Here is a 57,671-nt window from a genome sequence, read left to right as displayed (position 1 = left end):
CCGCTTATCTTCCAGAGTTAAGTCCTTTGCAAAATGACCCAACACTGTCACTTTATGAAGTAGAAAATGCCTTTATCTTTAAAAGAAAACTCTATGCGCTTTATAGAAAAGATACTGAAGTGCATGAAAATATTGCAGAAATTATCAACACCATCAAAACGATTATTTCTTAGAAAACCGTTTGATTGGATATAGCCCTGAATAACAGCGCTAATTGTTTATCCAACCATTCATATTGAAATTTTACATATAGGAAAGCACCTGCTTAAAAAAACGATGTTTCTTAATCAGGTGCCGGGGGGATACCCTGAAGGGTAATTCGGTGACTTTTAGTTTAAATCTTAAACTAACGACTAATCATAGTCGTAATCAAAATCCCAATTCCAGTCAGTATCTTTCATCGCTTTTCTTTCGAAATAATCTTCGATACGATGACGAGCGCTTCTCTTGGGTTTTGCACGATGTTGTTTTCTAGAAGATGTATTCTCATTGAAATCTAGTTCATATCCTTCATCTGATGATTCTGCAAAGTCATCATCAAAGTCGTCAAAATCATCTTCGTAATCGTGCTTCTGATTCTTAGCCATTTATCAATTCTCCAAAATAATAATTAACAGCTTAAAAATCTCAAGTTCCTAGAACCTCGAGATAAATTAATTGTTGCACTATTTATTGAGGAAAAATAACAAAAAATATTGTTCAATTTAAGAAGCAACATTGATTAATAATGAAATTATCTTGAAGTCATTATCTGTCGTATGATGTACCGACCAAATTAACATGAAAAAGATAAAGAATGACTAGCAACAACGATTTAGAAACAAAAAAAGGCTTGATCAAGAGTAGCGAAATTCCTAGAACGCTCGGATTTCTGATTGCATTCGTTGGCGTGTTCTTTCTTGTTGCCACAGTGTTCAGCCTAATAACCATTGTGGTTTTACAAGCAGCGTCAGGAGATTCTGGCCCTCTTTCATCGAAAGATAAATACACGATTGCGCTATCGATCACTTCCCTACTGACTGCATTAGGAGCGCTCTATATTGGCATCAAACTGATCAAAAAATTAGATATTGGTCGTAAGCTGTTCAATATTTTCGGATTGATTGTCATAGCCTTAGCCTGGGCAAAATTTATGTATAAGCAAAATGCGATCGAAAAGAGTTTTGCCAATATGCCAGCTGAGCTAGCAGCCAATGCAAAACAAATTGAGTTGGGCGATACAATGACGGTATTTATTCTACCGGCAATTTTAATCGTGGTGGCGCTGTTACTGAATTTACGAAGATCTAGAGCTTCATTGAAATAAAGACAGATAATAGAAAAAGAATAGAAATAAAAAGCGATAGAGAATAAATCAAGAATGACACCCCCCTACTTTAAGCAGGTTTTATTACTAATCTAAACTGTTAAGCTTTTACATTTAGGTTTCAATCAAATCAGGGTTTCAATCAAAAGCCTGACTGATTCCCACCAAGGCAGGATGTTCAGATTTAATAACAAAAACGGGAATATCTTTTAGGTAATCTTTAAAACGTCCTTTGGACTCAAAACGTTCTCTAAATGATGAATTTTCAAAGTAACTTTCTAGTTTTGGAATAATCCCTCCACCGATATAGATTCCACCTTTGGCACCTAAAGTCAAAGCTATGTTTCCTGCCACAACGCCTAGTAAAGCGCAGAACACTGCTAGAGCTTCAGAACACTGTTTGTCGGTTTGATTGATTGCATGCTGAGAGATATCTCGTGGTTTTAAATCAATCTTTGCATCTACTTGATCAAGTTCACAGATTACACCATAGAGCCGTTGTAATCCGCTACCAGAAATCAGACGTTCTGCTGAGACGTGTTGAAATTCCTTCCAGCAAGTTTCAAGTATCTGACATTCTCGTTTGCTTGTAGGGCTCAGGCTAACATGTCCACCTTCTCCTGGAAGGGCTATCCATTTTTGACCTGTAAAAACGAGCCCAGCAACTCCCAAGCCGGTTCCGGGACCTAGAATGCCAATAGTTGCATTTTCTTTGATTTTGCCACTGCCTATTTGATGACATTCCTCTCGATCTAAATGTGGAATAGACAAAGCCAGCGCTTCAAAATCATTCTTAAATATTAAGGAATCCAGAGATAATATTTTACGCGTCTCTTCAATCGAGAAATCCCAGTCGTGATTCGTCATTTTGATACGATCACCATCTATAGGATTCGCAATTGCGATGGCTGCTTCAGTGACTTTGGGATTGTTAACCAGTTCTAAATAATGCTTATAGGCTGATGCAAAGTCGGGATAATTATCGACCGGCAACACCTTTTCATTCTGGATAAACCTACTACTGTTTAGTAAAGCGAAACGTGCATTGGTGCCGCCAATATCGGCAATGACTCTTTTGTTAGTAGATGATTTAGGCTTTATTTTTGAATTCATGATTCAAGGTCCCTAGCGCTATTAGAAACAACTAACATAAATTCACACCCCCCTACTTTAAGCAGGTTTTTTGTATCCTGATTTAGCTTGGAGATAATTTTTACCTCCCAGCTAAATCCTGCAAACTTCATTTGGTATCTTGCACTAAATAATTAATCAGTTACGCAAGCTGTACCACTGAGTTTTCACCATCGATGCCATTAGGAATATATTTATCGGCTTCCCAATCATTTTCCCAAACGCCCTGATCGTTTAAATAACGAAACTGGTATTCGGTTTGTTCTGTTTCAAGCTCTACGGTTTGTGTGAAATCGCCACTTTTCAGGCGTTTCATTGGGGTGGCTTTATCGTCCCATTGGTTGAAATCGCCAACAAGATAAATCTTGTCAGCTGATTTAGCTGCATCTTTTTCAACACGAAAAGTCACTTTACACACTGGGCGTGATTTCAGATATTGTTTTTTGATACTCACATTTAACTCCATTTAAATTAATACTAAAAAATAATAAAAACTAGAAACTGCCCGTATAACAACAGTTTCTAGATTGAATACAGAATAAGCACCTAAATTTTGTGCGATTCTAATTTCCAGATATCTCTATTGTAATCCTGCATGGTTCTATCCGTTGAAAAGAACCCGCTTGAGGCGGTATTCATGATACTCATTCGAACCCATTTTTCCTGATCCTGCCACGTTTCTGCAACCGCTTTTTGTGCTTCAACATAACTTCCAAAATCAGCAAATGTTACCCATGGATCGTTACTATTATACAAGCTCTGAATAATTCCATCGAAGATACCCGGTTCATTCGCATTGAAGTGTCCGGATTGAAGTAGCTCCATCACAGCTTTTAGATCCTGATTCTGATTGATATAGCTCATTGGATCATAATGACCTTGTAAATTTTGTACTTCGTTTGCTTTTAGACCGAACAAGAAAAAGTTCTCTTCTCCCACTTCTTCTAAAATTTCGATATTCGCGCCATCATAAGTGCCGATAGTCAAAGCACCATTCATCATGAATTTCATATTACCCGTGCCAGACGCTTCTTTACCCGCAGTGGAAACCTGCTCAGATAAATCAGCAGCCGGAGCAATCACTTCCATTGCACTTACACCATAATTAGGGAAGAACACCAGCTTTAGCTTATCACCCACATCAGGATCAGAATTAATCACTTCTGCAATATTATTGGTGAGTTTGATAATGCTCTTGGCTAACACATAGCCAGGCGCGGCTTTACCGCCTATCAACACACAGCGATTGGCCCAGTTATCGGTATTGCCTTGCTTGATTTGAATATATAGATGGATCACGTGCAGTAAATTCAATAACTGGCGTTTGTACTCATGAATTCGCTTAACTTGAATATCAAACAGTGAATCAGTATTGAATTTTACCCCGCAAAGTTGTTCAACCAAATCCGCCAGACGCTGTTTATTGGTTTGCTTTACGTCTTTAAATGACTTTGCGAATGTTTTCTGTTTGGCTGCTGACAGCTTTTTGATTTTACTGATATGAGATAGATCTGAGATCCAATCTTCACCGATATAACCAGAAATCAAATCGGTCATATCCGGGTTTGCATGGGCTATCCAGCGTCTAGGTGTTACACCATTAGTTTTATTGGTGAATTTTTCTGGCCATAATTCATAAAAATCATGAAACAAACCCTCACACAATAATTGCGAATGCAAAGCTGCCACGCCATTGACAGAAAAGCTCCCAACAATAGCAAGATTAGCCATCCGAACCTGTTTGTATGGACCTTCTTCTATAATTGACATTCTGGCATGACGTTCAATATCACCCGGCCATTTTTGCTGTACCAGACGCATGAATCGAGCATTAATTTCGTAAATAATTTCTAATAATCGTGGCAATAAACTTTCGAATAGGTGAACAGGCCATTTTTCAAGCGCTTCAGGCAATAAGGTATGATTGGTATACGCCATGGTTTTGCTGGTGATTTTCCAGGCATCGTCCCAGTTTAAACACTTCTTATCCATCAGTATCCGCATCATTTCTGCCACAGAAATGGTTGGATGGGTATCATTCATCTGGAACACATTTAGATCGATAAACTTCTCAAAGGTATTGCCCTGATCTGTTTCCCACTGTCGAAATACATCTTGTAAGCTGGCTGACGCGAGAAAATATTGTTGTTTTAAACGCAGTTCTTTACCGTTTTCACTGGAATCATTTGGGTATAAAACCATGGTAATGTTTTCAGCATTATTTTTTGCAGCAACCGCTTCTGTATAACCACCTGCATTGAATTCCTCAAGATCAAATTCATCGGTCGCAGAAGATTTCCATAATCGAAGCGTATTAACCGTTTTATTTTTATAACCTGAAATGGGCACATCAAAAGGAATCGCCAAGACATCATTAGTCTCAACCCAACGCGCATGCAGTTCATTATGTTCGTCGTGATAATATTCTGTGTGACCGCCAAATTTTATGGTTTGAGTATATTCGGGGCGTTCTAACTCCCACGGGTTGCCATCTCTCAGCCAATGATCTGGCCTTTCTTCCTGTCGACCATCAACAATGGCTTGTTTGAACATGCCATATTCATAGCGAATACCGTAACCCAGAACGGGTAATTGTAAGGTCGCACAACTGTCCATAAAGCATGCAGCCAAACGACCTAAGCCACCATTACCGAGACCCGCATCAGGTTCTAGTGATTCAATATCTTCTAGTTGCAAACAGTAACTTTCCATTGCTTCTTTCGTATTATCGGTGACATCCAGATTAAGCAAGTGATTGCCTAAGGCTCTGCCCATGAGAAACTCTAATGAAAGATAGTAAGCCCGTCGCACATCTGGCTGACGATAGGCTTCCCAGGTTTTACACCAGTTGGCAACAACCCGGTCGCGTAAGGTAAACGACAAGGCTTCATAAAAATAAAAAGAATGGCAACCTTGAGTACGACCAAGATGGTAGGTTAGGTATTTTTCAAAACTTTTACCTATGGCTTTAGAACTATTGGGTAAGGTTTTAATTTTATTAGGAAGACAGGTTTCCAATGGGGCTTTCTTGATCATTTTTTACTCTCTTGAATTCTCATAAGAATTCTTACTTGAATTGTCACTTGTAATTTCTAGTGTGTTATCTAATTGTTACTAAGGTCTAGTCATCTAGCCGTTATAAATTTCTATATACGCACCTGCACTTTTTTCCCAACTAAAGTCCTGCGTCATCGCATTACGTTGGAGTTTCTGCCAGCTTTTCTTGTTTTCAAAAGTTGAAAGCGCGCGCATTATAGTCTTAATTAATTCTTCTGTATTTGCTTTATCTAAAACAAATCCATTAGGTTTGGGAGCCTGCTCTTCTGAGTCTTTTGCAGCTGCAAAATCAGCTGATTCAGCTACCGTTTCACCTATATCAATAACTGTATCCGCAAGCCCACCAGTACGATTTACAATAGGTAATGTACCGTAACTAAGACTGTACATCTGATTAAGCCCGCAAGGCTCAAATCGGGAAGGCATTAAGAAGATATCGCTGCCTGCTTCTAATAGATGCGCTTTTTCTTCGTCATAGCCGATAAAAACTAAGACACGTTCCGGATACTTTTGATTTAGTTGATTGAGTTGAGCTTCAATATAAGCGTGACCGGTGCCAATGATGACTATATTAGCGTTGGTCTCTGCAAGTATTCTGGGTATGGCTTCAAGAACCATATCAATGCCTTTTTGCTCAACCAGTCGACCAACCAGACCTAACAATGGCGCTTCTAATTTATCCTTATCGGCCGTTATGCCATAAGACTCTAACAAAGCCTTTTTGTTTTTTTGCTTGCCGGGATTGCGACGTTGCGCGGTAAAGTTAAAAGGTATCAGGCTATCTGTAGCTGGATTCCATACTTTGGTATCAATGCCATTGAGTATTCCAGATAATTTATAACTTCTCGATGAAAGTACTCCTTCAAGTCCGTAGCCAAATTCAGCGGTACAGATTTCTTTTGCGTAGGTTGGGCTAACGGTTGTAACTGCATCAGAATATACAATGCCGGCTTTAAGCATGGATAAATTACCGTAAAACTCGACACCCTCCATCGACCACCAGGCACTGGGTAATTTAAGACGGTTAAATTCTTCTTTGGAGAAGCTCCCGCTATAAGCCAGGTTGTGTATAGTGAATATTCGCCGCGGACGTTCTGGCTCATGATCTAGAAATGCAGCCACTAATCCGGTTTGCCAATCGTTGCAATGCACGACATCGGCTTTCCATCCGATATTCAATTTATCCAGACTTAAAGCGGCTACTGCCATAGAAAATAGAGCGAAGCGTTCCGCATTATCGGGCCAGTCATGACCATTAGCATGGGTGTATGGATTCCCTTCGCGGTCAAATAATTGTTGATAATCCACCAGCCAGATCGGCATTTCAAACTGTTCGTGTGTTGCTTCTAATATCCGAACATCTCTGGTAACACCGGCTAAATTCAGCTGTAACCAACCTATGGTTTTGAATGAATCTAACTCATGTAATACGTCACGATACGCAGGCAGGACCAGTCGTACATCAATATTCTTTTCTGTAAGTGCATGTGGTAGGGAGTATGAGACATCGCCTAATCCACCGGTTTTTAATAAAGGCCAAACTTCGCTGGTAGCAAATAAAACCTTCATTTTAAAATATCCATTAACTTTTTCTCTTCTTTAATATTCTTTACGTAGCATTTAATCTGAAGCTGTATTAACCATCCATACCATCCGTAAATATATTATAGAAAGTCACCCCCCTACTTTAAGGCAGTTTTTTTTCATTAAATAATGAAAAACTTACCCTGTGGATAGTTAGCTGTTACTGCTTTTTTACTAATGTATTACAGCTATATTCAACTAAGACCTATTTACTAATCTGTATTACGTAACACCTAATAATTGAGAATATCTATACGATTAATTTATGCAATTATTATGCCAGCAACCTATCATTAGCTAATAATTGCTAGTGATAGTTGATCCTTCCTAATCGGAGAATTCTCCTTTAAGAAACACAGCACTCAATGGTGGCAATGTCACACTAATCGATTGTCTAAACCCTGTCCATGGAACGGATTCAACTGAAATCGGATTATGGTTTCCACAATTTGAACCTGCGTAATAGGACGAATCGGTATTTAATAATTCATGATAAGTATCAGCTTCCGGTACACCAATTCGATAGTGCGTTCGTGGAACCGGGGTGAAATTTAATAAGCAGATAATTGTATCCTTCGGATCTTTTGATTTACGCATCAGGCTTAAAGCCGACTGATCTGAATCGTTACAATCTATCCACTCAAACCCATCGTGTGAAAAATCAAAGTAATGCAATGCTGTTTCATTCTGGTACAAGTTATTCAGGTCTGTAATTAACTGACTAACACCATGATGTTGCTCTACTGAAGTTAATGCCCAGTCGAGTTCAGCATCATCATTCCATTCGATCCATTGTGCAAATTCACCACCCATGAATAATAATTTTTTGCCCGGATGAATGTATTGCCACGCATAGAGTAAACGTAAATTCGCCATCTTTTGCCAATCATCACCCGGCATCTTACTCACCAGACTCCGCTTGCCATGTACCACTTCATCATGCGATAACGGCAAAATAAAGTTTTCCGAATAGCTATAGATTTGACTGAAAGTCAGTTGATTATGATGGTATTTACGATGTACTGGATCAGTTTCCATATAGCTGAGATTGTCATTCATCCAGCCCATATTCCATTTAATCGAAAAACCTAAGCCACCCAGTTCTACAGGTCGAGAAACCATTGGCCATGCCGTTGATTCCTCTGCCATGGTAAGCACCCCGGGATGCAATCCATGGACCGTGGTATTCATCTGCTTGAGAAAATCGATCGCTTCCAGATTTTCTCTGCCGCCAAACTCATTCGGTAACCACTCGCCAGCTTCTCGTGAATAATCCAGATATAGCATCGAAGCAACTGCATCGACACGCAGTCCATCTAAATGGAATTCTTCAATCCAGTACACCGCATTGGTAATTAAAAAGTTTCGTACTTCATTACGCCCGTAATTGAAGATGAGTGTTCCCCAATCCTGATGCTCGCCCTTTCTAGGGTCTGCATGTTCGTAGAGCGCATCGCCATTAAATTTTGCTAATGCAAAAGCATCTTTGGGGAAATGAGCGGGCACCCAATCCAGAATCACACCTATGTTAGCTTTATGGCATTCATTGATGAAATATCGAAAATCTTCAGGCGTCCCAAAACGCGCAGTAGGCGCAAAGAAGCCAGTTACCTGATATCCCCAGGATTGATCTAAAGGATGTTCTGCAATGGGGAGTAGCTCGATGTGCGTGTATGCCAATTCCTTAATGTAAGGAATCAGTTGTTTGGCTATTTCTCGCCAGTTCAGAAAATTACCGTCATCATCGCGACGCCACGAACCAGCATGTAATTCATAAATACTGATCGGTTTGTGCTGCCAATCGAAATTATTGCGATGTTCTAGCCAGGCCTGATCTTCCCAGTCAAATTTTTCTGCCGACGATATATGAGAGGTGGTATCAGGACGTAATGCCATAGACTGTGCGTAAGGATCTGTTTTCTTTAAAATCTCATCATGTTGAGTACAGAGCTCATATTTATACACATCATTGGCGACTAAGCCTGGGATAAATAATTCCCAAAGCCCTGAGGAACCTCTACTGCGCATCGGGTGTCTGCGACCATCCCAGCCATTGAAGTCACCAACAATGCTAATCCTTTTAACATTAGGACACCACAAGGCGAATTGACACCCTGTAACGCCATCTATAGTCTGGATATGAGCACCCAAAAACTGATAGGCATGATGATGTTTTCCTTCAGCAAAAAGGTAGATATCCATCTCCCCTATTTGCGGTTGAAAACTATAGGACGATATTGATTCGTGCCAGTCTTCACTACCTTTCTGTTGCCATTTGAGTGTGTAATGCTCATCGAGTGATTTAGCTTGTTTCGCAGATAGCTTATATTCAAATATGTCGCTATCCGGGATACGAGTCATCTCTCCCACGCCTTTCAGTTCAGCCACTTCTGCCTGAGGCAAGAAGCTACGGACTATTTTTTCTTTTTTCGCATTAGCTGACGTGTGAATACCTAATATAGCAAATGGGTCATGATGCTTGCCTTGCTGTATTTTTGCGAAATCTTGAGTAAAAGTCTTATCCTCGGTTTTTTTACTTGCGCTGTTTTGCCTAGCGCTAGTTTTCTTAGCGGGCTTGTTGTTCGACTTGTTTTTCTGAGGTTGTGCCATTAGTGCGTATCCGTTTTGTATAAGCGACCAGCTTTTTCTAGTTGTTCTCTAGTCTTATTAACGATGCTTTTTGTTATTTGATCCCAATCGAATTTCCAGGTCCAGTTATCATCAGAAATTCCGGGGACATTCATGCGAGCTTCAGAGCCAAGATTCAGTATGTCTTGAATAGGAGCAATGGCCAATTGACCGCTACTATTGAAAGCAACTTCAATCAGTCTCTCTGTTATTTTGTTGGGATCTGTTAGTTGCAAAACATCTAAAATATGATTTTGTGTCTCTGTATCCTGACTATTAAACCAGCCAAGTGTCGTATCATTATCATGGGTGCCCGTATACACAATGCGATCGTAAGTAATGTTTTCAGGCTTATGCGGATTATCTGTAAATCCATCAAAGGAAAATTGTAAAACAGACATTCCCGGGAGTTCATATTTCTCACGCAGTGCATTAACCTCGGGCGTTATAATTCCCAAGTCTTCGGCTACAATCGCTAATGACCCCATCTCTTGCTTTAAATGTTGTAATAATTCTTCGCCTGGTACTTTTTGCCATTCACCATCAATGGCTGTTTCGCAATCGCTAGGAATCACCCATACCGCCTCTAGACCACGGAAGTGATCGATGCGCACTAGATCAAAAAGACTAAAATGATTTTTAAGTCGTTGCATCCACCATTTAAAATCATCTTGTCGCATTTGCGCCCAGTTATAGTGCGGATTACCCCAGCGCTGCCCCGTTTTGGAGAAATAATCTGGCGGAACACCGGCAACAACCGTCGGGTGACTATCATCATCTATTAGAAATAAATCAGGGTTACTCCAGACGTCTGCACTATCGTGCGCGACGAAAATAGGCATATCGCCGAAAATCATTATATTACGCTCAGCAGCGTAGGCTTTAACTTCATTCCAACGTCGATACAGGCAAAATTGCTGCCAACAAATGGCACTTAATTGGTCATGGTTCTCAGCTCGATACTTATCTAATACATGCTGCTCGCGATGCCGAAATTCATCTGGCCATTCATACCAGGGCTTAAAACCCAACGTTTGTTTAAGTGATATAAATAAAGCGTATTCATTGATCCAGTAATCCTGAGCATATAGCCAACGGATAAATTCTTGGTCACCGACATTTATATTCTCGTAAGCTGTATCAGCAAGAAACGCAGGATTGATGGCAAATGCCGAATAGCATTGATATGGCGATAAATTTTCCTGAGGTACGCCCAAAGGTAAAATCTGCCAAACACTCAGGCCCGCATCTGACATAAAGTCTAACCAACGATTCACATCCTTATCTAAAACTCCGGAAGGAAGAGACGTTGGATGAAGTAGTACACCGCCTAATCGAGCTTTTTGGTGCTGCAGTTCGGAATAGGTTTCCATTTAAGCATTACGCCTCATGGTACCTGAATTTTCAGCATCTCCTCCGCCGACAGAAATAGGATGATCTAAATGTTCGGGAGGGGCTTTATCAATTAAGGCATATAACTTTTTCAACTGGATACGATACAACTCATCAAAATCGTTAACGCTTCCAGAAGAATTATAATCACCGAACCACCAGAACCAGTCTGATCCTTCGCATATCGCAAGCTGATCATCTAACTCAAGTAATTCATCTTTAGATAAAGTGCCTGCTGCAACAACCTCATCGCAGTCTTTTTTGGCGGCGACTAAATATTCCCAGGCACGATTTTTATCTTCCTGCCCTATCCATGTAGTAAAGCTTCCATACACCCAGCTTCCGGCGCAAATTCTGTCTACTTTGGTAGCTGCAACCGACTGAGATGTCTTCGAGAAAGTTGTTACTTCTATCTCTTCACATTGACTCATTTGTTGATACAGGGCATCAAGGAAGTAATAGCCATTATCATGATAATATTCCCAGGCATTTTCTCCATCTAAAATAACAGAAACCACCTGTTGATCAGCATCATCACCGACGAAATTGGCAATATTTTGTAGATTTTCAACGAAGTTTTGCGCGGCGTCATCCGCATTCCAGTGACTGTATTCGAAACCAATAAAATCAGATAAACCGTCATCTCTGAAATACAACTGAGTTCTGTTTTCTTTAAATTGATAAGGTTTGAATAGCGCTTTTTTATTGTGAATATCTTCAGAATCCATCTGATTCAGATGACAGGTATTACGCCAGACTTGCTCACCCGATGCCGTCCAACTGATATCGAATTTATCTAGCATCTGAATCGCATCTTCACTGACGCCACCCTCTGAAAGCCATACACCCTCAGGCTTTTTACCAAAATGATGCTGGAATGATTGAATACCTTTTTCCATATGCCATTCAGAGCGACTCACGCCATTTGGATAATCATCACAGTTAGGCATAGGAGCCTCCGGTGATGAGCATTGCATGTTTTCAAATTTATTTAATAACGGCACAATCGGATGCGCATAGGGTGTTAAGGATAGTTCTATTTGTCCGCTTTCAGTTAATGCACGATAGCGCGGTATAATTCCACTTAAGGCCTCATATATGATTGTAATTAGCTGCTTACGATCATCCAGAGAATAATCTTGTCCTTTCTCAAACAATGCCGTGACCTGCTTTGAACCTTTCAGTGAATGTCCGAGCCAGGCCAGATGATACCAAACAACTAAGTCATGAAATTTCTGATCCTCTAAACTTTCAAGAGAGAATTCTTTATTTTCAGCGGTACTATCTTCAATTTGACTAAAAGTGTTTTCCATACTTTTCATCAGTTGATCAAAAGCGGGATAAGGCTCAATCATACGAGGCGCATAACAGCGTTTACAGTCTTCAAACAAGCGCTTTTTTTGCTCTAACTTACCAGGAATTTCAGTCGTTCCAGCCAGTACCGAAAGCAATGGATCTGACAATGGATTTGTTTTGTGAGTAGTACTCGACTGAAAGTGTTTAAGCTCTTCAACGTATTGATCGAGTTGTTCCAGCAATACCGGTGAGAAATTAACAACAGCAGCCATATCTGGATGGTTTTCCAGATGCTTTGCCATATCGGTGTAGTCTTTTATACCGTGCAGATATACCCACGGTAGATGGAAAGTACCATTCGGACCTTCACGATAGTAAGGCTGGTGCATATGCCAGCACAATACTACTTTTAGCTTAGACTTCATAAATCAATCACCTTCAAATGAAAACAAATCTTGACCGAGCATACCGGGAGTAACCAGCACTATGCCCTCTTCAGAAACATGGTAATTCTTGCGATCTTCGTCAAGGTCTTCTCCTATAACTGTTCCATCGGGTATGACACATGATTTATCGATAATCGCTTTGGTTATACGACAATTCTTTCCAATTTTCACCTTGGGTAAAATTACACTGTCTTTGACGTGAGAGTAACTTTCGATGGTTGTTCCTGATGAAATCACAGATCGTTTTACTCGTGCACCAGAAATAATACAACCGCCAGAAACCAGTGAATCTATTGCCTCACCGCGACGTCCCTCGTCATCAAAAATGAATTTTGCTGGAGGACTTTGTGTTTGATAGGTCCATATCGGCCATTCCTGATCATACAGATTTAGCTCTGGCTCAATATCACATAACTCCATATTCGTTTTCCAATAGGATTCAAGCGTTCCCACATCTCTCCAGAATGAAGGTTCCCCTGTTTTCTCATCGGCAAAGGCATAGGCCATCGCAATAGAATCTTTAATTTTTGCAGGAATAATATCCTTACCAAAATCATGTGATGATGCAGGATTACTCGCGTCTTCTTTCAATGTCTCATAGAGAAAACGAGTAGAGAAAACATAGATACCCATCGAAGCCAATGCAGAATCTGGCTTACCTGGCATAGGTTCTGGATTTTCTGGTTTTTCTGTAAAACTGGAAATTTGCATATCATCTTGAACCGCCATCACACCGAAGCTAGAAGCCTCTTCTTTCGGCACTTCTATACAACCTACGGTAAAATCAGCACCTGAATGCACATGTTGAATCAGCATTTTGGTGTAGTCCATGGTGTAGATATGGTCTCCACCTAACACAATCACATATTCGGCTCGGTGGCTGCGCATTATATCGATGTTTTGATATAAGGCATCCGCTGTACCTTTGTACCAGGCTTTTTCTGCGGTACGTTGCTGAGCTGGTAATAGTTCAACAAACTCGCCAATTTCCGCGCGTAAAAAACTCCAGCCACGTTGTAAATGTCTCAACAAGGAATGCGACTTATATTGGGTTAAAACAGTAATTTTTCGTAAGCCAGAATTCACACAGTTCGACAGTGCAAAATCTATAATGCGATATTTACCACAAATCGGAACAGCTGGTTTTGCGCGCCACTTGGTTAAATCCATTAAACGCGAACCTTCGCCTCCCGCTAGAATTAACACGAGTGTTTTACGCGTCATTTCTGTGGCTGTTCTTGGCTCAAAGTTTTGAGCACCTTTTTGAGACTGCTTTACTGAACCACTGTCCATTTTTTATCCTTTTATTCAAATGACTCATCAAAATGAATCATTGGTATCTAAATTGAAGCAAATACTGTGCCAGTATTTTGCCTTATAACTTAATCATTGCCCGCATCAATGACATCTCGATAATAATTAATCAGGGTGTTGGTCGAACCATCATGACTTCTCACCTCATAGGGTTGATCAATATCCTGTAAAATTGTTTTGGTTAACTGCTTACCTAATTCAACACCCCACTGATCAAATGAATTGAGGTTCCAGATTATTCCCTGTACAAAAATCTTATGTTCATAAAGCGCCAATAGCATACCCAGTGTACGTGGGGTTAATTTACGAATAAGGATGGTATTGGTCGGATGATTTCCTTCAAAAACCATGTGATGGATACGCTTATCAATATCACCCAAATCAGTATTACCCGCCTTGATATCCGCTAAGGTTTCATCGTAGTTTCTGCCGCGCATTAAGGCTTCCGTCTGCGCCAGTGCATTTGCAAACATAATATTATGTTGCTCCTGATGCGTACTGTGCGTCAACATGGATACGATAAAATCCGAAGGGATCATTTTAGTCCCCTGATGTATCGACTGATAAAACGCGTGTTGCCCATTGATACCGGACATACCCCAGATAATAGGACCCGTTGCATAATCCACCTTGCGACCATCTCTATCAACAGATTTACCATTACTCTCCATATCTGCCTGCTCCAGATACATCGTCAAACTTCTTAAATAATGGTCATAGGGGAAAATACCGTAGGATTCAGCATTAAAGAAATTGTTATACCAAATACCCAACGTAGCGAGAATCACCGGCATATTCTTTTCAAGTGGTGCTTCTCTGAAATGCTGATCCATCGAATGCGCACCATCCAGCATTTTCTTGAATCTCTTCATCCCTACTGCCAGAACCACTGACAAACCAATCGCTGACCAAAGAGAATATCGTCCGCCTACCCAATCCCAGAACTCGAACATATTATCCGGGTCGATTCCAAACTTGATGACTCCGTCACGATTAGTGGAAACAGCGACAAAATGCTTACTGATATGTTGTTCTTCAATTGCAGACTGTAAAAACCATTCACGAGCAACATGCGCATTGGTTAGTGTTTCCTGCGTAGTAAATGTTTTCGAAGAAATGACAAATAAGGTCGTTTCAGGATCCAGCTTTTCTAATGACTGATCAATATGCGCGCCATCTACGTTAGAGATAAAATGTACTGTCAAACGTTTATGGTGATACGGAGTTAGTGCCTCATAAACCATTTTAGGCCCTAAATCCGAGCCACCAATGCCCACATTGACAATATTTTTGATGACTTTACCAGTATAACCTTTCCACTCTCCTTTCCTGACTTTTTCAGAAAAAACGTCCATTTTATCAATGGTAGAATTGATCATGGGCATGACGTCTTCACCATCCACCATAATCGGAGTATTAGTACGATTACGTAAAGCCGTATGCAATACCGCCCTGCCTTCGGTATTGTTAATTTTCTCGCCGCTAAACATACGCTCGCGCCAACCTTCTAAATCAGACTCCTTGGCAAGTTCGCAAAGTAAAGGAATCGTTTCGTGTGAAATCCGGTTTTTAGAATAGTCGAGAAACAAACCATTGTATTCAATCGAATACTTGTTAACTCGCTGCGGATCAACGCTGAATAAACGACGCATGTGAAGTTGGCTCACCTGATCAAAATGCTTTTGCAGTTTCTTGTAAGCCGGCAATTCCGTTAAAGTCGGTTTTTCTTTCTTAGTATTAACCATTATCAATTTTACCAGTTAGAAATTTTACTCGATGAATCATAATCGATTATTGAATGTGTAAATTTGACCTAAGCAAGGCTACTGTTTAAAAATCGAATTTTTTAAGCCAGTGATGAACAAACTTAAATGAGTTTCCTTTAAAAGAATAATCCCAATCCGTAAGAATGGACATATCACCAATGATGTAATTTCAGAAAAGACAACGATAAATCTCCAGTATGACAAACAATAACAGCGTTTCTATTTTGCAGCAGACTTAAGCCGATACTGTCGTGACATTTTATAATATAGATACTGAAAAACATATATCGTCTTAATTTACTGGCATAACAGATAGATTCAACAGTAAATCGTATAGCCAATTTTTTATACCGCTCTCTTCTCTTACTTAAACCATTACCTTACTTATAGACTACTTTTCAAAAAATGCACTATAAGTAGGGGGGTGACCAAATTTAAATCGTATAACACCTTTAAGAGATAAAATATCACAACTATGGAAGATGGTTGCTACCCGTATTGAGAAGTTTAATTTCTAGCTTTAGGGAATCTATTGAAATTAGATATACAACTCATTTGAGCAAAACTTACGAAACAGACGAAGACTAGGAAAAAATCACTCTGATTAAGACTTATGAACACTATGAACTTAGTATTTACCTTGGAGAATCAGAGTTTATAAAAATTTGTAATACCGCCAAGGACAATATTACGACATAATAAATGTACTAAAAAAATATCATTATCTAGATTTTTTCATAGCTACAAATCTGGGTAGCGCTTCGATTTTAGATAGCCATGCTTTGATATTTGGATAAGGATCTAAACTGATATCTCCTTCGGGCGCATGAGCGACATAGGTATAGCAGGCTATATCGGCTATTGTGATTTCATTTCCCGTTAAAAAATCATGTTGGCTTAGGGTATTGTCTATCATTCCTAGCAGTGAAACTGTCTTTTTCTCTACCGTTGCAAAATCAATTTCCACGTTAAATACTTTACTAAATCTTGCAACAGCGGGTCCTGAAGCTAACTCACCTGCGGCGATAGATAACCAGCGCTGTGTTCTTGCAGCCAACTCTGCGGACTCTGGCAACCATGCATAACCATCGTTGTATTTTTTAACCAGATACACCAGTATCGCGTTCGAATCGCCTAACTTAAAACCATTATCATCAATGACTGGAACCTGACCAAATGGACTGGTTTCAAGGTAGTCATCTGGACGATTACTGCCATCGCGATTTAATTCGATAATCTCATAAGGTAAATCAAGCAGAGACAACATCAACTGCACTCGATGACAATGTCCTGATGCCTCAAAGCGATAGAATTTGATGGGATTATTGCTTTCTGGAAAATGGCTATTCATATTCATTACCTAACAGTTAGATTCTTAACTATAGCTTACGGTAAATAAATATTTATACACCCCCCTACTTATAGGCACTTTTTTTAAAAAAAGTGCCTATAAGTAGGGGGGTGTCATTATAATTAGTCTTTAAGCTGCCTTAGCTTCGTATTAACTATTTTTAGCTAAATAACTATCAACATCAGCATTCAAACGCTGTTTCTCAGCATCAGAAATAAACGCCGCATCAAAACTATTCTTCGCCAATTGCGCCAGGTTTTCTTTATCGTTATTGATCAAATCGCTAATCGCTTCGTAATTCGCATTTAAATAGCCACCAAAATAAGCGGGATCATCCGAATTGATCGTTACTTTTAAGCCAGCCGCTAACATATTGGGTAACGGGTGATTTTTCATATCATCCACTACACATAGTTTTGTGTTTGATAATGGGCAAACCGTTAATGGCATTTGCTCATCAGATAAACGCTTGAGTAATGCAGGATCTTGCATCGATGTATTACCGTGATCGATACGCTCTACTTTCAATAGATCTAACGCTTCGTAAATATACTCAGGTGGCCCCTCTTCGCCTGCGTGTGCCACGATATGAAAACCTTCTTCTCTAGCCTTGGCAAATACACCTTCGAACTTAGAAGGCGGATGACCCATTTCTGATGAGTCCAGACCGACTCCGATAATTTTATCTTTATGCGCTAATGCAGATTCCAAGGTTTTAAACGCATCATCTTCATCCAGATGACGCAAGAAGCACATAATAATGCCAAAGGTAATACCAAACTTATCCTGACCCGCTTGCAATGCCGAGTGGATACCATTCAATGCCGTTTCGAACGCCACACCGCGATCTACATGCCCTTGCGGATCGAAGAAAATTTCTACATGGCGCACATTCTCTGCATTCACCTTTTCAAGGTATGCCCAGGTTAAATCATAGAAATCCTGCTCGGTCTGAAGAACGTTCATCCCCTGATAATAAATATCCAGAAAGTCCTGTAACTGATTAAAATCATAAGCTTTATGCAAAGCTTCAACAGACTCATAAGGCAATGTAATACCATTTCGCTCAGCAAGCTTAAACATCAACTCTGGCTCGAATGTACCTTCAATATGTAAATGGAGTTCGGCTTTAGGCAAGCCAGCAATAAATGATTTCATAGTTATTAGTTATTTAAGTTGAATAAAAAAGAGCGGTAATAATACCGCTCTTAATAAAATGTATCGAATAATTGTTTTAGAACGTTTAGATTTTCATTCAAATCAAGGCGCCTTCGCACGCAGAATGTGAGCGTACATTAGTACGTGACCATTCGAGTACTAAAGCAACGCTGAGTTGATTGAAAAGATGAATGTTCTAATTAATTATTTGGGGATTGTGCCGTCTACCCCTTCAACATACCAATCCAGCTTCGACAAATCACCATCAGAAATAGTTTCGCCTTCTTTTACAACAATCTCGCCTTTCTGATTTTTGATTGGGCCCTGGAATGGGTGGAAGCTACCATCAATAATTGAGGCTTTTACTTTATCAGCCATTTCGCGAACATCCTCTGGCACTGCATCTCCGTAAGGAGCCATGACTACCATCCCTGCTTTTAGACCGTCCCAGGTATCATCTGATTTCCAGCTGCCATCTATCGCTGCTTTTACACGCTGAACATAGTATGGAGCCCAGTCGTCGATGATTGCTGTTAGCTGTGCTTTAGGTGCGAATGCTTTCATGTCTGAAGCCTGACCAAAACCATAAACACCGCGTTTTTCTGCTACTTGTAGTGGTGCTGGTGAGTCAGTGTGTTGTGTAATGATGTCTGCACCCTGATCGATCAGTGCTTTTGCTGCATCCCCTTCTTTTCCGGGATCAAACCAAGAGTTTACCCAAACAACTTTAACGGTTACATCAGGATTTACTTTACGAGCTGCAATTGTCATCGCATCTATACCACGAATGACTTCAGGGATTGGAAATGATGCGACATAGCCGATGATATTCGACTTAGTCATTTTACCTGCGATGGTGCCTAAAATGGCACGACCTTCATAAAAACGTCCCGAATAGGTACCAACATTGTCTGCGCGTTTGTAACCCGTTGCGTGCTCGAATTTAATCTTGGGGAATTTTTTCGCGACTTTAATGGTTGGATTCATGTAACCAAATGAAGTGGTGAAGATCACTTCATTGCCATCTGCGGCTAACTGGCGGATAACACGTTCTGCGTCAGCGCCTTCTGGAACGCTCTCAACATAGGTCGTTTTTACATCTAATTCCTTTTCAAGCGCTAAACGCCCCTGATCGTGCTGGTATGACCAGCCATGGTCTCCAATGGGACCGACATAAACGAAACCAACTTTCGTCTCCGCGTTAGCAATACCAACGGCTGATAAGCAGGTGGCAATCGCAACAGATGTAAGAATTTTTTTAAACATTTTAACTCCTTAGGGGTTGGGTTGATTTAAATATTAACAGATATTTATCGACTTGCATGAAAAGGTTTTCCTAAACTTGCAGGGGCATTTAGTTTAATTTTAGAACGGTCTCGAGAAATAATAACCAGTACTAAAATAGTGGCGAGATACGGTAGCATCGACATCACTTGCGAAGGCACAGCAATACCCAGTGCTTGAGCGTGCAATTGTAAAATTGAGATGCCACCAAACAGGTAGGCACCCAATAATACGCGTCTGACTTTCCAGCTTGCGAATACCACTAAAGCGAGCGCTATCCAGCCACGACCGGCTGTCATTTGCTCCACCCACAGCGGTGAGTAAGCCAACGATAAATAGGCCCCGCCCACGCCTGCCATCGCACCGCCAAATAACACTGCGAGAAAGCGAATTTTAAGCACTGAATAGCCCATCGCATGCGCTGCATCGTGGGAGTCTCCTACGGCTCTGAGAATCAATCCTGCACGGGTTTTATTCATAAACCACATGACGGCAAACACCATAAAGATAGACAGATAAACCAGCCCATCCTGACTGAAGAAGATTTCACCAATCACGGGTATATCAGAAATTACCGGGATATGAAGTTGTGGAATGCCATCATAAGCCACACCAATCATACTTTGACCGACAAGCGCACTTAGTCCTATACCAAATATTGTTAAGGCTAGCCCTGTAGGTACCTGGCTGGCATGGAACACTAGCACTAGCACACCGAAAATAGCAGCCATCGACGCACCCGCTAGCATACTGGCAAAAATAGCCACGGTGGCACTGCCAGAGTAATGCACGGCGGCGAATCCGACGATTGCGCCCATCACCATCATGCCTTCGACACCAAGATTAAGAACGCCAGATTTTTCTGTTACTAATTCGCCCAACGCGGCAAATAATAATGGCGTTGCTGCGGTGATAATTGTCAGTATTGCTGCAACTAAAATCTCCATTACTTTACCTCGCTTGTAGATTTTATTGATGACTTAACCGCTGGCGCAATCGTCGACTCAGACTTTTTTGAGGTTCGAATCTTGTATTGAATCAACACATCACAGGCCAATAAGAAAAAGAGTAATAGGCCTTGAAAAACACCGGTCACCGCAACGGGCAAATTGAGTTTCATCTGTGCAGTTTCTCCACCGAGATAGGATAACGCCAGCAATAAAGCCGCGAATAACACACCCAGAGGATGTAATCGACCCACGTAAGCAACTATGATGGCGGCAAAACCATAGCCGGGAGAGATATTGGGCAATAGTTGTCCTATCGGCCCAGAAACTTCTATAGCTCCTGCCAAACCAGCAGCGCCACCACTGATTAATAAGGTCGTCCAGATTATTTTGGAATGACTAAAACCCGCGTGCTCACCGGCTGCTGGCGCATCGCCCATGACCTTAATTTGATAGCCGAGCAAGGTTCGAGAGAGTAATATCCAGCCGATGCCTACGAAAAATAAAGCGATTACAGCGCCTAAGTGTAAACGGGTACCATCGTACAAAATAGGTAACAACGCGGAGTCACTAAATAAACGTGATTCGGGGAAATTAAAACCATCAGGATCTTTTAAAGGCCCATGAATCAAAAGGTTTAATAACAATGCAGCTACATAACTCAGCATCAAACTGGTGAGGATCTCATTGGCATTAAAACGGGTTTTCAGAAAAGCGACGATTCCAGCCCAAATAATCCCTCCCAACGCACCCATAATCAGAATTAAAGGGATGATGTAAAAGCCTGTTTTTTCATAGAAAAATAATGCTGTTGCTCCACCAAATAATCCTCCTAAAATCAATTGGCCTTCGGCACCGATATTCCACACTCCGGCACGAAACCCCAGAGACAAGGCAACACCAATGAGAATCAATGGAGTGGCCTTTACCATGAGTTCGGTTAATCCATAAATGGAGGAAATAGGTTCGACAAAAAAGGCATGTAAAGCCCCCGAGGGTGAAACGCCCATAATCAGAAATAAGACTATACTGGCCAGTAACGTGAGTAAAAGTGCGAGTATGGGTGACAAATAGACCATCGCTTTGGATGGTGATTGTCTTTTAATCAATCTAGGAAGCATTATGATTAACCTCACTGCCATTGATCACATCATCATGCATGTCATCAAGTGAGACCCCCGCCATTAACAACCCCATTTTTTCAATGGTGATTTCGCTAATAGGGTAAAACTTCGAGAGCACGCCTCCACAGATGGCTCCCATGCGATCAGATATTTCCATTAACTCATCCAGATCCTGAGAAATTACCAATACCGCAGCACCTTTAGATGCCATTTTGCGGATCGCTTCACGAATCGTTTGTGCAGCACCCGCATCCACTCCCCAGGTGGGTTGTGCAACAATTAAAATATTGGGATTCTGATCAAATTCTCTACCCATAATGAATTTCTGTAAATTACCACCAGAAAGGCTAGCAGCCGGAACATCAGCATTGGGGGTTTTCACGGAGAAGTCTTTGATCACTTTGTTTGCATAATCTTCTGTTTTGCCATAATCGATTAAACCGTGGCTAATAAAATGGAGGCGTTCATAAGACGTTAAAAACGCATTATCGACCAAACTCATATCCGGCATCGCACCGTGACCGAGTCTTTTTTCCGGTACACTAGCCATTCCCATTAAACGACGCTTATTGGGACCAAGGTGACCAATGTGTTCACCTTCTATAATGACACTACCAGACTCAGATAATCGCTCACCATTAAGTGCAGTTAATAATTCATCTTGTCCATTTCCTGCAACACCTGCGATACCAACCACCTCTCCCGAGTGAACTAAAAGGTTAATATCTTTTAACGAAATACCCAGTGGATCAGCCGCTACTACATTCAGGTTTTTAGCCTTTAAACGGATATCACCAAGCGTTGGTTTTTTCGGGTGTTTAAAGGCCTGCATTTCTTCACCCATCATCATTGCGGCGAGTGATCCTGTGCTTTCTTTATCAACCGATACTGTCGCGACTTTTTTGCCCAGTCTTAAAATGGTGGCGTCATGGCAAAGTGCCTTAATTTCATCGAGCTTATGACTGATATAGAGAATCGCCAGACCTTCCTCACCTAACCGTCTTAAGGTGACAAATAATTTTTTCACTTCTTGCGGGGTTAATACCGAAGTGGGTTCATCCATTATCAGCAATTTAGGTTCTTGCAATAGACAACGAATAATTTCAATTCGTTGGCGCTCACCTACGGATAAAGTATAAACGTGTCGATTAGGATCAAGAGGCAAACCATAACGTTGGGATACTTCGGTAATCTGCTCTGCCAGTTCTCTCATGCTGCTGGCATGATCCATCCCCAGTGATATATTTTCGACGACGGTTAATGAATCAAACAGTGAAAAATGTTGAAACACCATTGCAATGCCCAACTCTCTGGCATGGGCTGGTGCCTTGATATTAACTGCTTTTCCATCGAATTTAATTTCTCCAGCATCTGGTTTTAATATGCCATAAATCATTTTTACCAGAGTGGATTTACCTGCACCATTTTCGCCGAGTAAAGCGTGCACTTCGCCAGGTCTGATTTTCAGATCGACATTGTCAGTAGCGAGTACACCCGGAAATGCTTTACGCATTCCTGTGAGTTCTAGCAAATACTCAGATGGTTGAGCCATGTGTTTCCCTATCCAGATTAATCTAAAATTGTACCGTTAAAAAACAAATGAATTTCATACATTTGCAATAAATCTAATAATGTTTCCTTAAATTATTAAAAAATGCCCTCAAAGTGGGGAGGTGCCTTTAATCGTTTTAAGAATATATTTCTTAATTACACTTTTATTACGCTTTTAATACACTTGTATTAAACCCATATCGATTGTACCCACCCCCCTACTTTAGAGGCTTTATTTTTTCATGAATGAATAAAAGTCATTGTTATAGGACTTTTCAACCATGATACTTTTTACCCATAATATAGGTTTCTTTAACACAACGATCATCGCCCAACATCAATAATGAAAACAGACGCTCTTCAAACGTAGTGCATTGTTCTATTTTAAATTTCAGCAACGGCGTTGCCTGATAATCCATCACCACAAAATCAGCTTCCTTACCCTGTTCAAAGTTCCCAATGTTATCGTCTAAATCCAGTGTTTTAGCGCCACCGAGTGTTGCCATGTACAAAGACTGGAATGCAGATAAGCTTTGGTCTTGAAGTTGTTGAATTTTATAGGCTTCGTTAATCGTTTGCAGGATTGAGAAACTGTCCCCACCGGCAACATCGGTACCCAAACCTACTTTCACTTTATGTTGTTGTGCTTTATGCAGATTAAACAAACCACTACCGATAAAAAGATTGGAACGCGGGCAATACGATATAGACGAGTCCGTTTCAGCAAGTCGTTGCCATTCGCCATCGTCCAGGTGAATACCATGCGCAAAAACAGAGCGTTTACCCAGCAAATCATAATGATCGTAAACATCCAGATAGTTTTTCCTCTCTGGAAATAAGTCATGCACCCATTCGCACTCTTTTTTATTCTCAGAAAGATGTGTTTGAAAATGCACATCCGGAAATTCTTTTAATAAGCGCCCTGCCGCTTCCAACTGTTCTGGGGTGCTGGTCGGTGCAAAACGCGGCGTTACGGCATAACGTAAACGATCTTTATTGTGCCATTTCTCAATAAGTTGTTTGCTTTCGCTATAAGACGTTTCGGGCGTATCCAGTAAATAATCTGGCGCGTGTCGATCCATCATTACCTTGCCGCAAATCATACGCAAATTACGTTGCTGTGCCTCGGTAAAGAACGCATCAACAGATTGTGGATGTACCGTGCCGAAAACTAACGCGGTCGTGGTTCCATTAGACAGTAATTGATCAAGGAAAAAACGGGCTATTTCTGCGGCATATTCCGGATCAGAGAAATTCGATTCAGCAGGAAAAGTATAGGTTTCGAGCCACTCAAGCAATTGTTCACCGTAAGATGCGATAATTTCACACTGTGGGAAATGAATGTGTGTATCAATAAAACCGGGAGTGATCAGGCAATTGGGGTGTTCCGTAATATGAGCATCAGCGGGCAATGCTTTGAGTAGCGCTTCCGCTTCACCACAGGACTGCACCTGACCGTTGCTATCAATGACCAGTAAACCATCTTTAAAATACTGCCAGCTCTTCTCTTTTGTTTCTGTTGAAGACTGATATTGAGGATTACTTAAGAAATGCAATATTTCGCCGCGATGAGCTGTAACAGAATCTTTAACTGAAGATGAAATTGTCATTAATCCCTGCTCTCTATGCTGACTATCTTGTTTATATCATCTTCAAGTCGAGCATAATCTAACTGCTGCTTTTCTTTTAACAACAGACATTCAGCCATGATCGAAACAGCAATCTCCATTGGTTTTTTAGTCTTTAAGTCGGGCAACCCCATGGGGCATGTCAACTGTTGCAGTTCATCCTGATTAAAGCCTTTCTTTAATAGACGCTGTCTAAATTTTAGCCCTTTGGTACTCGAACCTATCACACCACAATATGCCGAATCTCCACGCGTGAGAATCGCTTCGCAGAGTTGCTGGTCGAGCGCATGATCGTGTGTCATCACCAGAAAGTAACTCTTTTTAGGACACGATTCGACCGCCAGTTCTGGTTTTTTTAAATGAATTATTTGAACATTTCTCGCATCAATATCACTGAGCAGTTCTGGTCTGGAATCGAACAGGTTTACCTTACAATCTACCTCAGTCAATATTTTGACCAATGCCTGACCGATATGCCCTGCGCCAAAAATATTCAACACAAAATCACTTGCGGGAAATACCTCAAAAAAGACCGAAACAACGCCACCGCAGCATTGCTTTAAATCTTTTCCCAGATTAAAACGCTCGGTATGTTGCTGTAATTTATTGGATTTCAATAACTCACGTGCAATGTCGATAGATTGAAACTCCAGCGCACCGCCACCAATGGTATCGAAAGTATCATCTTCAGAAACCACCATTTTTGTACCCGTATCGCGCGGACAGGAACCGCGAACAGCCATCACCGTGAGCAATACGAATCCTTGTGCTTCAGATTCTAGCTTCGCCATTGCCTGAACCCAGTTCAAGACATTGCTCCTCTGTTTGTATCAGTTTCATCAACATTATCAGTTATTGCGCTAATGGCATTCATGATATTTTCAGGGGTCGCAGGCGCATCTAAAGGTGGATTTATTTTGTAATCAGCGACACTGGCTATTGCATCACGGATCGCAAAAAATACCGAGAAACCCAATAGTAAAGGTGGCTCACCCACAGCTTTAGAACGTAGTATGGTGTCCTCGTGATTCGGGTTATGAAAAAGATTTACTCTAAGGTCATCTGGACAATCGTTAACAGCAGGAATTTTATAGGTGGAAGGTGCATGCGTCATCAGCTTGCCCTTCGGGTTCCACCATAAATCCTCTGTCGTAAGCCAGCCCATTCCTTGAATAAAGGCGCCTTCTACCTGACCGATATCTATCGCTGTATTAATTGGATTTCCGGCATCGTGTAATAAATCTGCGCGGAGTAACTTCATCTCGCCAGTTAAGGTATCAACAATCACTTCTGAAACGGCTGCACCGTAGGCAAAATAGAAAAAAGGTCGACCTTGTAACTTATCCTTGTCCCAATTCAGTTTGGGTGTTTTATAAAAACCGTCTGACCAGAGTTGTATTCGGTTTTCATAGGCCTCTACAACAAGTTCTGTGAAGGGTATCGATTGTTTATCAAGACTGACCGTATCATTTTCAAATAACACATCTTGAATGTCACCCCCCCACTTATGGGCGATATATTCTGCTAAACGTTGTTTAATCTGTGCAGCAGCATTCTCGGCGGCTTTACCATTTAAATCAGTTCCGGAAGATGCCGCAGTTGCCGAAGTATTAACAACTTTACTGGTATCTGTGGCTGTAGCACGTACCCGACTGAGATCAACACCCAGCACTAATGCAACAACCTGCGCAACTTTGGTATTCAGCCCCTGCCCCATTTCAGTGCCGCCATGATTCACCAGAATAGAGCCATCGGTGTAGATATGGACCAATGCACCAGCCTGATTGAAATGCACCACATTGAATGAAATCCCGAATTTTACGGGGGTCAGTGCTAGACCTTTTTTTAGAATTGGGCTCGTTTCGTTGTAAGCCTTAATCTCAGCGCGACGCGCTACGTAATCGCTGGTTTTTTCTAACTCGGCAACCAGCTCATGAATAACATTGTCTTCGACTGTTTGACCATAAGGCGTAATATTGCGTTCATCGTTTCCGTAAAAATTAGCTTTACGGATTTCCAGAGAGTCCTTACCTAGATCACGTGCAATATTATCAATAATATTTTCAATCGCGATGGCTCCCTGTGGACCTCCAAAGCCGCGAAAAGCGGTATTTGACTGGGTATTGGTTTTGCCGCACATCGCGTGTATTTCAACATCACTTAGATAGTAAGCATTATCAAAATGACATACCGCGCGGGTTGCTACCGGTGGTGATAGATCAGTTGAAAACCCCGAACGCAAAACCATTTCGACTTTGGCTGCAAGAATTCGTCCATCTTCATCAAAGCCAACATCGTATTCATAGTAAAAACAATGACGTTTTCCCGTAGCCATAAAATCGTCATCACGATCGAGACGAATTTTTACTGGGCATTTCAGGTGATCAGCACATATCGCGGCGACACAGGCAAACAAGCCGGATTGAGATTCTTTACCACCAAAGCCCCCACCCATACGACGAGTTTCGATAAGCACTTGATTAAAATCACGTTTAGTCGAATGCGCAACCAAGTGCTGCATTTCAGTAGGATGCTGTGTCGAACAATACACCAGCATGCCATTATCTTCTTTCGGGATGGCGTAGGAGATCTGGCCTTCAAGATAAAACTGTTCTTGTCCAACCACATAGAATGTTCCTTTGCTTCGATGCGGAGAATCTTGGAGTTTCTTTTCAGGTTCACCACGTACTAACTGCATTGGCGGAACCACAAACGAGCCTTGTAGCTTGGCTTCCTGTGGCGTCATGATTGCGGGTAAATCTTCGTATTCGACTTTAGCTAAAACGCTTGCACGACGTGCCGCCATATAGCTTTTTGCAACAACCACGAACATCGGTTGACCCACAAACTGCACTAAGCCATCAGCAAGAATTGGATCATCCTGAACAATCGGACCACATTCGTTTTCACCCGGAATATCTTTGGCAGTTAATACCGCGACCACATCCTCAGCGGCTTCAACGGCGGATAAATCCATGGACTTGATTAATGCATGTGGGCGCTCGCTTAAACCCAGAGCCGCATACATGGTTCCATTGACTTCGGCAATATCATCCACATACACCGCTTCACCAGAAACATGTAAATGCGCGGATTCGTGAGGGTGAGATTTTTCTGTTGAATGACTCATGAATTCACGCTCGTATTGGCAAACACATCGAGACTTTCGTTGGGTAATGGATTCACCAAACGCGTTTCCAGATAAAAACGGTAGAGTAGATTTGACGCCGATTGCATGCGGTTTTTATCACTCGCGCGCATATCAGTCATTGGCGCATAGTCTTGCTGCATCACATTCATCGCAGTGCGAACATTTGTTTCATTCCACTCCTGGCCGACTAAACTCTGTTCTGTCTGTTTTGCTCTCTTGGACGTTGCAGCCATGCCACCGTATGTTATTCGACAACTCTCAACGATATTGCCTTTCAAGTTAAGCGCAAAGGCGGCGAATACAGCGGAAATATCAGAGTCATGACGTTTAGAAAGTTTATAGCAGCGGAACTGTTGTCCTGAGACTGGCAAAGGCAGATAAATCGCTTCTACAATTTCATCTCGCTGCATATCCTTTTTCATATAATCGAGATAAAAATCCTCGAGCAGCAACGTTCTTGAACCAGCAGTGTTACGTAACTCAACTTCAGCGCCCAAGCTGATTAGTGCTGGCATGGAATCACCAATGGGTGAGCCATTAGCGACATTGCCACCCAGAGTTCCGACATTACGTATAGGCTGTGAAGCAAAACGCTCCCACATCTGGTCCATTTCTGGATAATATTCTGACACCGCTTTATACGTATCGGTTAACGACACTCCAGCACCTATTCTCAACGATTCATCTTTCACTAAAATTTGCTTTAGTTCAGTAACTTCTCCGATATAGATGATCGGGTTCAGTTCTCTAAATTGTTTATTCACCCAAAGGCCGACATCTGTGCCACCAGCGAGAATGGTTGCATCGGGGTATTGAGCACGTAGCTCAGTTAATTCATGAGTAGTTTTAGGTGCAAAGAATTGGGAATCTTTATAGTTATGGTTGAGTGCGGCGTCACGTTTTAAATTACGTAGCTGCTTGCATAAATCATCAGGTTTAAATTCAACCGGAGGCAACTCAAACATTTGTTGTGCAGCATCAAGTATGGGCCGATAGCCCGTACAACGACATAAATTGCCAGTTAAGGCGCTTCTGACTTCTGACTGTTCCGGTTTGCTGCCTTCGGCTTGATGTTTATTGTAAACATTCCACAATGACATAATAAAACCAGGCGTGCAAAAACCGCATTGCGATCCGTGTTGATCGACCATTGCTTGCTGCACGGGATGCAAACTCCCATCACTCTGGCGTAAATACTCAACGGTAAAAACAGCTTTAGCATCGAGCGTAGGAACAAACTGAATACAGGCATTAACCGTTTTCAACTCAAGTTCATCATTTACAAGTTCGCCAATAACAACCGTACACGCGCCACAATCACCTTCAGCACAGCCTTCTTTCGAGCCTGTGAGTCCTTGATCTGTACGTAAAAAATCTAATAGGGTTTTGTCAGCTCGAATATCTTCAAGTTGAATCAATTTATTATTGAGAACAAACTGAATCACTAAAATAAAACTCCATTAAATGTATTGATCACGTTAAAAATTTCTATCCTCTGAATAGATAATATCCAATCTAAAGGATAGCAGAGATTAAATTTTTGTAGACCGTATTATCTATAAAATCATGTATAAAAAAGCGTAAATCCAATCCTTAATTAAAGGTGTATAGATCCAACCGTCCTTCATTATCCCATTAAGTAATTGAGCAAGATTCATGCCAGTTAAGGAGTCTCTGAATAAGTCCCATAAATTCTGGCAACGCCAAAAATTCAGGATCAAGGCGTAGTCATGCAGGAATACTCATGTCTTTCAAATGACTGCAACGCAGAGACTGGGTTTTTGGCTAAGCCCCGAAGGGTAAGCCTCTAGGGCATCATCTCCGTTGTTGCTCTTTTCGTGAAGGCAATAAGCATTCTCTTCAAAGTGCGCCTAGGATATGATGCCCTAGAGACTTACAGAATTTTATTGGGCTTAATCAGAGGCTCCTTAAGCCATTATCATAAAGTCTTAATCTGGCAAGCTCAGAAATAAACAGTCTCTATAAACTCTTAGCAGATAAAAAAGAAAACAACCCAGAATAGTGCGTGTTCATAAATGCACACACCCAGAACAGTGCATGAGTTATCAATTTATACTTAATATCGATTTAAGAAAACACTGCTACCTTGCTCCTACTATACCGATTCTGTGCACCTGCAGCATTTGGCACAAAATTTGCTGAAGTAAATAATAGATTGGTTATCACTTGTCCAATTTTATTTTTTACTCAGGTTTTACTTAAGGAATATTATCGCTATCTATAAGGAGATTATGCAATGCCTTTAAACCCATCATCAACCAAGCTATCTACACAATTAAAATCAAACTTAACTAAAATAAGCGCTTTAGTTTGTCTATGTCTTGCCTCTACAATTTCAACACAGGCGGCAGATTGGAGCTCAACCAATCTACAACTGCTGAATGGCAGTGGTTATGAGCTTGGCAAGAAAGATCGAACAATTTTAACTTTTGAAAATTCACTCGGTTGGAAATATGGGGATAACTTTATATTCATCGATGTAACTGAGCCATTTAATGAAGGTACGAGCTATTACAGTGAGCTTTCTCCACGATTTTCTCTCGGAAAAATGACAGGCAAAGATATGTCATTCGGTATCGTTAAAGACATTATGGTAGCGACCACCTTGGAAATGGGTCAAGGAACACGTGGTTATTTAGTAGGGGTTGGTTTACCACTTAAACTTCCAGGCTTCGCGTTTGCTAATGTGAATTTATATGCACGGCAAAGTGACCGCGATTTTGCTGCTGACGACACTGATCTAGGTGGACAGGTCACACTGACCTGGAATCGTCCGTTTACATTAGGTTCTACAAAGTGGAATTTTGAAGGCTTTCTCGATTATGCGTTTGCTGAAAAAGGTGGCAGTGCGCCGAAAGAAGACAATATCGTAGCAGCACCACGCTTAATGCTGAATCTCGGAAAATCTTTACAAGTGGGTATCGAGCAACAAATATGGAGAAATAAATTCGGCGTTAAAAATGTGGACGAAGATGTTACACAAGCAATGGTAAAATTCACGTTCTAAGCCTGCTATATCAAAGTAAACAGTATCTGCTTATTAATTATAACTAGAAACTAATGTCGTTATAAATTCCTCTTTCAAAGAGGAATTTATAACTAAAGCAAATCATAATTAGATCGAAAGAAAGACAAAGATTACAAATTAAAGAATAAAAGTCACCCCCCACCTTTGGGGCACTTTTTTACTAAAGCTTCAAAATAACCTTAGTGTCCAGCTCCGTTTCAACACAGTTGTTATCATCGGCTATGTGGTCTACTACGATGAAATCACTGTCTTCTTGAAGTGGTATTAAATAATGATGCCATGCGCCTTTACGATAATTCACGCCTTGCCTGCCATTACTGATAAAGAGTTCCAGCTTATCGATATCCAGTTTTTCAGCGGGCGGAGCAACCAGTATCAGAAACGGAATATCGCCCAAGGGATGAAACAACTGACTACCAAATGGATGATATTCCATCATCGTGGCTTCAAACGGTAATTTAACGGCCTTTGATTTGACCAGACTAATACAGGTCTTACCGCCATTATCATTAACATCCACATCTGCGAGATCGTAATAACGGGTGGCCATATCATAATTCATGGAAAACGTTTTACTGGCACTTTCAATGTCAACAACGTCACCAAAAGGTGCAAATGCTTCTGCTGTTAATGGCTTAGGAGTTAATTCGCGCATAGTATTTATGACATCCTGTTTGACTATATATCATTGTATTTAATTACTGCTATTCGCCACATTTGGCGATAGTTCCATACAATCTAAAACGACTGATACCACCATCTGGATAAATATTTAGACGAACATGGCTTACAGCGTTATTTATTCCACTTTCATCATTAATCTGATGACCAAAATTATGTTCCATGTCCATCTCTAGTTTTTGTTCAGAGAGTATTTCAGGCCAGTTTTTACTTTCCTCAATGAGTGCATCAGTATCCATACCCAAAGAGTCATCGTCCAAACAAATCGCTTGAATAGAACAGGTGTCAGGATAATTACCTTTGAAATGAGCCGTATCAACCACCACTTTTTTTAGATGACCAGCATGACCTAATGCGATGATAACCCAGTCATGTCCAGGACCACGTCGACGCGACGTTTCCCAGCCATCTCCCATGTTTTTACCTTTCCCAGGAAAAATAATATTATTCATAACGCCAAAGTGTTCATCACTACAGGCAATGGCTCTACCCCCATTGAGGGCAGCTGCTAAATCCATTATTTCATTTGGGCTTACTTCATCCCAATTACTTTGTGGTCGACCGTACACACGCAAACGTGCAACACCACCATCTGGATAAATATGTAATTTTACATGGCTAATCAATTGATCAGTTTCTACCTTACAGGCTTTAACATCATTTTCTTTAATCGGTATTTTACCAATTAGAGTCGTCCATTCAGTCTCTTCATCCGGGACGCCCGTGCAGTAACAAACATCTAGAGAAATCTCTGGAGGTTGATTACCTACAAAATGCGACGTATCAATCACAACACCATAAATAAAGCCGGGACGTGCGAGTCTCACTATACAATAATCATGTCCAGGGGTTCTTTTGCGGCGAGATTCCCAGCCATCCATCCACTTGCCATGATCATCGTATTTATCTTCAATAAATACCGGCTCTTTATCATGTAATAAGCGTTCCTTCGCAGCAAAAAAATCATCAGTCGCATAAAGCGCCAAGGCACCGAGATTGGCTGACGCAAGATTGATGTAGTCTTGTTTAAATTGTTTAATCATTTTTTAATATTTTCCAGAGATAAAGCTAAATGCATTGATTAATTATTCTATTTTTTTAGATGAGTATATCTGCATTTTTTGACTTCTAGGTATTAGTACTAAACTTTTCTTGCCAATGATTGGCGATATCGATTCTGCGAGTTACCCAAACCTGTTGCTTACTTTGAATATAATCAAGAAAGCGTGCAAGCGCCGCTGCGCGACCGGGTCTTCCAACCAAACGGCAGTGCAAACCTATGGATAACATTTTAGGCTGAGTCTCGCCTTCTTTGTAAAGGAAATCAAAACTATCTTTGATATAACTGAAAAACTGATCGCCACTATTAAAACCCTGAGGTGTGGCAAAACGCATATCGTTTGAATCCAAGGTATAAGGAACGATAAGTTGATCCTTTTTAAATTGTTTATCCCAATAAGGTAAATCATCGGCATAACTGTCCGCATGATAGACAAAATCAAATTCATCTGCGACCAGTTTGGCTGTATTTGGGCTAGCACGCCCCAGATAAAAGCCTAATGGTTTCGAGCCTGTAACCGCTTTTTGGATTTCTATCGCTTTGTGTAAATGCTCTCGCTCTAGTTCAATAGGAAGATGCTGGTAATCAATCCAGCGATAGCCATGACTGGCGATTTCCCAATCTGCTTTTAACATCGCTTCTACAGCTTCAGGATTACGTTCCAAAGCCATTGCAACCCCAAAAACGGTAACGGGTAAATCTCGATCGGTAAACATTCGATGTAAACGCCAAAAACCTACACGCGAACCATATTCGTATATAGATTCCATATTGGCATGCCGCATGCCTTGATAGGCCTCAGCACCGACTATTTCAGACAAAAAACGCTCAGAGGCATCATCACCATGCAGTATGCAATTCTCCCCGCCTTCTTCATAATTGATGACAAATTGAACGGCAATACGCGCCTTTTCTGGCCATTGGGGATGTGGTGGATTCGCTCCATAGCCAATCATGTCACGAGGATATTTCATGCTATTTCTCCAAAGACCGATACCAGAGACTAACCTGTTCGCGTTCCTCATCGGTCATTTGAGTGAGATTACCTAAGGGCATGATTTTTTGCATGACCTGAGTATTGACCTTATCCGCATTATTTTCAAGATCGATAGGATTATCATAAGCCAACCCAGCGGGTGGTGCCGCAAAACCGGGCTGTGTCGGTTTAGCACTATGACAACTTGCACAACGCTGATTAATGATAGGCATGATTTGTGCGGTGGTCACTTTATCTGAGGCTTCCAATGCTTTTTGTTTAGCAGGCATTGTCGCCATCACAATCAGTATAAAACCAAACATCGCGGTTGGTAACATCCAAATCGCTTTTCTAAGGTGTCGAATATTAAAGTAATGACGCGCGAGAACACCAACAGCTGACACAGCAATTAGCACCAGCCAATTATATTGATTACCGTAAGTACTCGGATAATGATTACTAATCATAATAAACAGCACCGGCAGAGTCAGATAATTGTTGTGTCGTGAACGTAACAAACCGTTCTCACCAAAACTCGGATCAGGAACTCGACCTTCAGAAAGCGCTTTTACAAGCTCTTTTTGCGACGGAATTATCACAAAAAACACATTAGCCGCCATGATCGTACCAATAGCAGCTCCAACATGGATATAAGCGGCTCTTGGACTAAGTACCAAGGTTAGCAAGAAGGCAAGCACTGCCAGAAATGCAAAAATTAGTAACCCTAATACTTCTGGTTTCTGTTTCAGAGATGATTTACACAGCTGATCATAAACGACCCAACTCACCACCAGACTTCCAATACCGATCAAAACCGAGGTTATCGTCGAAATATCACTCACCGAAGGATCAATCATCATGGCTTGGGCATTGTAATAATAAACAATACACAGCAAGGTTAAGCCACTGACCCATGTCATATAGGCTTCCCATTTGAACCAATGCAGTACCTCAGGGAGCTTATCTGGGCCGTTCTCAAACTTTTTCAGGTGATAAAAACCACCTCCGTGAACCGCCCATAAATTCCCATCAATGCCCTTTTCTTGAGGTGCTTGACGATTTAAATGGTTTTCTAACCAGTTAAAATAAAACGATGCGCCAATCCAGGCAACACCTACAATAAAGTGAATCCAGCGGACTAAAAGATTAAGCCATTCTGCTATGTGAGCTTCCATAAATAATCAGCTTCCTCTATACGTTGAATAGCCAAAAGGAGATAGCAACAGTGGGATATGGTAGTGCTCACCATCGCCAGTAATATCGAACACAATTTCAGCATACGGATAAAAAGCATCTACTTTCTGCTTTTTAAAGTATGCCTCGGTTACAAACAAAACCTTGTATCTTCCTGCCTCCAGCTTGATCTCATCTGCCAATAACTTAGCAACACGACCGTCGTTATCGGTTATTCCTGCGCCCAGTAACTGCCATTCATTGTCGACTAATTGTGATAAAGTTAAATCAATTCCTTCAGCGGGTTTACCAATAGCTGTATCCAAAACATGGGTAGTAATTTGGCTCATGCTTTTTCCTCTAATAATTTTTTTAATCTAATCTGGGTTATTTTGCGTTGTTCTTCAGCGGCATTTTCCAGCTCTTCATTCCGACTATTGGGTAAGCGTTGTTGAAGCAACTGAAGCATTTCCTCAGCACTTTTACCGGTGGCACATACAATAAAAATGAAACCAAATTTGTCTTTGTAATCGTTATTGCCCTGAGCCAATACTTGCAAGGTATCTTCATTGGCTGTATTAACGCCAGACTGTTCATGCCCCGCCAGTTTTTCGGTATTACGATATTTTTCTCTGAGCGAAGATACATTACCGATTTCGGGGTGGCCTTCAAAGGCTTCCAGTAAGTCTGCTTTTGTAGATAGCGCCCAGACTTCATCTGCTTTTTCCAACAAGGATTGAGAGTCAGAAAATGGTCGACTTTGCTCCATGCGCTCGCACCACCTATGGCTGGTATTACATTGCATAAAGGCATCAATCGCCTGTTCCTTAGTTAGTTTATTAAGAATAGCCAGTTGATTAATAATAATGACACCCCCCTACTTTTAGGCGTTTTTTTGTTGAGGCATTTGTAGAAGTATTTGTTAAAGCATTCATCGTGCTAATTCCTTTGACGCGTTTGTATGCTCCACCATTAACTCAGCAATATCCAGATCAACCACTTCGCCATCTATGACTTTCCATTCACCCGCAACCATAACGCGATCTGCTGTGTGAGCGCCACACAATAACAATGCAGCCAGTGGATCACCCGCACCAGAAAAACGGATTTCATCCAATTTAAAGAATGCCAGATCAGCTTGCTTGCCGACGGCTATTTCACCAATATCATCACGTCCCAGACATTGTGCAGAACCTTTTGTAACCCAGCGTAATGCATCAAAATGAGTCACCCCCGCAGAACCATAATGCAGACGTTGTAATAGCATCGCCTGCCGTACTTCTTGAATCAGATTAGAACAATCACTGGATGCTGAACCATCAACGCCTAAACCCACTGGACATCCTGCTTTTTCTAAATCCAGGGTACGACATTGTCCCGAGCCCAATACCATATTAGAGCTTGGGCAGTGTGTCACGCCCACCTTTGCTTTTCCTAAACGAGTGATTTCTTCATCGTTAAAATGGATCCCATGTGCTAGCCACACATCATCCGACATCCAGCCAACACGTTCCAGATAATCAACAGGTCGCACGCCAAAAATTTTCATACAGAAATCATTTTCATCATGGGTTTCTGCAAGATGAGTATGCAAACGTACCTTTTTCTCACGCGCTAATATTGCACTTTGTTTCATTAAATCTTCGGTCACACTAAACGGTGAGCACGGTGCTAGTGCAACCTGCATCATCGAGCCTTCACTGGCATCGTGGTGTTGGGCAATAACCCGATCACAGTCAGCAAGAATAGCATCTTCCGTTTGAATAGTATTACGAGGTGGCAAGCCGCCCTCATCTTCACCTAGGCTCATAGAGCCTCGTGTCAAGGTTGCGCGAATACCCACCGTGTTAATTGCATCAACTTGAACATCCAGCGCTTCTCTAGCCGCTTCAGGAAAAATGTAATGATGATCCGCCGCTGTGGTACAACCCGATAACAATAATTCAACACTGGCAAGTCGGGTAGATACATGAATCATCTCTTCATTCAAACCCGCCCAGACAGGGTAAAGGCTTTTTAACCAGGGAAACAATTCTTTATTTAAAGCATCGGGAAAAGCACGTGTGAGTGTTTGATAGAAATGGTGATGAGTATTAATTAATCCGGGTAAAACAACATGCTCTGATGCATCAAATATTTGATCAACTCGTACTGAGGGTTTTTCATCCAGAGAGAGTATTTCAAGGATTTTATTGTCTTTTATAACAACACCCTCAGCGTACTCGTTCTTATCGCTATTTTTACCGTTTCCGGAACCACCAACAAAAATTGCAAGCGGGTTCTTTATCCAAATATTCATTAATTGAGTCTAAAGTGCCTCGTTTTAATTAACTAGTACGTTTAAGTAAGCCTGGCGAAATGCATATTTTATATGCCTAACGCCAAGCTTTTTCAATCAGAACTTTATACAAAGAACTCTATTCTAAGAAAATTACTAAAAGTACATTTTTCATAGAGCTAGACCTATCAGTTAGTTGCTAATTGTTCTTTAGTTTCTTTCTCAAGTTCAGGCACAGATAGAGACTTAGACTCAGGTTGAGGCAGAATCAAATTCAAAATAATAGCCGATAATCCACCCATGGTAACTGCACTACCAAAAATATTTTGAGCCATTTTAGGTAGCTGGGCTATTGCCTCGGGAACCATTAAAACACCTAAACCCATGCCAAATGAAACCGCTATCACTAGCATATTACGTCGATTTAATTCGACTTGCTTCAATATCTTTACTCCTGCCGCTGCAACTGTTGCAAACATAATTAATGTCGCACCACCTAACACTGGCTTTGGCATATTTTGTAACACACCACCAATTACAGGGAAGAAGCCTAAAATAATTAAGATAACAGCTATAAAATAAGCCACATGACGACTGGCCACACCAGTTAACTGAATGACACCATTATTTTGACTGAATGTAGTATTAGGAAACGTATTAAATGTTGCAGCAATTAAAGAGTTCACACCATCACCAAGAACACCGCCCTTGATACGGTCACGATATTTTTGACCTTCTATTTCCTGTCCTGAAATTACACAGTTTGCAGTAATATCTCCCGTTGTTTCAATCGTTGTAATAATATAAATAAGCGCTATCGGTAAAAAGGCAGAGAGATCAAATGAAAATCCGTACTTAAATGGCACGGGGAGACTCACTAATGGTAAAGCGGCTAAATTACTAAAATCTATTTTTCCCATTATCATGGCAAGAATAAAACCAACAACAAGACCTATCGCGATAGATGAAATTCGTAACCATTGATTTTTCATTTGATTCATAAGGATTACAACAAGTAATACCGTAAAACCAAGCGACATATTTTCGATACTACCCAAATCTTTAGCTTTAAATCCTCCAGCTAAATCAGTCATACCCACTTTAATCAAACTCAAACCAATTACTGTGATGACTATGCCTGTTACCAGAGGAGTAACCACATTCTTTAATTTTCCAATAATCTGGCTTAAAAATATTTCGATAAATGCACCAAAGAAACAAACCGTAAAAATCAGTGAAAGAATTTCATCAGGTCCTCCGCCTTTCGCTTTAGCGATAAATCCAGCAGCCAGTATTGAACTGAGAAAAGCAAAACTTGTTCCTTGCACACATAACATACCTGCACCAACTCCGAGCATTCGACGTGCTTGAATAAACGTCGCTGCACCAGAAACGATCAATGCCATACTAATCAAATAAGGTATGTGAGATCCTAAACCTAGCACACCACCGATAACCAGAGTCGGTGTAATAATTCCCACAAAACTCGCCAACACATGCTGTATCGCAGCAAAGGTTGATTCGGTAAAGCCTGGGGTGTCTTCTAATTTGTAAATCAGGTCCGTCTGCGGCTCGCTTTTATACTCTGCCATAATATTCTCCATGAAATTAGATCAATTGAAAAAGTCACTGCAGTAATAAACAAAGCAAATTTAGTGCCAATATCGTTAAAAACTTATGAAGACATCCCTTTACCATCTAAAAAGTTAATAATAATACTTATGAACATTTGATAGAAATCAGAACAATTCAAGTTAGGAAATAAAGATCACCCACAAAGGGGGCTTAATTCAGGGTAGTGGTCTCAATTATTTTAAAGTCACACATGCTTTAATAAGATTTTATTAAAAAAATGAAGACCTCACCTTTAGAATCTCTGTCATCGTATTCCAATTTTGTCTCGCTCAACCAAGTTAGGAAACTTTAAAATAAATCGAAGATTTTAAAACTCAGTTTCATTTTTTTTAAAATAAATAGTTATAAAAAAAGCCCTTTTTAAAAAGGGCTTTTTTAATTCTTTTACTCTCTTATTTCATGAGGGTTACTGGTTATTGTGAGAACCTGTTCCCATCCAGATTACTTCATCTTTGGTGTAACCCAAGACCTGATAGTTTGGAACGGCTTTAGTGATTGGCTCTAGTACCGGCATCCATGAACCACCATTCTTAGTTAAGTCCTCAACTTTCATTTGTAGATCTTCGAGAACAGTTTCAGCAGATTGATATCCACCCGGAGATTGAGGCGCAAACCAGTTCAGGGTCATGCTGGTATCACTGACTTTCATATAGTTAGCATTCTCTTCAACATCCACAGATGAAAGTCCGGCAACAATATCGTCATCCTCAACAGTTAGACCTAACTTAGCGAGTGCGTGAATATTGTAAAAGTGCCATCTATATTGGGGAAACTCAAGCATTCCCATAGGTCCCATATCCACTGCTACTTTTTCTGTAACGGGTACAGGATTATTCAACATGCCATCAGCAGCATGACAAGAGCTACATCCCTCTGCACCATATCCGATAGCTTGTTCTTTTGGTCTTACTCCATGCCCTCCCAAAGTTACACCATTTGAGAATGCAGGATAGTTTTCAACAGCAGCAAGGAAAGCAGGTACTTGTTCTTCAGGTAGGCTTGATGCTTGCATCTGTAAAAACATTTTCATCAAACTTCCATCTGGCAACTTCATGGTTACTAAGTCATCAGTTGTCGCAAATGGTGGGTACCAATCATAATCAGCCGGCATTCCCATTGCTGCATTCATACCTTTAAAACTATTTAAACCTGCGTTAGATGCCTCAAAACGACTAAAATTAAAGGGGGCATCACTATCAAGAATGCCATCCTTATTTTGATCCCATACGGCAAACTTAGGATCAGAACTAATCATATAGTGCTCATATCCAAAGGTCGCTTTATCAAAATGGATCATATTTGGGAAGATTTGCATCATCGCCATTGCTTGTCTGTTTGGATCTGTTGAGAAAAAGTCATTAAGTGTTACCTGACGAACCTCTGTAGGTGTTAGATCCAGCATATCCATTGCCGCAAAAGCTTCTGCATTTCCAGCTCCGGTATCTGGCTTATTGGCATAAAAGCGATACATTGAGTAGGCATTATAATCAGCATTAGCTTCATTTTTAATCATTTCACCCTTAAAGAATCGAGCATCAAACACCATACCATTTGCCATTGGCTTGAATGGTGTAATTTTCGCTGCTGGCGAACCACGTACCGCTAAAGTCTGCGCTAAAAATGATGTTCCACCATTGAACCACACTAAGACAGGAGGTGCTTGATAGGCTGCAAAGTCCCCGGCGATGTCATCATGATCACCTGCATTCATATGATCTGCAGAGATTAATAATGAATCTTTACCTTCGGAGTTACGGCCAAATGATAAATGTGAACCTTCGCCATAGACGGAATAAGTGATTCCACCACTGACTGGAATATGACAAGTCTCACATGCCATAGAATCCAGATGTTTTGAGCTGTGAATAGAAGCTTTCTTTCCAGTTACCGGTTCTTCTGGAGTAGCTGAATCAACCAAAGTCTCGATTCTATGACACGTAGTACACATAATATTGGTTGGATCATCAGGGTCTGCTGGTGTGCCTGGAGGTGGGGCAGGATAATCCGCGGCAGCCAAATCTCCACCAACACTATGACCTCGCACAAACTTATGTTTTTCAACAGTATGACAAACTGTGCATTGGTTTTCAGCGTTTTCAAAAGGACCTGTTTTAACGGTTGCGTGAACATCGTAACCTTCTTCAAACAACGTCGCTCTTTTGTAGCCAGTTCGTGCATGTTCGTGACAACGTAAACAAGTTGATTGCTTGGTAGCCCCTGCAGATTTTACTGCAGCTACGCTTCTATCTTGAGCCACGGTTGGCCAAGGAGTATCTGGATTACCGTCGTTATCAGTATCCATCATCAAAGGCATATCAGGAATAGTGTCGCCATCTGTATCTATTTGTAAATCAGGAGAACCATCCTGATCAAAGTCACTATTATCGTGAGCGGCTTTGGCATAACCTAATGGCGTAGGAGAAGCACCATCTGCAGGAGCATGAGCACTGACGACCAAATTATCACCTTCGGGAACTGACTTATAAACATCAGCATGACAAACCAGACAATCAATACCAGATTCCATAATATCACTGGCTTGCTTTTTCGGTTCGGGAAGTCCCATTGCTGACAACATACCCTCAAACATGCCTTCCATAACAGGTAGATATCGACCTGCATGACACTTGGCACATTCGCCCAGATTTTCATTGCTAGTAAAATTTACTAAACCAGAAGTTCCTGGAAGTCCACATGCTCTATCCAACATCCCATGAGCACCACCACCAGGAAACATTACAGTATCACTACGTGCCGCTAACTTGTAGTGAACCGTATCTTTAAAGTCCGCAATAGCTTCTGTATGACATTGTTGGCAAAGTACCTGACTGACATTTCTCTTTACTTCAGACTCAGGAATGATCGTGTCTTTGACAATATATTGTTTAAGTTGCGGATCGTAAGTAAAATCATGTGGGTCTGTGATTGATGAATCTGCCGAATCTTCTTTTTTGCTATTACAACCTACTGAAATAACAGATAGCAGTAACATTGTGACCATTAAAGCCAGACTACTTTTATTGATGTATCTATTATTTTTTGTACTTACTAATATTTGCAACATATCTAACACTCCTGTGAAACTACCTATAAGTAATTGACAAAATCATTTGCCAAAGCTATTTGCAGTAGCTATTACCTAACACCGTTAATTGAGTGAATGTAATTTTCCTTTTGCAGACATCTTATTTTTATATTTTTTCCACATCACATCACTCTATTCAAAGTTAGTAAATAACGAAGAAAAAGTTGCAACAACGACAATTGTTAATTTTTGCGAAAAAATTTATGTAATAAAAATATAAAAGATTCGAAAAAATGCTGACTAGATTTTAAAAATTAAATATTTTAAAAATAAACAATTGTCAATTTCAAGCAGAACTCATAAGCATATAATTATCCTCAATATGGGGTGGTTTTTTTAGATTTACTTTTTTTAATGGAAAACCAAAAGTCATTTTTAAATATATTTATAGAAACGCAGAAGAGTAATTATCATGGTAATAAGAATAAACTATTTACTTTCATCACTCTCGTTGGCCATTTTTCTCTCTGCTTGTGGCGGCTCTGGTAGCTCTGACATCACTACTACTGACGATACTGCTATTAATAATGATCAAGATATTAGTAATCCAGTACTCGAAACACCTGTCGACTCAAATCCTGTGACACCAGCTTTGCCGGAGGAAGTTGAAATTGAAGAAGAAACAGACAACTCAACGATAACTGTTTCAGAAACATCACAGCATGATTTTAAATCAGATCATTTCAGCGGTTCTGATAACTGTACGCAATGCCACGATGGGTTGACTGATCAAACAGGCGAGGACATATCAATAGTCAACGCATGGAAAACAACCATGATGGCGAATAGTGCTCGTGATCCTTTCTGGAAAGCAAAGGTTGCTAGCGAAGTAGTTCGTAATCCTGAACTTAGCGACGAGATTGAAAGTAAATGTGCACGTTGCCATATGCCCATGGCGCATGTTGAAGCGACCTTCAAAAATGAAGCTACCACCATGTTTGATAATGGCTTTTTATCCCCTGATAACCCACACTTTAATCAAGCCGCAGAAGGTGTGAGCTGTACACTTTGCCATCAGATAGAAAACACTGCAGAATTTGGAACAGATGCTGCAACCTCAGGCAAATTCGTTATTGCAGATAATACTGCTGATCCAAAACTTTATGGACCAATAGCAAACCCTATCCAAGGACCTATGATTAATAACACGGGGTTCACTCCGGTTGAAAGTAGTCATGTCTCCGATTCTGCCCTTTGTGGTAGTTGTCATGATGTGAAGACACCTATCGTCGATACATCAGGAAATCTCACTACAAATGAGTTTCCAGAACAAATGATTTACAGTGAGTGGCAAAACAGTGATTTTGCAAAATCAGGATCAGAAGAAAGCTGCCAGAGTTGTCATATGCCACTAGTATCTGGTAAAGCAAAAATTGCCAGCAGACCTGGTTTTGTTGAAGCACGAGACCATTTTTCTAAACATCAGTTCGTCGGTGCCAATACCGTGATGTTAGATATCTTACAAAATAACGCCACAGTATTAGGACTATCTGTTAATGATTTTAGTAACACTATTGATTTAACTAAAGAAATGCTAAAAAGCTCAACTGAAATAGCAATAGAAAACTTACAACATGAAAACCAGCAGTTGTCTTTTAACGTCCGACTCAAAAACAAAACCGGACATAAATTTCCTAGCGGATTTCCTTCACGTAGAGCGTGGTTACATATTCAGGTATTGAACTCAAATGGAACTCTGGTTTATGAATCGGGGGCAATCAACGAATTAGGCCAAATAGCTGGGGTTGATTCTGATATAGACAATTCAACAAAATTAAATTATGAAAAGCACCACGATATCATTTCAACCGCAGATCAAGTTCAGGTTTATGAAAGCATTATGGTGAATACTGACAATACGGTTAATTACACATTATTGAATAGCGCGGGTTATATCAAGGACAACCGTCTACTGCCTGAAGGTATGGATAAGAACAATATTCCTGTTGAAATCGGAGTTTATGGTGATGCTATTGCAGATGAGAATTTCACTGCTGCCGAGGATACGGTCACTTATCAACTAGCAAACATTCCACCAGATTCATACACGGTAAATGTGACATTAAACTATCAATCAATTTCCTACCGCTTTGCCACTGATTTATTTAGAGACAAATCGGCACATAGTTTGGTCAATGACTTTAAACTTATGTACGATAAGGCGCGTTTTAGGTATGAAAAAGTATCATCAACGGAAGCGAGTCTCTAGGCAATCTTATTAGGCTATAGCCTGCCATTCAACTTGTAAAGAAAGTTTGATTTATAACATAAAATCATGATGTAGATCATTTATCAGACATTTAAATAATATTTCGAAACCTAAATTAACAATTATCAACTTTAAAAAACACACCTTAATTTATATTGAACATAAGAGCTATTTGTAAGGACGAAGAATTTTAAAACACTAAATCACACGTTCCCCCATCTCTTAAAATTTTAATCTGTAGCAAATAGCAAACTTTGAAATGACTCCACGAGGAGTCGGATCTTTCAGTCTATTTACAATCAAGGAGAGTTGATATGTCATTACAAACATTTAGAAAAACCCCCATCGCTTTAGCAATAACTACAGCTGTTACAATGCTTATTGCTACGAATCTACAAGCTGGACAAATTGTCACAGACGCTCCAGAGGGCGAAGCATTAAAAACAGCAGTATCAGAAGCAAATAAGCAATTTGGATTTGGCGGTTGGAATTTTGACAATGTTGTTGTCAATATGGTTAATACTCTTGACCTTAGTCCGAGCGGAGGTGTTTTCGATATGACTACAGGCACATACTCCCCTATGACTTTGGGAGAGTCTTTTGAGTCTGTTTTAACAACGGGTGGAGAAGTACGAGGGTTACTACATGGTAAGGACTACCCAGTAGGTGAGCCAGCAGGAATCAAAGTTATCAATGGTGATAACGAAACTAAAAACGGGAAGCCTGAAAACTGCATAATGACATCTTCATACCTTGAAACAGGCTATTTAGGTGCGGGTAACAAGCCAGTATTATGTTCAAGTCACTTCCAGTCACATAAACGATTCAAAATTAACTTACAACCTACTACTGTTGCAGGTGTTGCTTCAGGCTTAGGTTTACCGGTTGATATTTCTTTCAATCTTGTTGCTGGAGATACATCAACCACCAGATATCAGGTTTTACAAAAAATCAACAACTACACTGGCAAGCGTTTAAACGGTTATCAAATTGAAGTACTGGATGCTAATGGGCTCCCAAATCCTGCATTGACTCTTTCTGAAGGTATTGGTGAAAACCCAGGTAGTGAAGGTGAGCCAAATGGAGACATCTGGGATGTAGAACAAATGGCTAACTTCTCTCATGGCCTATGGGGGCCTGTCGATCATCACTTTGCAGACGACGGTTTCTTCGATAATACCAGAGTCTTTTATACACCATCTGTTTCTGGCAATACCATTTCATATACAGGGCCAATGCAAGGCGGGAATTATCAAGCACTATTTGGCAATTGGTTAACAGCAGAATGGGCACCTACTGGAGTATTTCATGATGATGATATGAATCCTGAAACAGATGCTGCATTACGAGCTTTTTGGGGAGACCCAGAGGGCACAGGAACAAATGCATGGCATAAAGGCAATTCAGACGGATGGGCTATTGCTACGGAAGAAGACCTCTTAGTATGGACAGGTGAATGGTATGGAGAAGGTGAAGTTGAAGATGTACTTAATCTAGGCTTGAACTACATCGTAAATGTTGGTGATAACACTGTCATAGGCGACAAATTCACAATTCGAATCACACCAAGTGTTGATGCGGATCAAACAGCTCCAGCTTACGTATCTGATCCAGCACCAGCTCCTGGATATGACGAAAGTGAGGGGATCGTAGTCGTTGATATGCAGCTAGTACCTGAAGCAGAAGATACAACTGAAGCAGAAGATGCTGCAGCTGAAGAAGCGATTGAAAGTGACCTTCCAGTACCAGCAGCAAGAATTGCCCCTACAGTTCAAACTTTAGAATCAACTGCAGTAATAAATGTTGGTGTTGCGGATAAAGATCTTAATGTGGATGCAACTGTTAGAGAAACTGTTGAAGTTATGGTAACCAGTGATCATGGTGAGACTGAAATGCTCGTGTTAACAGAATCTGATGTAAATACGTCTAGATTTATTGGAACACTTCAAGCTCATGCTTCTAATGATGATATGTTAGATAATGATGGAAAACTAAACCTCAATAAGCACACCAATTTAAAAGCTATATATGTAGATAATAAATACGGTGCGCAGACTACTCCAGAAACTCTGGAATCTGAGTTAACTCTTGAAGTTGCTGAGTTACCAGCAGAAACTGAAACTAGCAGTGGTGGCGGTAGCTTCAACACTTTCTTAATGATGTTATTAGGTACACTTGGAATTCGCGGATTATTCGCACGCAGAAAGCTAAGATCAGATGATACAAAATAATAGCTTTATAAATTAAGAAACATTATAGCTTTAGAAAGAAACAAACCGGTGCGGAAACAGTCAGATCATTAGGCTGTTTTCGCTCCGGTTTTCTTTTAGTTTAAGTAGTTATTAACGATAGGTCACCCCCCTACTTTGAATGATAATACGTTTACGTCTTTTGAAAACGTAATTAGAATTTATGCAGAGCTAGGGGCTTTTTTTATCCGAAATATTAATTATTAGAAACTAATTCAGGTTTTAAATACGGCACTAAAAATGGTTTGTATTGTTTGATTTCTTCCAGGGTGAGTCCAGACATTTCATAAGGAAACACCAGCCAGTCTTCAGTCTGGTGCAAAACAAAATCGGGCTTGGTATCAACCGCATTGTATGAAGATCGTTGATACAGCGTAGCTACTTTCACCTGTTTCGGCATATTGCGTCTTAAACGATGCTGGAGTTTCTGGATAACCGCTTCAATGTTTTTACCCGTACTAAACACATCATCCACAATCAATAATGAATCACCCTGATTCAAATTATCAACCAAATACTTGGTGCCATGCACTCGAATATCACTCACAGGCAAATTAGCCATTTCATGATAATACGGTTGACCGCGGTAAGAAGTCCGCAAGGAAATATGATTGGTTTCAACACCCAGTGTTTGCAAACATTCCTGCACATAAATACCGACAGAACTTCCGCCGCGCCATAAGCCAACGATAAAGGTAGGTTTAAAACCAGACTCAAAAATCTGCACACCAAGTTTGAAGGAGTCTTGTATTAATTCTTGTTCTTCCAGGAATGTCTTTTTCATAGTTTTAATATACTCTTTAAACTAGCCTTGTTAAAGTTGAATGATCATGGAAAAAGTCTACCTTACAGCACAAGATTTACTAGAAGATTCGTTTAAACTCGCCCACCAAGTTCTTGAATCTGGTTTCAAGCCGACATTTATTATTGCAGTATGGCGTGGTGGCGCGCCGATAGGCATCGCTGTGCAGGAATATCTGCATTTCCACGGCATCCATGCTGACAATATTGCGATTCGCACCTCATCCTATTCCGGCATTGATAATCAACAACGTAAAGTGAAAGTACTCGGCCTGGATTACCTCATAAAAAACATTCAGAACCACGACAAATTATTAATTGTGGATGATGTGTTTGACACGGGCCGATCAGTGCAAGCAATTATCAATCGACTTCAGAAATCGGCGCGTAGAAATACCCCAGAAGATATTCGTATCGCTGTGCCTTACTACAAACCCAGCAGAAACCAAACTGATATCAATCCCGATTTCGTCGTCCATGAAACCGCAGACTGGTTAAAGTACCCGCATTCCATGGAGGGGCTGACTAAAGAAGAAATGGCAGAGAAACGCCCTGAGATTTACGCAATCCTGAAAGATCATTTGCCAAAAAATTAAGAGATACGATTCTAGGTCACCCCCCTACTTTTAGCGTGTTTTTCTGTTTCAGAAATCAATCAAGCAAATTTGATTAGCATTCTCTATCCAAAAAAGAAAGCTCGCGGTCGGGTTTGGCATAACTGAGGTGCCCTAGTAATTGGGTGCTGTGATAAGTATCCAGACTGCTTACTGCAACTGTATTGGCTTTTTCCAGCGAGATAAACCCATCTTCGCTTACCAATTCGTCCGGAACTTCAATACTGATAATTTCACCGATGACAAACTCTGTTCCATTGATTGCTAAATGGTGTTTTTCGCGCAGTTTCATGCCTAACTTGATATGACTTTCTTTTACAAACGGCGCAGCAAATCCTTCTTCCCACTGTTCGTTTAAACCGACTTCATTGAATTCAGACATATCCTCAGGATAACGTGCCGACGTTTGATGCGCTTGTTGATAGATTTCGGTATTTACGTGATTCAAGGTATATACACCGGTATTGATAATATTTTCCAATGTGCCGCGCGGCACGCTGTGAGGTCGCATAACCATTCCCAGTAACGCAGGGTTTGCACCCAAATGCACTACGGATGAAACGATCGCCAGATTGCTCTGTTTTTCATCGTTAGCTGTGCCGACCAGATTTGCACTTTTAAACCCTGATAATGAATTGATGAAAAGCACGCGTTCGCGATCATCTTTAGCTTCGATCTGTTCTTTGTTTAATTTCATATTTGGTGATTAGTAATTCGTTATTAAGTAATAGATAGTTTGTTTAACGAAGACGCTGTGTCGGACAAACAAAACGACCAACCGTAAATCCCCGTTGTGTCAGATGTTTGGTTTTGCGACCACTGACCCGTTTGCGCCACATTTTAAAGCTGGATGCTTTCATGTGTTTGCGCATCAACACTATGACCTGTTTTTCTGCCAAACCATATTCAGTTTCAATCGCTTCGAAAGGCGTTCTATCTTCCCACGCCATTTCTATGATTCGACTCACATCGGCTTCTTCAAGACTTTTGGATTTACTGCTTTTCATAATAAATAAACATTCGTAGATATAGATTCAAAGACATCGTTAAAACAAAACACAAATACTAACACATTTATTATACAATACTTATATTTTACCGATACATTAATTCTTGGGCTCCCAAATATGACGCATAAAAAGATCAACCTAGCTGAGAAGCAATGTCCGGTTTGCGAGAAACCATTTAGCTGGCGCAAGAAGTGGCAGCGTTGCTGGGACGAGGTTAAATATTGTTCAGAACGATGCAGACGAAACCGCAACATTGTTGTTAATGTTGATAATGTTGATAATCAAACGAGGAAAAGTTAATGCGCAGACTCTATGTCATTCTTGGTGATCAACTCGATCATAAATCGTTAATCTTCGATGATGTCGATAAACAACAGGATTGCTTCTGGATGGCGGAAGTCAAAGAAGAAGCCACGCACGTTTGGTCACATAAGCAGCGCATCGCCCTATTCTTATCTGCGATGCGGCATTTCGCAGAATCGTTAAAACAACGTGACTTACCCTTGCATTACTTAACGCTCAACGATCATGATTATTCAACGCTGGCTGAAGCCTTAGGTGCAACGATAAAGGAACATAATCCTGAATCTGTATGGCTGGTCAGACCTGGTGATTACCGCGTGTTTAAATCCATCGCCCAAGTCTGTAAGCAACACGATGTCGAGCTAAAACAACTACACGATCAACATTTCCTCTCAACCCCTTCTGAATTTAAACAATGGACCAGTGGTAAGAAGCAAGTGCGCCTGGAATACTGGTATCGAGAACTCCGCAAGAAATACCACATTCTCATGGAAGATGATAAACACCCCTTGGGTGGAAAATGGAATTACGATCAATCCAATCGCAAATCATTCAACAAAGACGGTCCACAAGATATCCCGAAAACGATTGACTGGAAAGCAGATAAAATCACCACGGAAGTAATCACACTGGTTAATGACAACTACCCAGATCATCCCGGTGAGTTAGAACAACTAGAGTGGCCTGTCACTCCCGAGCAGGCACAACAAGCGCTAGATCGCTTTCTGGATGAGTGTCTGCAAAACTTTGGTGATTACCAGGATGCAATGTGGACCGACGAGCCTTTTCTCAATCACTCACTGATTTCGTCTTCGCTGAATTTAAAACTACTTCACCCATTAGACGTGATTAACGCTGCTGAAACATACCACCGCGAAAAAGGCGCACCTCTCGCAGCGGTGGAAGGTTTTATTCGACAGATTCTAGGTTGGCGTGAATACGTGCGCGGTTTGTATTGGTTGAATATGCCCGACTGGCTGGAAATGAACGGGCTGCAAGCCAATAATGATCTGCCCGATTTTTACTGGACGGGCGAAACCGATATGAATTGCCTGCATCAGAGCATAAAACAAACGCTTAAATATGGTTATGCGCATCACATTCAACGCTTGATGATTACGGGATTATTCTCATTGATTTACGGCGTTAAACCCAAACAGATTCACGAATGGTATTTAGCAGTTTATGTCGATGCCGTCGAATGGGTAGAACTACCCAATACCCTAGGCATGAGTCAGTACGTAGACAACGGCATTATGGCATCCAAACCCTATGCGGCCAGCGCCAACTACATCAATAAAATGAGCAACTACTGTAAAGATTGTCGTTTTAAACCCAGCGAAGCCATTGGTGATAATGCCTGTCCTTTTACTACCTTATTCTGGGATTTTCTGGATAAGCACGAAGCAGACTTTGCCAATAACCCACGTATGGGATTTATGCTAAAAAACCTACGCCGCAAAAGTGATGACGATCTCGAACAAATAAAAAAACAAGCTGCTGCATTTAGGGAAAACACAAATAAATAAACTATAATGACCCGATGGATACCTTAAAAAAAATTGGCCTGAGTGACTGGTTTCAAAGTCATATTGATCAAAACAAGCTAGCTACACATGAACTAGCCCGTGTTGTTTCAGTTCACAAAGATAGCTTCATGATTAGTAATGGCAAACAGGAAGTGTTTGCCGAGCTTTCTGGTAATCTTCATTACAGCGTGGAATCGGCAACCGATTTACCAACCATTGGTGACTGGGTTTATGCTGATTTTTACGATGATGATAAGCATGCAATCATCCATGGCTTATTACCTAGAAAAACTTTATTAAAACGAAAAACCGCCGGAAAGCTGGTAGAATTTCAATTAATTGCGGCGAATATTGATACCGCATTTATCGTTCAATCTGCCAATGAAAACTTTAATTTGAGTCGTCTAGAACGTTATCTGGTGATGATTAATCAAAGCGGAATTACACCCGTGATTCTGTTAAGTAAAAGTGACCTACTCCCTCAATCCGAAATTGAAGAATTAACGACCAGCATATTGACCACCTACCCTGAAATCACGGTAATTGCATTTAGTAATGAGACCAGAGAAAACCTGGATAAGGTCCGGGATTTATTAATCTCAGGATCTACTTATTGCCTGCTAGGCTCTTCGGGTGTCGGAAAAACTACGCTACTCAATAGCATTCTAGGCAGTACTAAATTAGTAACCCAAACCGTTAGCAAAAAACAAAGTAAAGGCAGACATACAACCACCAGCCGCGAACTGTTGCAGCTAGAAAATGGCGCTATGATTATTGATACTCCCGGCATGAGGGAACTCGGTAATATGTCAGTAGATAGTGGTCTTGACGAAACTTTCTCTGAAATTATTGAGCTAATGCAACACTGTAAATTTAGCAACTGTTCTCACACCAAAGAAAAAGGCTGCTCCATTTTAGCTGCGTTAGCCACTGATGAACTGTCTGAACAACGCTATAAAAACTATCAAAAAATGAAAAGCGAATCAGCGTTCAATGACATGTCTTATTCCGATAAAAGAAAGAAGGATAAAGACTTCGGTAAGATGATTAAAACCACCTTGAAGAACAAAAAGCGATGATATTGATGATAATAAAATGATGAATAGATCCAATAATCTATCACCCAAAATAACAAAGCCCGAACAGTCGTTCGGGCTTTGGTTGAACTTAGTAACTATTAATTACAACTCTTTTGTACAGTAGTACCAATCCGTACACTCATAACCTTCGCTCATTCGTGCTTCGGCAGCTGCTGCATCCTGTGGTGGAGGTACGATAACCTTATCACCTGGCTGCCATCCTTCTGGCGTTGCGATTTGGTTTTCGTCAGACGCCTTAAGCGCTCTAATCACTCGCAAGAACTCAGGAATTGAACGGCCATTTGTCATTGGGTAGTAAACCATCGCACGTAAGATTCCATCAGGATCAATAATGAAAGTTGCTCTTACCGCTGACGTATCCGCAGCACCCGGGTGAATCATTCCGTAAGCTTTCGCAACATTCATTGAAAGATCTTCGATGATTGGGAAGTTGATGTCTACACCAAATTTTTCCTTAATATTACGTACCCATGCAACGTGGCTGTAATAGCTGTCGATAGACAAACCAAGTAAGTCTGCACCTTCTGCCAAGAACTCTTCGTGGTGATTCGCAAAAGCCATGAATTCAGTAGTACAAACAGGTGTGAAATCTGCTGGGTGAGAGAATAATACTAACCAACGACCTTTGTAGTCAGAAAGCTTTTTAACACCGTGCGTAGTCTTTGCTTCAAAAGCAGGTGCTGGTTTATTCAATTGTGGGAATGTAACCACTTCTTCGTTAATTTTTTCGATTGTATTTTCCATGATATTTTCCTTTCTATTATTAGGTTTCAATTTACGTTTGTTTGAATGAAAACCGATAAAATTTCGATTTTCTTTTCCAGCTTGGTAGCTGTTAAAACCTATATTAGGGATTATTAATATACATGTAAAATGGTATGTTTACATCGTATCAATCTATAAAACAGATGGTTGATTTTTATCAAAGACGACCGAAAAAAATCCGTCATAAAAATACGGATCGCAGCACATATAAATTGTTAAACTTCGATGACACCAGAGCAGAATAACTTTTAAGAAAGCTGAAAAGGAACAGTTTAATGTCAATACAACCCTTTATAAGATGCAGCGATATAACCGTCTCCCTACCCTTTAATACTGAAGTTTTTGACTTCAACATTCTACAAGCACCCGATCCTGATCCAACTTCGTTTATGTCGATGTATCCGTTTTTAGAAAGGGACGGTGATCGGGTTCATCTATCACAACACGCGGGCGATGGCATATTTGGTAATGTGATTTATGTAAACGTCACAAATCTGGATGAGGTTTATAAAAGGTTTACGAATAACGGTTTAACGGTCAAAGACAAAACGGGAATTACCATGCAGCCTGTCGAACAGACCTGGGGAATGAAAGAATTTTCAGTCGCTGATCCTGATGGTAACAGACTTACTTTTGGGCAAAACCTTTGAACAAATGAAAGAGCGTTTAGAACCTAAAACAGATAAAGCAGAAAAAAAGTGGCTATAAGTAGGGGGGTGACCTAATTACATTGAGAGGTTTGACACCCCCCTACTTACCATGAGCTTGCCATTTCGTTTTTAGAAATGGTCAACTCATGTATGCTAAAGCTTAGAGCTAGCTCGCCGATAGGCGATACTAGATATTGGCGTGTATTCAGACGTTTTTTTATATATTGGTTTTAATCATTCACAAAATGCACACGATCAAACTCTTTTCTCAGCTTCGCCGTTTCAGGTGCTATTTCTTCAGGGTTATCAGAGCGCAATGCACGCACAATCAAACTGGCAATTTCTCCAATACGGTCGACGGTCACCCCCCAACGTACTAATTCTGGTGTACCAAAACGCAGTCCATTCATATCACCTTCTACAGGTTCAATTGGTAGCCCGATTCCGCTCGCGAGGAAACCGGCTTTACGAAGTTTTTTAGCTGCTGTCTGACCGCCACCAAACTCTTTCGCGATAATCGCGAATTGATGAGATTTGGTAAATCCTTTGTCTTTAGCGTAAATAGAAATACCTTCAGCATCTAGCGCTTTTGCAAAGGCTTGTGCGACCGCGATCATCTCTTGTGCATAGGCTTCGCCATGTTCGCGCCAATCCAGCATGTTTACAGCGAGTGCAGCGGTTTTTGCGGCATCGAAGTTGGCCGTCATTCCCGGATAGGCAATTGCATCCAATCTTTCTACGATTTCTTTATCATTGGACACGATAATGCCACCAGCTGGACCGCCCAGACTTTTATAGGTGCTCAGTGTCATGAAATGTGCGCCTTCTGTTAACGGGTTCTTCCATGCCTTACCAGCGATAATGCCGCACTGATGCGCTGCATCGAACATCAACTTCGCGCCTACTTCATCGGCTATCTCTCGCACTTCTCTAACGGGATGTTCGAATAAATTTAAACTACTACCGATGGTAATTAATTTGGGTTTTACTTCTTTTGCTAGTTCACGCAATGTTTTGATATCAACGGTATAGCCATCTTCGTTTACTGGTGCATAAACCGTATTCAAACCATAAAGGCCTGCGCAACCATCACTGTGATGTGTCACATGACCCGCAATTGATGCCGGTGGTGCAATAATCGTATCACCTGCTTTACAGGTCGCCATGAAACCATAGATGTTCGCGATTGCGCCAGAAGGGACACGTACTTCAGCGTAATCTGCGTCAAAGATTTCGCAACACAATTCCGCGGCGATGACTTCGATTTCTTCTATCGCCTCAAGTCCCATTTCGTATTTATCACCGGGGTAACCCAGTGATGCACGTGAACCCAAACCTTTCGCATGGAACGCTTCCGCTTTAGGGTTCATCACATTAGACGCAGGATTCAGATTGAAACATTCACGCTCATGAATATCGGCGTTCTTTTTCGTCAAAGACTCGATATGATCAAAAACGGTATTTGAATCTTCTTTGCTCGTACGCTTTGCAATAGCTTGTACCAAGGCTTCGCTATGCTCTGGCACCCAGTTTCTTTTGTTTAAGGTCATAATATTCTCCGTCTGTTTAATGCGTGTGTCTAATGTATTTATAGATGGTTATTTGTATATCGATTTTGTCATTCAGAACCAGATAGATGATGCGCCACGCCAGCTAATTCGCGCAACTCAGAATTACTAAACTTTGGCATAGAAAAACTAGCCCTAATATATTTCATATTATTGCTTTACATATCTGCAACATAAGCTACTTTCCATATAACAATACGCTATAAACATTTCATGAGGGTTTAGACCTTGCCAGTTTCACCGCCCCGACCGAAAGGTCCACCGCTGAATGCATTACGCGCTTTTGAAGCAGCTGCACGTTTGGGTGGATTCAATAACGCCGCAGAAGAATTGTGTGTGACATCGGGCGCGATTTCGCAGCATATAAAAACACTGGAAGATTGGGCTGGCGCGAAGTTGTTTGAACGCCGCTCTCAAGGTGTGGTGCTTACTGATGTAGGTGCAGAAGTCATCGCAGATTTCACTAGCGCGTTTGATGCCTTGGGTGACGCAGTTAGATTGTTACGCACTAAAACGACCGTCACTACGATTAATATCGCAGCTTTACCGAGCATTGCACAACTGTGGTTATCGCCGCGTTTACCTGCGATTCGTCGTGCGTTTCCACATATCAATATCTCGATTACTGCTTTGGAAACCCCACCTAATTTAAACCGGGAAATGTTTGATATCAGTTTGTTTTTTGAAGCGGCTAATACAGACAACAACGCTAACAACATCAATGACATCAATAACAACAAGCAAATCATTCTCGAAGAAGATACCATCCTTCCTGTTTGCTCACCTGAAATAGCGAAACGTTTAAAAACACCGGCTGACCTACTCAATGAAACCTGTTTGTATGATGTGCTATGGCCAGATGACTGGACTAACTGGCTTAACAAAGCAGCGCCAGATCTGACAATCCCCAAAAACGGACCAAGTTACTCGCTATTTAGTATTGCAGCAGAAGAAACAAAGAACGGTGCGGGGATATTAATGGGGCATCTATCATTGCTGGAAGCGCCGTTGAAAAATGGTGACCTGGTAGCACCTTTCAAACAAACCGTGAAGACTGACAAACCATTGATTCTGAAATTTGCAGGCGATAAAAACGTATCAAATAATCTTAGGCATGTAATCGATAGTCTTACGGGTTAAAATAGTACTCACCCCCCTACTTTAAGGCCTTTTTTACTCCATATTTATGACCGACAATCATCAAGCAATCAAACCAGTAGGCAAGTACTCAGAAGATATCGATTGGGATATTATCTACCGCACTTTTCACAACCCTAAAGATATTGCAGAACGCATTGCGTTTGAGCTTACAGATCATCAAGCTCCTGTTATTTTCTGTGGATTTCCGGAAACCGCAGCCTACTTGGCGACTGCAAGCGAACTACAATTTGTTGATAAATCTGCAGTCGTTACACAACGTACAGAAGAACGCTACCCTGATATTCACAGCGTGACACAAGGTGATATCAGTTCAATTCTAAAAGACACGCTCACCAGAAATGTCGTTATCAGCTGTCGTCTCTCTGCATTCTGGCAAACCGAACAAGACTTCGAAGCACTCGCTAACGCGATTCTGGCCCATCCAAGAGATCAGATTATTATCGACTTTTTCGATCGTGAAGCAGTATTTGAAGGCATGCATATCTACTATCATGCAGAAGCGCCTGACACTGATAAAAACAATTCTCAGGAAGAAAAACAACAGTCAGGGGATTGGGATTTCAAACAGTTTGATGACAGCCAGAGCAACAATCCATCATTTCAAATAGCCAATATTGATGTGAGTTATTTTATCGATAATAATAGCAATCATAAAAACGATATAAATTTTTCTTACGAAACGCGTCGCGCATTCTTTACCAAAATGGCTATTTTAAACTGGTGCACTAAAACATTTCCCAATTACGAAACAACACTCGCAACAGGCCTATTGGAAGGCGATCCAAGTTTTCTGGTTAACCTCAAACAGCCTTAAAACCTACTTGGTTAATATTAGTAATATAAGGAAAATACCATGACAGGAATCGTCGAAATCGAAGAACTATTAAAATCTATGTCGCCAGAAATCAGAGGGGGTGAATATGCATTTTGTACCGTCGGAGGCGAACTCGCAGACTATGTTCATTTAAACCCACTGGCGACCTATATCGAAGCAGAAGGTTTAACGCTTATTCTCGCTGTAGAAACTGCAGAAAAAGCCAATATCCCCTATGAAGGGAAATACAAACAGATCACTTTAACGGTGCATTCCAGCCTTGAAGCAGTTGGTTTAACAGCAGCCGTTGCAGCTAAACTAACCGCTTATAATATAAGTGCGAATGTAGTCGCGGCTTTTTACCATGACCATATCTTTGTGCAATCAGAAAAGGCTGATGAAGCTATAACAGCATTAAAAGAATTAGCTAAATAGCACGATAAAATATTTTTCAAATGATAAAAAATGATAAAAAATGATAAAAAATGATAAAAATAACGTTTCACAAATTCTAAAAGCGTTATTTTTATAAATTCGCTTTTAATGAATTTTCCCGGGTTTTTCTATTCCATCCCAGTCAAATCCAATAGATATTCGTGATTTACAGCGTTCAGCATAATGGTAACTGACTTGATCCTCAGGGCATTTTTTAATTAATTCCATGAATAACTTGTGAGCCTGTTGCCAGTCTCCTTGTGTATATGAATTAAGCGCCTGTTTAAATTCTTCCTGAGTTGACTGAATTTTTTCTTGAATGCTGTCGGGGTAAAGGTCCAACAATTCATAGATTCGTATTATTTCTGATCTACCCTCCAACTCCACTTGTCCTAACGGTCTTAAGGCAAAT

48 protein-coding genes (2 of these 48 cut by a window edge) are annotated in these 57,671 nt (G+C 40.8%); 13 read left to right on the top strand and 35 right to left on the bottom strand.

Annotated features, from left to right (window positions below):
• A protein-coding gene (locus Q1A31_RS07695; protein ID WP_299874698.1) for a LysR family transcriptional regulator crosses the window boundary here: on the top strand, window positions 1-173 show its end. Its footprint begins 676 nt before the window's first position; only the last 173 of its 849 coding nucleotides appear in the window; its start codon lies off the left edge, out of view; its stop codon occupies window positions 171-173.
• A gap of 180 nt (window positions 174-353) precedes the next feature.
• Here Q1A31_RS07695 and Q1A31_RS07690 read toward each other — a convergent pair whose 3' ends face one another.
• Window positions 354-587 (bottom strand): hypothetical protein, encoded by a 234-nt coding sequence (locus Q1A31_RS07690; protein ID WP_299874695.1) that lies wholly within the window; start codon window positions 585-587, stop codon window positions 354-356.
• A 209-nt stretch (window positions 588-796) separates the two neighbouring features.
• On the opposite strand from Q1A31_RS07690, the gene Q1A31_RS07685 reads away from it, so the two are divergent.
• Window positions 797-1,306 carry a hypothetical protein gene (locus Q1A31_RS07685; protein WP_299874693.1) on the top strand — a complete coding sequence of 170 codons (510 nt, stop codon included), beginning with the start codon at window positions 797-799 and terminating at the stop codon, window positions 1,304-1,306.
• Between the two features lie 138 nt (window positions 1,307-1,444).
• On the opposite strand, the gene Q1A31_RS07680 is transcribed toward Q1A31_RS07685, so the two are convergent.
• From Q1A31_RS07680 to xdhA, 19 genes are all read right to left on the bottom strand, one after another.
• The gene (locus Q1A31_RS07680; RefSeq protein ID WP_299874691.1) at window positions 1,445-2,419 is read right to left on the bottom strand and encodes a glucokinase; all 975 of its coding nucleotides are present in this window, start codon (window positions 2,417-2,419) and stop codon (window positions 1,445-1,447) included.
• Between the two features lie 160 nt (window positions 2,420-2,579).
• Window positions 2,580-2,891: an isoamylase early set domain-containing protein gene (locus Q1A31_RS07675; RefSeq protein ID WP_299874688.1), complete on the bottom strand. Its 312-nt coding sequence runs from the start codon at window positions 2,889-2,891 to the stop codon at window positions 2,580-2,582.
• A gap of 92 nt (window positions 2,892-2,983) precedes the next feature.
• Window positions 2,984-5,473, bottom strand: a complete 2,490-nt coding sequence (locus tag Q1A31_RS07670) for a glycogen/starch/alpha-glucan phosphorylase (RefSeq protein WP_299874685.1) — start codon at window positions 5,471-5,473, stop codon at window positions 2,984-2,986.
• A gap of 93 nt (window positions 5,474-5,566) precedes the next feature.
• Complete coding sequence (gene glgA, locus Q1A31_RS07665) at window positions 5,567-7,063, bottom strand: glycogen synthase GlgA (RefSeq protein ID WP_299874682.1); 1,497 nt, start codon at window positions 7,061-7,063, stop codon at window positions 5,567-5,569.
• A gap of 342 nt (window positions 7,064-7,405) precedes the next feature.
• Window positions 7,406-9,688 carry a 1,4-alpha-glucan branching protein GlgB gene (gene glgB, locus Q1A31_RS07660; protein ID WP_299874679.1) on the bottom strand — a complete coding sequence of 761 codons (2,283 nt, stop codon included), beginning with the start codon at window positions 9,686-9,688 and terminating at the stop codon, window positions 7,406-7,408.
• Entirely contained in the window at window positions 9,688-11,079 is a 1,392-nt protein-coding gene (malQ, locus tag Q1A31_RS07655; protein WP_299874676.1) for a 4-alpha-glucanotransferase, read from the bottom strand. The genes glgB and malQ overlap by 1 nt, the downstream gene beginning before the upstream one ends.
• Window positions 11,080-12,819 (bottom strand): glycoside hydrolase family 57 protein, encoded by a 1,740-nt coding sequence (locus Q1A31_RS07650; RefSeq protein WP_299874673.1) that lies wholly within the window; start codon window positions 12,817-12,819, stop codon window positions 11,080-11,082. It abuts the gene before it with no gap.
• A gap of 3 nt (window positions 12,820-12,822) precedes the next feature.
• On the bottom strand, window positions 12,823-14,133 hold the full coding sequence (glgC, locus tag Q1A31_RS07645; RefSeq protein WP_299874670.1) for a glucose-1-phosphate adenylyltransferase: 1,311 nt from the start codon (window positions 14,131-14,133) through the stop codon (window positions 12,823-12,825).
• Between the two features lie 89 nt (window positions 14,134-14,222).
• Complete coding sequence (gene pgi / locus Q1A31_RS07640; RefSeq protein WP_299874668.1) at window positions 14,223-15,899, bottom strand: glucose-6-phosphate isomerase; 1,677 nt, start codon at window positions 15,897-15,899, stop codon at window positions 14,223-14,225.
• Between the two features lie 742 nt (window positions 15,900-16,641).
• The gene (locus tag Q1A31_RS07635) at window positions 16,642-17,271 is read right to left on the bottom strand and encodes a glutathione S-transferase family protein (protein WP_299874665.1); all 630 of its coding nucleotides are present in this window, start codon (window positions 17,269-17,271) and stop codon (window positions 16,642-16,644) included.
• Between the two features lie 150 nt (window positions 17,272-17,421).
• On the bottom strand, window positions 17,422-18,429 hold the full coding sequence (locus Q1A31_RS07630) for an adenosine deaminase (RefSeq protein ID WP_299874662.1): 1,008 nt from the start codon (window positions 18,427-18,429) through the stop codon (window positions 17,422-17,424).
• Between the two features lie 204 nt (window positions 18,430-18,633).
• Window positions 18,634-19,695, bottom strand: a complete 1,062-nt coding sequence (locus tag Q1A31_RS07625; RefSeq protein ID WP_299874660.1) for a BMP family ABC transporter substrate-binding protein — start codon at window positions 19,693-19,695, stop codon at window positions 18,634-18,636.
• 44 nt (window positions 19,696-19,739) lie between these two features.
• Entirely contained in the window at window positions 19,740-20,660 is a 921-nt protein-coding gene (locus Q1A31_RS07620) for an ABC transporter permease (RefSeq protein WP_299874657.1), read from the bottom strand.
• Window positions 20,660-21,781 (bottom strand): ABC transporter permease, encoded by a 1,122-nt coding sequence (locus Q1A31_RS07615; RefSeq protein ID WP_299874654.1) that lies wholly within the window; start codon window positions 21,779-21,781, stop codon window positions 20,660-20,662. Before Q1A31_RS07615 ends, Q1A31_RS07620 begins: the two co-directional genes overlap by 1 nt.
• Window positions 21,771-23,336 (bottom strand): ABC transporter ATP-binding protein, encoded by a 1,566-nt coding sequence (locus Q1A31_RS07610; RefSeq protein ID WP_299874651.1) that lies wholly within the window; start codon window positions 23,334-23,336, stop codon window positions 21,771-21,773. Before Q1A31_RS07610 ends, Q1A31_RS07615 begins: the two co-directional genes overlap by 11 nt.
• A gap of 274 nt (window positions 23,337-23,610) precedes the next feature.
• Entirely contained in the window at window positions 23,611-24,945 is a 1,335-nt protein-coding gene (gene guaD / locus Q1A31_RS07605; RefSeq protein WP_299874649.1) for a guanine deaminase, read from the bottom strand.
• A complete protein-coding gene (gene xdhC, locus Q1A31_RS07600) occupies window positions 24,945-25,772 on the bottom strand; it encodes a xanthine dehydrogenase accessory protein XdhC (RefSeq protein ID WP_299874646.1) in 828 nt (275 codons plus the stop codon). Before xdhC ends, guaD begins: the two co-directional genes overlap by 1 nt.
• Window positions 25,769-28,093, bottom strand: a complete 2,325-nt coding sequence (xdhB, locus tag Q1A31_RS07595; RefSeq protein ID WP_299874643.1) for a xanthine dehydrogenase molybdopterin binding subunit — start codon at window positions 28,091-28,093, stop codon at window positions 25,769-25,771. The genes xdhC and xdhB overlap by 4 nt, the downstream gene beginning before the upstream one ends.
• The gene (xdhA, locus tag Q1A31_RS07590; RefSeq protein ID WP_299874640.1) at window positions 28,090-29,559 is read right to left on the bottom strand and encodes a xanthine dehydrogenase small subunit; all 1,470 of its coding nucleotides are present in this window, start codon (window positions 29,557-29,559) and stop codon (window positions 28,090-28,092) included. Before xdhA ends, xdhB begins: the two co-directional genes overlap by 4 nt.
• A gap of 812 nt (window positions 29,560-30,371) precedes the next feature.
• Between xdhA and Q1A31_RS07585 the strand changes: the two genes are divergently transcribed.
• Complete coding sequence (locus Q1A31_RS07585; RefSeq protein ID WP_299874638.1) at window positions 30,372-31,142, top strand: outer membrane protein OmpK; 771 nt, start codon at window positions 30,372-30,374, stop codon at window positions 31,140-31,142.
• A gap of 181 nt (window positions 31,143-31,323) precedes the next feature.
• Here the strand turns inward: Q1A31_RS07585 and Q1A31_RS07580 are convergent, their stop codons facing one another.
• From Q1A31_RS07580 to Q1A31_RS07540, 9 genes are all read right to left on the bottom strand, one after another.
• On the bottom strand, window positions 31,324-31,818 hold the full coding sequence (locus tag Q1A31_RS07580) for an ureidoglycolate lyase (protein ID WP_299874635.1): 495 nt from the start codon (window positions 31,816-31,818) through the stop codon (window positions 31,324-31,326).
• 49 nt (window positions 31,819-31,867) lie between these two features.
• The gene (alc, locus tag Q1A31_RS07575; RefSeq protein ID WP_299874632.1) at window positions 31,868-32,887 is read right to left on the bottom strand and encodes an allantoicase; all 1,020 of its coding nucleotides are present in this window, start codon (window positions 32,885-32,887) and stop codon (window positions 31,868-31,870) included.
• Window positions 32,888-32,972: 85 nt separating this feature from the next.
• The gene (gene puuE / locus Q1A31_RS07570) at window positions 32,973-33,878 is read right to left on the bottom strand and encodes an allantoinase PuuE (protein WP_299874630.1); all 906 of its coding nucleotides are present in this window, start codon (window positions 33,876-33,878) and stop codon (window positions 32,973-32,975) included.
• Between the two features lies 1 nt (window position 33,879).
• Window positions 33,880-35,055, bottom strand: coding sequence for a urate hydroxylase PuuD (locus Q1A31_RS07565; RefSeq protein WP_299874627.1), 1,176 nt, complete (start codon window positions 35,053-35,055; stop codon window positions 33,880-33,882).
• A 6-nt stretch (window positions 35,056-35,061) separates the two neighbouring features.
• The gene (gene uraH / locus Q1A31_RS07560; protein ID WP_299874624.1) at window positions 35,062-35,403 is read right to left on the bottom strand and encodes a hydroxyisourate hydrolase; all 342 of its coding nucleotides are present in this window, start codon (window positions 35,401-35,403) and stop codon (window positions 35,062-35,064) included.
• Window positions 35,400-35,900 carry a 2-oxo-4-hydroxy-4-carboxy-5-ureidoimidazoline decarboxylase gene (uraD, locus tag Q1A31_RS07555; protein ID WP_299874768.1) on the bottom strand — a complete coding sequence of 167 codons (501 nt, stop codon included), beginning with the start codon at window positions 35,898-35,900 and terminating at the stop codon, window positions 35,400-35,402. Before uraD ends, uraH begins: the two co-directional genes overlap by 4 nt.
• Before the next feature lie 84 nt (window positions 35,901-35,984).
• Complete coding sequence (locus tag Q1A31_RS07550) at window positions 35,985-37,352, bottom strand: 8-oxoguanine deaminase (protein WP_299874621.1); 1,368 nt, start codon at window positions 37,350-37,352, stop codon at window positions 35,985-35,987.
• A gap of 167 nt (window positions 37,353-37,519) precedes the next feature.
• Entirely contained in the window at window positions 37,520-38,923 is a 1,404-nt protein-coding gene (locus Q1A31_RS07545) for a uracil-xanthine permease family protein (protein ID WP_299874618.1), read from the bottom strand.
• Between the two features lie 449 nt (window positions 38,924-39,372).
• Window positions 39,373-42,030 carry a hypothetical protein gene (locus Q1A31_RS07540; protein ID WP_299874615.1) on the bottom strand — a complete coding sequence of 886 codons (2,658 nt, stop codon included), beginning with the start codon at window positions 42,028-42,030 and terminating at the stop codon, window positions 39,373-39,375.
• Between the two features lie 433 nt (window positions 42,031-42,463).
• Between Q1A31_RS07540 and Q1A31_RS07535 the strand changes: the two genes are divergently transcribed.
• Entirely contained in the window at window positions 42,464-44,260 is a 1,797-nt protein-coding gene (locus Q1A31_RS07535; protein ID WP_299874612.1) for a multiheme c-type cytochrome, read from the top strand.
• A gap of 314 nt (window positions 44,261-44,574) precedes the next feature.
• Complete coding sequence (locus Q1A31_RS07530; RefSeq protein WP_299874610.1) at window positions 44,575-46,491, top strand: choice-of-anchor F family protein; 1,917 nt, start codon at window positions 44,575-44,577, stop codon at window positions 46,489-46,491.
• A 214-nt stretch (window positions 46,492-46,705) separates the two neighbouring features.
• Here the strand turns inward: Q1A31_RS07530 and Q1A31_RS07525 are convergent, their stop codons facing one another.
• Window positions 46,706-47,293: a phosphoribosyltransferase gene (locus tag Q1A31_RS07525; RefSeq protein WP_299874607.1), complete on the bottom strand. Its 588-nt coding sequence runs from the start codon at window positions 47,291-47,293 to the stop codon at window positions 46,706-46,708.
• A gap of 46 nt (window positions 47,294-47,339) precedes the next feature.
• On the opposite strand from Q1A31_RS07525, the gene Q1A31_RS07520 reads away from it, so the two are divergent.
• A complete protein-coding gene (locus Q1A31_RS07520) occupies window positions 47,340-47,906 on the top strand; it encodes a phosphoribosyltransferase (RefSeq protein WP_299874605.1) in 567 nt (188 codons plus the stop codon).
• 73 nt (window positions 47,907-47,979) lie between these two features.
• On the opposite strand, the gene Q1A31_RS07515 is transcribed toward Q1A31_RS07520, so the two are convergent.
• On the bottom strand, window positions 47,980-48,621 hold the full coding sequence (locus Q1A31_RS07515) for a flavin reductase family protein (RefSeq protein ID WP_299874602.1): 642 nt from the start codon (window positions 48,619-48,621) through the stop codon (window positions 47,980-47,982).
• A gap of 43 nt (window positions 48,622-48,664) precedes the next feature.
• Window positions 48,665-48,931, bottom strand: a complete 267-nt coding sequence (locus Q1A31_RS07510; protein WP_299874599.1) for a TIGR03643 family protein — start codon at window positions 48,929-48,931, stop codon at window positions 48,665-48,667.
• Window positions 48,932-49,051: 120 nt separating this feature from the next.
• On the opposite strand from Q1A31_RS07510, the gene Q1A31_RS07505 reads away from it, so the two are divergent.
• From Q1A31_RS07505 to rsgA, 3 genes are read left to right on the top strand one after another with little or no spacing between them, the layout of a single operon-like run.
• Window positions 49,052-49,234, top strand: coding sequence for a DUF2256 domain-containing protein (locus tag Q1A31_RS07505; RefSeq protein ID WP_299874596.1), 183 nt, complete (start codon window positions 49,052-49,054; stop codon window positions 49,232-49,234).
• Window positions 49,234-50,766 (top strand): cryptochrome/photolyase family protein, encoded by a 1,533-nt coding sequence (locus Q1A31_RS07500; RefSeq protein ID WP_299874593.1) that lies wholly within the window; start codon window positions 49,234-49,236, stop codon window positions 50,764-50,766. Before Q1A31_RS07505 ends, Q1A31_RS07500 begins: the two co-directional genes overlap by 1 nt.
• Before the next feature lie 14 nt (window positions 50,767-50,780).
• Entirely contained in the window at window positions 50,781-51,845 is a 1,065-nt protein-coding gene (gene rsgA / locus Q1A31_RS07495; protein WP_299874590.1) for a ribosome small subunit-dependent GTPase A, read from the top strand.
• 102 nt (window positions 51,846-51,947) lie between these two features.
• Here the strand turns inward: rsgA and Q1A31_RS07490 are convergent, their stop codons facing one another.
• Entirely contained in the window at window positions 51,948-52,610 is a 663-nt protein-coding gene (locus tag Q1A31_RS07490) for a peroxiredoxin (protein ID WP_299874588.1), read from the bottom strand.
• Window positions 52,611-52,906: 296 nt separating this feature from the next.
• On the opposite strand from Q1A31_RS07490, the gene Q1A31_RS07485 reads away from it, so the two are divergent.
• Window positions 52,907-53,281 (top strand): glyoxalase superfamily protein, encoded by a 375-nt coding sequence (locus Q1A31_RS07485; RefSeq protein ID WP_299874585.1) that lies wholly within the window; start codon window positions 52,907-52,909, stop codon window positions 53,279-53,281.
• Window positions 53,282-53,511: 230 nt separating this feature from the next.
• On the opposite strand, the gene glyA is transcribed toward Q1A31_RS07485, so the two are convergent.
• Window positions 53,512-54,831 (bottom strand): serine hydroxymethyltransferase, encoded by a 1,320-nt coding sequence (gene glyA / locus Q1A31_RS07480; RefSeq protein WP_299874582.1) that lies wholly within the window; start codon window positions 54,829-54,831, stop codon window positions 53,512-53,514.
• Window positions 54,832-55,077: 246 nt separating this feature from the next.
• Between glyA and Q1A31_RS07475 the strand changes: the two genes are divergently transcribed.
• The 3 genes from Q1A31_RS07475 to Q1A31_RS07465 are packed head-to-tail and all read left to right on the top strand — an operon-like array spanning window position 55,078 to window position 57,259.
• Window positions 55,078-55,989 (top strand): LysR family transcriptional regulator, encoded by a 912-nt coding sequence (locus Q1A31_RS07475; protein ID WP_299874579.1) that lies wholly within the window; start codon window positions 55,078-55,080, stop codon window positions 55,987-55,989.
• Between the two features lie 46 nt (window positions 55,990-56,035).
• Window positions 56,036-56,824, top strand: a complete 789-nt coding sequence (locus tag Q1A31_RS07470) for a hypothetical protein (protein WP_299874577.1) — start codon at window positions 56,036-56,038, stop codon at window positions 56,822-56,824.
• Between the two features lie 39 nt (window positions 56,825-56,863).
• Entirely contained in the window at window positions 56,864-57,259 is a 396-nt protein-coding gene (locus tag Q1A31_RS07465; protein ID WP_299874573.1) for an ACT domain-containing protein, read from the top strand.
• Between the two features lie 105 nt (window positions 57,260-57,364).
• Here the strand turns inward: Q1A31_RS07465 and Q1A31_RS07460 are convergent, their stop codons facing one another.
• Window positions 57,365-57,671: the end of an AAA family ATPase gene (locus Q1A31_RS07460; protein WP_299874570.1), read on the bottom strand. It continues 5,048 nt past the right edge of the window; the window shows 307 of its 5,355 coding nt (coding positions 5,049-5,355); its start codon lies off the right edge, out of view; its stop codon occupies window positions 57,365-57,367.

The organism is uncultured Cocleimonas sp., assembly GCF_947495625.1.
In the GTDB taxonomy this organism is placed as follows: Bacteria; Pseudomonadota; Gammaproteobacteria; order Thiotrichales; family Thiotrichaceae; genus Cocleimonas.
The sequence above is the reverse complement of the archived record's forward strand: the minus strand, read 5'-3'. Positions and strand labels throughout refer to the sequence as shown.

What these genes read in the sequence shown, in the direction of transcription:
- Q1A31_RS07690 (WP_299874695.1), bottom strand. Translation starts at nt 587, where the DNA reads ATGGCTAAGAATCAGAAGCACGATTACGAAGATGATTTTGACGACTTT.
- Q1A31_RS07685 (WP_299874693.1), top strand. Translation starts at nt 797, where the DNA reads ATGACTAGCAACAACGATTTAGAAACAAAAAAAGGCTTGATCAAGAGT.
- Q1A31_RS07680 (WP_299874691.1), bottom strand. Translation starts at nt 2,419, where the DNA reads ATGAATTCAAAAATAAAGCCTAAATCATCTACTAACAAAAGAGTCATT.
- Q1A31_RS07670 (WP_299874685.1), bottom strand. Translation starts at nt 5,473, where the DNA reads ATGATCAAGAAAGCCCCATTGGAAACCTGTCTTCCTAATAAAATTAAA.
- glgA (WP_299874682.1), bottom strand. Translation starts at nt 7,063, where the DNA reads ATGAAGGTTTTATTTGCTACCAGCGAAGTTTGGCCTTTATTAAAAACC.
- glgB (WP_299874679.1), bottom strand. Translation starts at nt 9,688, where the DNA reads ATGGCACAACCTCAGAAAAACAAGTCGAACAACAAGCCCGCTAAGAAA.
- malQ (WP_299874676.1), bottom strand. Translation starts at nt 11,079, where the DNA reads ATGGAAACCTATTCCGAACTGCAGCACCAAAAAGCTCGATTAGGCGGT.
- Q1A31_RS07650 (WP_299874673.1), bottom strand. Translation starts at nt 12,819, where the DNA reads ATGAAGTCTAAGCTAAAAGTAGTATTGTGCTGGCATATGCACCAGCCT.
- glgC (WP_299874670.1), bottom strand. Translation starts at nt 14,133, where the DNA reads ATGGACAGTGGTTCAGTAAAGCAGTCTCAAAAAGGTGCTCAAAACTTT.
- pgi (WP_299874668.1), bottom strand. Translation starts at nt 15,899, where the DNA reads ATGGTTAATACTAAGAAAGAAAAACCGACTTTAACGGAATTGCCGGCT.
- Q1A31_RS07635 (WP_299874665.1), bottom strand. Translation starts at nt 17,271, where the DNA reads ATGAATAGCCATTTTCCAGAAAGCAATAATCCCATCAAATTCTATCGC.
- Q1A31_RS07630 (WP_299874662.1), bottom strand. Translation starts at nt 18,429, where the DNA reads ATGAAATCATTTATTGCTGGCTTGCCTAAAGCCGAACTCCATTTACAT.
- Q1A31_RS07625 (WP_299874660.1), bottom strand. Translation starts at nt 19,695, where the DNA reads ATGTTTAAAAAAATTCTTACATCTGTTGCGATTGCCACCTGCTTATCA.
- Q1A31_RS07620 (WP_299874657.1), bottom strand. Translation starts at nt 20,660, where the DNA reads ATGGAGATTTTAGTTGCAGCAATACTGACAATTATCACCGCAGCAACG.
- Q1A31_RS07615 (WP_299874654.1), bottom strand. Translation starts at nt 21,781, where the DNA reads ATGCTTCCTAGATTGATTAAAAGACAATCACCATCCAAAGCGATGGTC.
- Q1A31_RS07610 (WP_299874651.1), bottom strand. Translation starts at nt 23,336, where the DNA reads ATGGCTCAACCATCTGAGTATTTGCTAGAACTCACAGGAATGCGTAAA.
- guaD (WP_299874649.1), bottom strand. Translation starts at nt 24,945, where the DNA reads ATGACAATTTCATCTTCAGTTAAAGATTCTGTTACAGCTCATCGCGGC.
- xdhB (WP_299874643.1), bottom strand. Translation starts at nt 28,093, where the DNA reads ATGAGTCATTCAACAGAAAAATCTCACCCTCACGAATCCGCGCATTTA.
- Q1A31_RS07585 (WP_299874638.1), top strand. Translation starts at nt 30,372, where the DNA reads ATGCCTTTAAACCCATCATCAACCAAGCTATCTACACAATTAAAATCA.
- Q1A31_RS07580 (WP_299874635.1), bottom strand. Translation starts at nt 31,818, where the DNA reads ATGCGCGAATTAACTCCTAAGCCATTAACAGCAGAAGCATTTGCACCT.
- alc (WP_299874632.1), bottom strand. Translation starts at nt 32,887, where the DNA reads ATGATTAAACAATTTAAACAAGACTACATCAATCTTGCGTCAGCCAAT.
- puuE (WP_299874630.1), bottom strand. Translation starts at nt 33,878, where the DNA reads ATGAAATATCCTCGTGACATGATTGGCTATGGAGCGAATCCACCACAT.
- Q1A31_RS07565 (WP_299874627.1), bottom strand. Translation starts at nt 35,055, where the DNA reads ATGGAAGCTCACATAGCAGAATGGCTTAATCTTTTAGTCCGCTGGATT.
- uraH (WP_299874624.1), bottom strand. Translation starts at nt 35,403, where the DNA reads ATGAGCCAAATTACTACCCATGTTTTGGATACAGCTATTGGTAAACCC.
- Q1A31_RS07550 (WP_299874621.1), bottom strand. Translation starts at nt 37,352, where the DNA reads ATGAATATTTGGATAAAGAACCCGCTTGCAATTTTTGTTGGTGGTTCC.
- Q1A31_RS07545 (WP_299874618.1), bottom strand. Translation starts at nt 38,923, where the DNA reads ATGGCAGAGTATAAAAGCGAGCCGCAGACGGACCTGATTTACAAATTA.
- Q1A31_RS07540 (WP_299874615.1), bottom strand. Translation starts at nt 42,030, where the DNA reads ATGTTGCAAATATTAGTAAGTACAAAAAATAATAGATACATCAATAAA.
- Q1A31_RS07535 (WP_299874612.1), top strand. Translation starts at nt 42,464, where the DNA reads ATGGTAATAAGAATAAACTATTTACTTTCATCACTCTCGTTGGCCATT.
- Q1A31_RS07530 (WP_299874610.1), top strand. Translation starts at nt 44,575, where the DNA reads ATGTCATTACAAACATTTAGAAAAACCCCCATCGCTTTAGCAATAACT.
- Q1A31_RS07525 (WP_299874607.1), bottom strand. Translation starts at nt 47,293, where the DNA reads ATGAAAAAGACATTCCTGGAAGAACAAGAATTAATACAAGACTCCTTC.
- Q1A31_RS07520 (WP_299874605.1), top strand. Translation starts at nt 47,340, where the DNA reads ATGGAAAAAGTCTACCTTACAGCACAAGATTTACTAGAAGATTCGTTT.
- Q1A31_RS07515 (WP_299874602.1), bottom strand. Translation starts at nt 48,621, where the DNA reads ATGAAATTAAACAAAGAACAGATCGAAGCTAAAGATGATCGCGAACGC.
- Q1A31_RS07510 (WP_299874599.1), bottom strand. Translation starts at nt 48,931, where the DNA reads ATGAAAAGCAGTAAATCCAAAAGTCTTGAAGAAGCCGATGTGAGTCGA.
- Q1A31_RS07505 (WP_299874596.1), top strand. Translation starts at nt 49,052, where the DNA reads ATGACGCATAAAAAGATCAACCTAGCTGAGAAGCAATGTCCGGTTTGC.
- Q1A31_RS07500 (WP_299874593.1), top strand. Translation starts at nt 49,234, where the DNA reads ATGCGCAGACTCTATGTCATTCTTGGTGATCAACTCGATCATAAATCG.
- rsgA (WP_299874590.1), top strand. Translation starts at nt 50,781, where the DNA reads ATGGATACCTTAAAAAAAATTGGCCTGAGTGACTGGTTTCAAAGTCAT.
- Q1A31_RS07490 (WP_299874588.1), bottom strand. Translation starts at nt 52,610, where the DNA reads ATGGAAAATACAATCGAAAAAATTAACGAAGAAGTGGTTACATTCCCA.
- Q1A31_RS07485 (WP_299874585.1), top strand. Translation starts at nt 52,907, where the DNA reads ATGTCAATACAACCCTTTATAAGATGCAGCGATATAACCGTCTCCCTA.
- glyA (WP_299874582.1), bottom strand. Translation starts at nt 54,831, where the DNA reads ATGACCTTAAACAAAAGAAACTGGGTGCCAGAGCATAGCGAAGCCTTG.
- Q1A31_RS07470 (WP_299874577.1), top strand. Translation starts at nt 56,036, where the DNA reads ATGACCGACAATCATCAAGCAATCAAACCAGTAGGCAAGTACTCAGAA.
- Q1A31_RS07465 (WP_299874573.1), top strand. Translation starts at nt 56,864, where the DNA reads ATGACAGGAATCGTCGAAATCGAAGAACTATTAAAATCTATGTCGCCA.